34 protein-coding genes and 1 other RNA gene are annotated in these 44262 nt (G+C 54.5%); 8 read left to right on the forward strand and 27 right to left on the reverse strand.

Annotation, left to right across the window (positions count from 1 at the left end):
- Positions 1-167: 167 nt before the first annotated feature.
- The 3 genes from rnpB to LPA02S_RS01735 form a co-directional block, all read right to left on the reverse strand.
- An RNA gene (rnpB, locus tag LPA02S_RS01725) (RNase P RNA component class B) lies at positions 168-530 on the reverse strand.
- A 41-nt stretch (positions 531-571) separates the two neighbouring features.
- Positions 572-958 (reverse strand): cell division regulator GpsB, encoded by a 387-nt coding sequence (gene gpsB, locus LPA02S_RS01730; protein ID WP_054651308.1) that lies wholly within the window; start codon positions 956-958, stop codon positions 572-574.
- Between the two features lie 50 nt (positions 959-1008).
- Positions 1009-1581: an SLOG family protein gene (locus LPA02S_RS01735; RefSeq protein WP_054651306.1), complete on the reverse strand. Its 573-nt coding sequence runs from the start codon at positions 1579-1581 to the stop codon at positions 1009-1011.
- 124 nt (positions 1582-1705) lie between these two features.
- Here LPA02S_RS01735 and recU point away from each other — a divergent pair, with 124 nt between their 5' ends.
- The gene (gene recU, locus LPA02S_RS01740) at positions 1706-2326 is read left to right on the forward strand and encodes a Holliday junction resolvase RecU (protein WP_054651304.1); all 621 of its coding nucleotides are present in this window, start codon (positions 1706-1708) and stop codon (positions 2324-2326) included.
- 25 nt (positions 2327-2351) lie between these two features.
- Positions 2352-4637 (forward strand): PBP1A family penicillin-binding protein, encoded by a 2286-nt coding sequence (locus tag LPA02S_RS01745; RefSeq protein WP_056956904.1) that lies wholly within the window; start codon positions 2352-2354, stop codon positions 4635-4637.
- A gap of 213 nt (positions 4638-4850) precedes the next feature.
- Here the strand turns inward: LPA02S_RS01745 and LPA02S_RS01750 are convergent, their stop codons facing one another.
- The 7 genes from LPA02S_RS01750 to LPA02S_RS01780 all read right to left on the reverse strand — a co-directional run bounded on the left by LPA02S_RS01750 (position 4851) and on the right by LPA02S_RS01780 (position 18926).
- A complete protein-coding gene (locus LPA02S_RS01750; protein WP_054651302.1) occupies positions 4851-5477 on the reverse strand; it encodes a DnaD domain-containing protein in 627 nt (208 codons plus the stop codon).
- A gap of 93 nt (positions 5478-5570) precedes the next feature.
- Positions 5571-6869: an asparagine--tRNA ligase gene (gene asnS / locus LPA02S_RS01755; RefSeq protein WP_054651300.1), complete on the reverse strand. Its 1299-nt coding sequence runs from the start codon at positions 6867-6869 to the stop codon at positions 5571-5573.
- Between the two features lie 14 nt (positions 6870-6883).
- Positions 6884-8086: a pyridoxal phosphate-dependent aminotransferase gene (locus tag LPA02S_RS01760; protein ID WP_056956902.1), complete on the reverse strand. Its 1203-nt coding sequence runs from the start codon at positions 8084-8086 to the stop codon at positions 6884-6886.
- A gap of 30 nt (positions 8087-8116) precedes the next feature.
- Entirely contained in the window at positions 8117-8605 is a 489-nt protein-coding gene (locus LPA02S_RS01765; RefSeq protein ID WP_054651298.1) for a hypothetical protein, read from the reverse strand.
- A 37-nt stretch (positions 8606-8642) separates the two neighbouring features.
- Positions 8643-11636, reverse strand: coding sequence for a helicase C-terminal domain-containing protein (locus LPA02S_RS01770; protein ID WP_082607925.1), 2994 nt, complete (start codon positions 11634-11636; stop codon positions 8643-8645).
- Positions 11637-11686: 50 nt separating this feature from the next.
- Positions 11687-15427 carry a helicase-exonuclease AddAB subunit AddA gene (gene addA / locus LPA02S_RS01775; RefSeq protein WP_056956900.1) on the reverse strand — a complete coding sequence of 1247 codons (3741 nt, stop codon included), beginning with the start codon at positions 15425-15427 and terminating at the stop codon, positions 11687-11689.
- Positions 15428-15437: 10 nt separating this feature from the next.
- Complete coding sequence (locus tag LPA02S_RS01780) at positions 15438-18926, reverse strand: PD-(D/E)XK nuclease family protein (RefSeq protein WP_056956899.1); 3489 nt, start codon at positions 18924-18926, stop codon at positions 15438-15440.
- Between the two features lie 803 nt (positions 18927-19729).
- Here LPA02S_RS01780 and mvk point away from each other — a divergent pair.
- The 3 genes from mvk to fni are packed head-to-tail and all read left to right on the forward strand — an operon-like array spanning position 19730 to position 22728.
- Positions 19730-20689, forward strand: coding sequence for a mevalonate kinase (mvk, locus tag LPA02S_RS01785; RefSeq protein WP_156302207.1), 960 nt, complete (start codon positions 19730-19732; stop codon positions 20687-20689).
- Entirely contained in the window at positions 20682-21662 is a 981-nt protein-coding gene (gene mvaD / locus LPA02S_RS01790) for a diphosphomevalonate decarboxylase (protein ID WP_056956897.1), read from the forward strand. The genes mvk and mvaD overlap by 8 nt, the downstream gene beginning before the upstream one ends.
- Positions 21663-21675: 13 nt before the next feature.
- A complete protein-coding gene (gene fni / locus LPA02S_RS01795; protein WP_056956895.1) occupies positions 21676-22728 on the forward strand; it encodes a type 2 isopentenyl-diphosphate Delta-isomerase in 1053 nt (350 codons plus the stop codon).
- An 85-nt stretch (positions 22729-22813) separates the two neighbouring features.
- Here the strand turns inward: fni and LPA02S_RS01800 are convergent, their stop codons facing one another.
- The 4 genes from LPA02S_RS01800 to thmT are packed head-to-tail and all read right to left on the reverse strand — an operon-like array spanning position 22814 to position 26083.
- On the reverse strand, positions 22814-24157 hold the full coding sequence (locus LPA02S_RS01800; RefSeq protein ID WP_056956893.1) for an RsmB/NOP family class I SAM-dependent RNA methyltransferase: 1344 nt from the start codon (positions 24155-24157) through the stop codon (positions 22814-22816).
- A complete protein-coding gene (locus LPA02S_RS01805; RefSeq protein WP_054651084.1) occupies positions 24144-25124 on the reverse strand; it encodes an ABC transporter permease in 981 nt (326 codons plus the stop codon). Before LPA02S_RS01805 ends, LPA02S_RS01800 begins: the two co-directional genes overlap by 14 nt.
- 31 nt (positions 25125-25155) lie before the next feature.
- Positions 25156-25890, reverse strand: coding sequence for a class I SAM-dependent methyltransferase (locus tag LPA02S_RS01810; protein WP_056956888.1), 735 nt, complete (start codon positions 25888-25890; stop codon positions 25156-25158).
- A 4-nt stretch (positions 25891-25894) separates the two neighbouring features.
- Complete coding sequence (gene thmT / locus LPA02S_RS01815; RefSeq protein WP_054651089.1) at positions 25895-26083, reverse strand: 2-hydroxymuconate tautomerase; 189 nt, start codon at positions 26081-26083, stop codon at positions 25895-25897.
- Positions 26084-26293: 210 nt separating this feature from the next.
- Here thmT and LPA02S_RS01820 point away from each other — a divergent pair, with 210 nt between their 5' ends.
- Both LPA02S_RS01820 and LPA02S_RS01825 read left to right on the forward strand, forming a co-directional pair.
- Positions 26294-27721 (forward strand): C69 family dipeptidase, encoded by a 1428-nt coding sequence (locus tag LPA02S_RS01820; RefSeq protein WP_056956886.1) that lies wholly within the window; start codon positions 26294-26296, stop codon positions 27719-27721.
- Positions 27722-27764: 43 nt separating this feature from the next.
- A complete protein-coding gene (locus LPA02S_RS01825) occupies positions 27765-28322 on the forward strand; it encodes a cob(I)yrinic acid a,c-diamide adenosyltransferase (protein WP_056956884.1) in 558 nt (185 codons plus the stop codon).
- A 517-nt stretch (positions 28323-28839) separates the two neighbouring features.
- Here LPA02S_RS01825 and lpdD read toward each other — a convergent pair.
- The 4 genes from lpdD to LPA02S_RS01845 all read right to left on the reverse strand — a co-directional run bounded on the left by lpdD (position 28840) and on the right by LPA02S_RS01845 (position 32672).
- Positions 28840-29274, reverse strand: coding sequence for a prenylated flavin chaperone LpdD (gene lpdD / locus LPA02S_RS01830; RefSeq protein WP_054651091.1), 435 nt, complete (start codon positions 29272-29274; stop codon positions 28840-28842).
- Positions 29267-29884: a UbiX family flavin prenyltransferase gene (locus tag LPA02S_RS01835; RefSeq protein WP_054651110.1), complete on the reverse strand. Its 618-nt coding sequence runs from the start codon at positions 29882-29884 to the stop codon at positions 29267-29269. Before LPA02S_RS01835 ends, lpdD begins: the two co-directional genes overlap by 8 nt.
- Before the next feature lie 276 nt (positions 29885-30160).
- Entirely contained in the window at positions 30161-31639 is a 1479-nt protein-coding gene (locus tag LPA02S_RS01840) for a UbiD family decarboxylase (protein ID WP_054651093.1), read from the reverse strand.
- 139 nt (positions 31640-31778) lie between these two features.
- Positions 31779-32672: a LysR family transcriptional regulator gene (locus LPA02S_RS01845; protein ID WP_054651095.1), complete on the reverse strand. Its 894-nt coding sequence runs from the start codon at positions 32670-32672 to the stop codon at positions 31779-31781.
- 286 nt (positions 32673-32958) lie between these two features.
- Between LPA02S_RS01845 and LPA02S_RS01850 the strand changes: the two genes are divergently transcribed.
- Complete coding sequence (locus tag LPA02S_RS01850; RefSeq protein ID WP_054651097.1) at positions 32959-33693, forward strand: DUF554 domain-containing protein; 735 nt, start codon at positions 32959-32961, stop codon at positions 33691-33693.
- 122 nt (positions 33694-33815) lie between these two features.
- Here the strand turns inward: LPA02S_RS01850 and LPA02S_RS01855 are convergent, their stop codons facing one another.
- The 9 genes from LPA02S_RS01855 to glyQ form a co-directional block, all read right to left on the reverse strand.
- The gene (locus LPA02S_RS01855) at positions 33816-34625 is read right to left on the reverse strand and encodes an SPFH domain-containing protein (protein WP_173585394.1); all 810 of its coding nucleotides are present in this window, start codon (positions 34623-34625) and stop codon (positions 33816-33818) included.
- Positions 34626-34646: 21 nt separating this feature from the next.
- Positions 34647-34973, reverse strand: coding sequence for a type II toxin-antitoxin system antitoxin (locus LPA02S_RS01860; RefSeq protein WP_061777610.1), 327 nt, complete (start codon positions 34971-34973; stop codon positions 34647-34649).
- Between the two features lie 129 nt (positions 34974-35102).
- Positions 35103-35897 (reverse strand): Nif3-like dinuclear metal center hexameric protein, encoded by a 795-nt coding sequence (locus LPA02S_RS01865; RefSeq protein ID WP_054651103.1) that lies wholly within the window; start codon positions 35895-35897, stop codon positions 35103-35105.
- On the reverse strand, positions 35894-36598 hold the full coding sequence (locus LPA02S_RS01870) for a tRNA (adenine(22)-N(1))-methyltransferase (protein ID WP_054651105.1): 705 nt from the start codon (positions 36596-36598) through the stop codon (positions 35894-35896). The genes LPA02S_RS01865 and LPA02S_RS01870 overlap by 4 nt, the downstream gene beginning before the upstream one ends.
- Before the next feature lie 65 nt (positions 36599-36663).
- Positions 36664-37212, reverse strand: a complete 549-nt coding sequence (locus LPA02S_RS01875; RefSeq protein ID WP_054651107.1) for a GNAT family N-acetyltransferase — start codon at positions 37210-37212, stop codon at positions 36664-36666.
- 176 nt (positions 37213-37388) lie between these two features.
- Positions 37389-38504 carry an RNA polymerase sigma factor RpoD gene (rpoD, locus tag LPA02S_RS01880; protein WP_156470979.1) on the reverse strand — a complete coding sequence of 372 codons (1116 nt, stop codon included), beginning with the start codon at positions 38502-38504 and terminating at the stop codon, positions 37389-37391.
- A gap of 26 nt (positions 38505-38530) precedes the next feature.
- Entirely contained in the window at positions 38531-40390 is a 1860-nt protein-coding gene (gene dnaG, locus LPA02S_RS01885) for a DNA primase (RefSeq protein WP_056957008.1), read from the reverse strand.
- A gap of 577 nt (positions 40391-40967) precedes the next feature.
- Entirely contained in the window at positions 40968-43025 is a 2058-nt protein-coding gene (glyS, locus tag LPA02S_RS01890) for a glycine--tRNA ligase subunit beta (protein WP_054651108.1), read from the reverse strand.
- Positions 43026-43028: 3 nt separating this feature from the next.
- Entirely contained in the window at positions 43029-43937 is a 909-nt protein-coding gene (gene glyQ, locus LPA02S_RS01895; protein WP_056956881.1) for a glycine--tRNA ligase subunit alpha, read from the reverse strand.
- Positions 43938-44262 lie beyond the last annotated feature (325 nt).

The raw sequence follows: 44262 nt of genomic DNA on the forward strand, positions 1-44262 counted from the left end.
GGAGTGCCCCACGAAAGCCGCAGCTCCCCGGTCCGACCAACGCTGCCGTCAACCACCTCCGTAGCAATCAGGGCGCAGGGCACGACACCTCCGTCCCAAAGCCCACCCGGGGGTTCGCTCTATACAAAAAGAGGGCCCATCTCTGGGTCCCCCGCCTGCCTGTAAGTCTCTATAAGCCATGTTTTGTTCCAGGTGGCCTCAGGCAGGTCACCCTTCAGTAATCATCTATCTCAGTATTTCTACTGCTTTGCCGTTGGTTCAATTCCCATGGTAAAGCGCCCCTACCAAAGTTTGGGTTACTCGCTCGCGGGGTTTACCGCGTTCCAATCCAACGGTTTCCCGTTGGCATCGTTTCTGTGGCACTTTCAAACGTACTGGCGCGTGGCCGAAGCTTTAGCGCGTTCCGCTGCCGTTACCGTTTGCACGGCACCCAGGCTTATTGGGCCTGGCACGAACACTACAGGCATCACAGCCTGTGCGGGCATGGACTTTCCTCAGCCTACCAAAGTAGACCGCGATTACTCGAGACTTACAGGTGCCGGCACTCTCCGTACCGGTAGCAATGCCTTAATTATTCTGGACGCTGACTGTTTGGTGTCGCGGCATGGGCCCCGCCATCACTCAGCTTGCTACCAAAGACGTGACGCTCCAAGTTGCTCAAGCGCTTGAGAATGTCGTAGTTCGTTGCCGCAACGTTTGCCTGTGGCGTTTGGGCAGCAACACCCTTTGACACGTTCAACTGCTTGGTCAGCTCGTCCACGCGACTAATTAGACGTGCATTTTCTTCTTTGCCCGACGTAATTTCCTTCTCAAAGGCTTCATAGTCCTTGATAATATCGTCGAGGAACGAATCAACTTCGTCCTGGTCGTAACCACGCATCTTACTCTTAAACTGCTTGTTCAAGATATCTTGTGGCGTATAGTGGACATTCATTTGTCCGTCATTCTGTGCATCCATCGTTCCACCCCGTTCATAATCAATCAGGCCATCAATAAGCTTATCATAAGCTACTCGTTTTGGGAACGGTCATTTTGCAGTTCCCCATATTCATTTGCGGCTTCCTGGAGGTCGTCCATCGTCGTCATGCGCACCGAATAATCGCTCCGTGCCGCCAAGCGACTGATGCGTTCGTAGTCGTACTGGGCCTTACCAGGAAACTCCGGATCGTAAACCATTAGCGCTAAATCAGTGTGCGTGCTCATAAAGTCACCGTATGCTACTAATTGGCGGGGGCTTGTATACGGTGTGGTGCCAACTGACGCCGTAAAGTCCACCCGCGCGCGTAACGCCGCCAACTGCGCTTGGCGTTCTTCCTTCCAGCGTCCGCCAAAGTCGGTGAAAGGGACCATCACGGCTACCCGTAACTGTGGGAAGTCTGCCTGCAGTTCAAGGCCAACCTCGGCCGACCATTGTTCCACTCCCGGCTGTCCACCTGTTATTATCCACTCTAACCCCTCGTCCAGTAATTGGGTGAGCTGGCTCTTTAAAGAATATTTAATGACGGTGACCTTGGGATCATTATCGTTGAATACGGATAATTCATACGCCCTGTATCCGGTGACCCACACGCGCTCACGCATACTGACTCTCCTTTGCCTCGTGGTCATAAACTTATTATAGCGCAAGCCGGCCGCTAATACTGGTAGTATTATGCCCTTTGTATGAAGAATTTTTGTTATAATCACCCTATGGAGTGTGAAGAACATGACGATACATTATCCCAATGGCGGTGCGTATAAACAACATGCGCTCGCAAAACCGGCAGCCCCCGCCACGATTTATGGTGGCCGCGGGATGACCCTTGAGGACGAGCTGAACGGGACCAACCAGTACTATTTGAGCACCGGTCGCGCCGTGGTGCATAAGAAGCCCACACCGATTCAAATTGTCAAAGTGGATTACCCCCAGCGCAGTAAGGCGGTCATTCGTGAGGGTTACTTTAAAACGCCCTCCACAACTGACTATAACGGGATTTATCGCGGGTATTACCTGGATTTCGAGGCCAAGGAAACCAAAAATAAAGCGAGTTTTCCCCTCAAAAACTTTCATCAGCATCAAGTCGACCACATGCGTGCTTGCCTGGTACAGAAAGGTATTTGCTTTGTGGTCATGCGTTTTGTGCGCTTAGAGCGTCTGTTCGTCTACCCCGCCTCCCCGCTCATTGCGGCTTGGGATGCTCAGGCTGATGGAGCCCGGAAGTCAATCACTTTGTCGACCATTGAGCATGACGGCTTTGAGCTCACCCCCAAGATTCAGCCCCGTGTTCCCTATCTAGATGGGGTTGACTGGTTAATTTCACAGAAAGTAGGTGCCACACGTGGCTAAACATGGCGAAGAAGAACCATCACGCATGTCGCGAAAGCGCGCAGAGCAACGACAAGCTAGTAGTAACAAGCCCAGTAATAAGAAGGGTTTTTCGTGGCGTCGGCTAATTAAGTGGATTGTCGGCGTGGTCGCAGTTTTATTCTTGCTGGGTGTCGGACTCTTTGCGTGGTATGCCAAGTCTGCTCCCGCCCTAGCTGAATCTAAGCTTAAGAGCGACGGTAGTTCGATTATTTACGCCGCTAACGGCGATGAAATCACCACGTTGGGGCTAGAAAACCGGGTATACGTTTCTAGTAGCAAGATACCCACGCAACTGAAGCAAGCTGTGGTTTCAATCGAGGACCGCCATTTTTACTCTGAGAAGCTTGGTATTGACCCGCTGCGCATCGCCCAAGCGGCTTTGTCTGACGTGACTAGCTCCGGTGATCTCCAGGGGGCCAGTACGCTCACGCAGCAGCTGGTCAAACTGTCTTACTTCTCAACCAAGGCTTCAGACCAGACCATCAAGCGTAAGGCCCAGGAAGCCTGGTTGGCATTTAAGGTGGAACGCAGCTACAGCAAATCCCAAATTTTGGAGTTCTACATTAATAAGGTGTACATGAATCACGGCCAATACGGTATGGCTACCGCGGCAAAGTACTACTATAACAAGTCACTTAGCCAGTTGACGCTGGCCCAGACCGCGTTTATTGCGGGGTTAGCGCAGGCACCATCGTCCTACGATCCAGTGGCGCACCCCGAAGCCGCTACGAACCGGCGTAACCAGGTAATTAACGCTATGCTACGGGACAAGGAAATTTCCTCTAGCGACGCAGCTAAGGCTAAGGCTACGAACATTGGCGATGGGTTGGTTTCACAGTCGTCAACAACCAAGAGCACCACAAAAACCGATAAGATTGTTGACAGCTACCTGACGGGCGTAATCAAAGAGGTCAAAAAGAAGACGGGCGAGAACCCCTACACTTCCGGGATGAAGATTTACACCAACCTCGATATGAACGCTCAAACCCGTCTGTACGATATTGTTAATAGTGACCAGTACGTGAACTTCCCGGACAATAAGTTCCAAACGGCCGTCACGATGACCGACCCGAATAACGGTGCGGTGCTTGCACAAATTGGTGGGCGCAAGACGGGTAACGTGCGCCTAGCGTACAACCGTGCTATTGCGAGTGACCGGTCCAACGGTTCGACAATGAAGCCAATTTTGGATTACGGTCCGGCCATTGAGTACCTGCAGGAGTCAACGGCCACGGTGCTGGATGATTCGGCGTACAACTACCCGGGCACCAATACGGCCGTTAACGACTGGGATAACCGTTATGACGGCAAAATGACCATGCGCAAAGCACTGGAGCAGTCGCGGAACATTCCAGCCGTGAAGACGCTGGCCAAAGTCGGGCTGAGTAAGGCCCTCACCTTTGCATCTGGGCTGGGCGTCAACTTGGCCAAGAACGAGCAGTACTACTCCGCGGCTATTGGTGCCAGCATGTCGACCCTGACTGAAGCCGGGGCATACGGCGCCTTTGCCAACGGTGGTACCTATTACAAACCGACCTATATCCGCAAAATTACGACGGCGGACGGCCTGACCACCAACTACGGTTCGACCGGGAAGCGCGCGATGTCAGGCTATACGGCGTACATGATTACGGATATGCTGAAGGGCGTGCTGACTAAGGGTACTGGGACGTCCGGGGCGATTTCCGGCCTCTACGCCGCGGCAAAGACCGGGACGACCGACTACTCCGACACGGTGATGGCCGAAAATCCTACTTTGAAGTATGAAGACGCCGTGAAGGACAGCTGGTTTACTGGGTACACTAAGCAACGCGTGGTTTCCGTTTGGACAGGGTACGATCAGTCCAGCAAGAACGGCGTAACCCCGTCCGAGGAAAAAATTGCGGCGTACATCTACAAGTACATGATGAGTTACGTGTACCAAAACCAGAACGTCTCCAATACCAACTGGACTAAGCCAGACACCGTATTGCGGAAAACCGTTTCGGTACTCGGTACCAAGAGTTCTGAGCTGTTCGTTAAGGGCAGCACGGCGGCAAGCAATTCTACCGACGTGAGCGACTCCCTGAGCTCGAGCTCCAGTAGCAAGTCCTCCTCGAGTTCCAGCAGTTCATCTAGTTCAAGTTCCAGCTCCAGTAGCTCGTCCAGTTCTAGCTCCAGTAGTAGTGAGTCGTCGTCGACATCCTCGTCTTCTAGCGCGGATTCTAACTCGACGGAATCAGCTTCGACGCCATCTAGTGGTTCGTCGGGGACGGCATCTGGTAGTAGTAGTAGCTCGGCGCAGCAATAACGCCCCAAATTGAAGTTCACCTCTTGGTCCGTTGCTAGACCAAGGAGGTGAACTTTTTTGTGCTGTGAGTAGGTTGATTTGTTGCAGGTTAACATAAGCAAAATTATCCACACTTATTGCTGCTACTCTACCCTCCCCGATAAAAAACGGTCGCCACTAACTACACCCGTTGTTGTGTGTTAGTGGCGACCGTTATCCGGAAAACTATTAAAACTATAGTTCGTTAAATTCCCGCTGCGCTTGCTTAATTGCCTGAACCGTACGCAGGTTGCGCTTTTCCCAGGTGATCAGGACCCGGTCCATATACTTAAGGGAGTACGCCTGGTTGAGCACCGCTTCGCGTAAGGCTAGTGCCACCACGTCGGGATCGTAGTGATCTTCGTTCATCCACGCCCTCACGGTTTGCTGTTCAATTGGTGTCAGCATGCGACCAAACTCGGTTTCAACCTGTTGTTGCAGATTGCGCACCGGATCAGCCTCTAAACCGCTCATGTTAGCCTGATTGTCAGCCGGTTGCTTGGCGGCAAGTAACTGCTTAACCAATGGTGTCGTATCGTACACGTCCAGCATCCGTCCTTGGGAGTCAGTGCTGGCACTGATAGTAATGGCGCCTTTGCTGACCAGGCTGGCGACGGCCCGGTTGAACTCGGTGCTGGTCATCTTGGTGCTCTGGGCCAGCTCCTGCAAGTTAGGTGCATCGTGGTGTTGCTGTAAGTGACGGTCAATGTACAGGTAAACCACCAATTCGTCCCGAGTGAGTGACGATGATGCGAACTCAGACCAAATAATGTCCGAGAAACTGAGGGTGCCCGCGGCTAATAGGTCGTCAATTGTCCCCATGTGTTTTCCCCCTTCTAACTGCAAATATTATGTCACTAAACCCACGTGGCCGCAAAGCAATTGCTATGCGGCCACGTGGGTACTCATTATTCATTACGGCTGCAAACGGTTTAGCATCCGTGGGAACGGAATCGTTTCCCGTAAGTGGTCCGACTTGCAAATCCATGTCAGGAACCGCTCAAGGCCCATACCAAAGCCGGAGTGCGGCACACTACCATATTCACGCAAATCGAGGTACCACTGGTAGTCCTCTTCATTGAGGCCTGCGTCCTTGATGGCCTTAGCGAGCTTATCGTAGTCAACTTCACGCTCCGAACCACCAATAATTTCCCCGTAGCCCTCTGGTGCAAGCAGGTCCGCACAAACATACACGTCGTCGCGGTCGGCGGCCGGCAGCATGTAGAACGGCTTGATGCTCTTCGGGTAGTTCAGAACAAAGACGGGCTGCTCAAACTGGTCGGACAAGTACGTTTCTTCTGGTGAGCCAAAGTCGTCGCCCCACTTAGTGTCGAAGCCGCCCTTTTGTAGCATGTCGATGGCCTCATCGTAGCTAATCCGTGGGAACGGTAGCTTGGTGAACTTCCGTAAATCTTCGGGGTCCCGGTCCAGTAACTTTAGGTCGTACTCACAGTTTTCAATAATCTTGGTAATGAGGTAAGACACGTACTTTTCTTGTACCACGAGGCTCTCGTCCTGGTGCATGAACGCCATCTCGGGTTCAATCATCCAGAACTCGGTCAAGTGACGCCGGGTCTTGCTCTTTTCAGCCCGGAACGTTGGCCCAAAACTGAACACTTTGCCAAACGCCATTGCCCCGGCCTCCATGTACAGCTGACCACTCTGGCTCAGGTAGGCGTCATGATCGAAGTAGTCGATGTGGAATAACTCCGTAGTCCCTTCTGGTGCGGAGCCCGTCAAAATTGGCGGGTCCATCTTGATGAACCCTTCCTGGTTGAAGAACTCGTACGTTGCGCGAATTACTTCGTTACGGATGTGCATAATCGCAAAGGGCCGGCGACTACGCAGCCACAGGTGCCGGTGGTCCAGCAGGAATTCGATTCCGTGTTCCTTAGGCGTGATGGGGTAATCCTCACTATCGCCGATTACCTCAATGCCTTGCACCTGAATTTCGTAGCCAAAGTGGCTCCGGGCGTCTTCGTGAATTTCACCAACCACCCAAAAGCTGGTCTCTTGGCGCAGTTCCTTTGCCTGCTGGAAAACTTCTTCACTCACGTCATTCTTGCGGACGACGCCCTGGAAGAACGCTGTACCGTCGCGAAGTTGCAGGAAGGCAATCTTGCCGCTGCTACGCTTGTCGGTGAGCCAAACGCCGATCTTGACGGTTTCGTTAACGTGCTGGGATGCTTCACTAATTGTAATCTGTTCTGGCATGTTGCTAATTTCTCCTAATCGTTTGCAGTATGTGGTGTGCTGGAACCCGTAACGAAGTCCGCAATCCGGTTGGCGGCTTCAAGGAGGCTATCCTTGGCGGCCGCGTAGCTAATGCGGATGTAGTTCGGATTACCAAAGGAACGGCCGGGTACTACGGCTACTCCAGTCTTTTCCAGTAAATCCATGGCAAAGGCGTCGGCGGAGTCGTACCCCAAATTGGTCACGGCGTCCTTCACGTTAATGAACAGGTAAAAGGCACCGGTAGGCTTTTCCTCTAACTTGAAGCCCGGAATTTGGTTGAACAGCGGGTAAATCGTGTTCAACCGGTCTTCAAACGCAAGCCGCATGGTTTCGGTGCTACTACCATCACTGTTAAACGCTGCAATGGCACCGTACTGACTGACCGCGGCGGGATTCCCCGTTGCGTGGCTACAAATTGTCGCCATGGCCTTGGCGACGGCAATCGGGGCGGCAGCGTAACCAATCCGCCAACCAGTCATGGCGTAGGACTTGGATACCCCGCCGATAAGGATGGTGTTGGCGCTGATAGTTGGATCGAGCGACAGCATTGATGGCGCGTCCTCACCATTATACGTTAGGTCGCTGTAGATCTCGTCACTGACAATCATGACGTCATGCCGGAGTGCCCAGTTACCAATGAGCGTTAATTCCTGGCGGGAGTAAATCGTCCCGCTCGGATTTTGCGGGCTGTTAATGATGAGGGCCTTAGTGTGCTGGTTGACGACCTGATCCAGGTCATCAACGGTCACCTTAAACCCGTTGCTTGCGGGTGCTGCCTGTGGGACGCCCCCCGCCAAACGGACCTGTTCGACGTAGGAGACCCACCCTGGTGTGGGTATGATGACCCCATCACCAGGATTCAGGATGGCGTTGAACAAGCAATAGAGGGCAAACTTGGCCCCGTCAGTCGCAATAATTTGGTTGGTATCGTAATGGTACCCCGTGCGGCGCTCGATATTGCCGCTGATGGCCGCACGCAGTTCTGGCAACCCGGTGGCTTGGGTGTAGAAGCTGGCCTGACCGGCGTTGATGCTGTCGATGGCGGCCTGTTCAATGAACTTGGGCGTCTCAAAATCGGGCTGGCCCATGGTCAAGTTAATGACGTCGGCCCCCGCCGCTTTGAGTTCATTGGTTTTCTGGCTCATGGCCAGGGTGGCACTAGGATTAACTTTGGCTAAGCGGTTAGAAACTTGCATAGAGCACCTCCAAATGATGGTTGCCCATCGTTATATGTTTTTGATTAACTCCACTTGCTTACCGGTTCGAAATGAATAAGTCACGTACCCCAAACGGCCCTGCTTGGTCTTGTACGCCACGTCCCACACCAGGTTTTTACCCTGGTAACGCAAAGAGGCGTTGAGTACCCGCTGCGGGTCCAGTTGCTTCCAGGCCTGACTGAGTGCCTCGTTGCGGGTCGTCCCCGCGCTCTGCCGCACGACGTGGACAGCCCCATTTTTCTGCTTGATGACCACGTACACGGCGTGACCACTACGCTGTCCGCCGACCGTGACGTAACTTGTATCGCGGGTATTCCACCAGAAACCGTTAATCTTGGTTACTTTGGCGGAACGGCGCGCAATGCTGTCAGCCTGGCTACGCAACTTATTGTACGGGTGCAGTGCCTGCTGGAAGAAAATGAGGATGGAAAGCACGACAACAATGACGCCAGCGATTAATGCCCACTTGTGCCAGCGGGCAGAACTACGATTGTGCATGAAAAATTCCTTTCACATCGATACCTAGCCGACCGTATTACTCTTTACTGGCTGGTTTCTGCTTGCGCCGGCGGGGGCGCCGCTTTTTTGGCGTTGACTCGCCAGTACCTTTACGGGTGGCAGTACCGTTAGTCTTGGCTTTGTCCTTGGCGGAACGCCGTGGTCGGCGGCCCGTTGAAGCCTTGTGTTCATCGAGCAACCGCTTGGCGGCGGCCTGCTCCGCTTCGTCCGGTGTTAGCCAGCGTTCCAACGCGTCAGGCATCGCGGACAGTGGCAGCAAGTCCGTCGTCACGGATGGCAACGACTTTTGCATCCCCCGCCCGTAATTGGTGCGGGTCAGCCGGTCGTCCAGTACGATGAATACACCACGATCACTCTCGCGCCGAATTAACCGGCCGAAACTCTGCCGTAAGCGTAACGTGGCCCGGGGTACGGCGTCCTGAACGAACGGGTCGGCACCACTAGCCTTTATATTATCATACCGTGCCTTGATTACGGGGTCGTTTGGCATATCAAAAGGTAATCTTGTTAAAATTACCGTCTCCAATTGTTTATCGGGATAATCAACGCCCTCAAAGAAGCTGGCGGCCCCCAGCAGGACACTGTTACGGCTGACGGCGAACCGCCGCGCAATTCGTGCCGCCGATCCGGTCACACCCTGAGCCAAAATTTCCTTACGGTCGGCAATAGGCCGCCGGTTGAGTCGTGCAAAGACGTTGCCGATGACCGTAAGTGAGTTAAACAAGACCAACGTTTGGTGCTCGTTGTCGGCAAGTTGCTCAATGGCGTTGGTCAGATAATCAGCGTACTGCTTGGCGTTCAGTTCATTAATGTGTGGTGCGTCCGCGGCAATCATAATGCGGGCCTGCTGCTTGTACTTGAACGGACTACGGAGTGTCATTACCTGCGATTCTGGTAGTGAACTATAACCTAACTGTCCGGTGAGGAACTGCGCGTCTTTGCGCACAGTCAGCGTACCACCAGTGAACACTGGGGCGGTGAACCGTTGCAACAATGACTGAATGTGGTCCCGAGCATCAAACACTCGCCAGTTAACGTTGAGACTGGTGAGATCATCCGGGTGTCGCAGCGTCAGGCTAGGCACGGCCACCTGCTGGTCCGTCAGCAGCGGCTGGTGCTCCGTCAGCGCGGCCATTGGGCGCAACTGCTCAGCCAGACCGGCCGCCACGTCCTCAAGGTGCTGGAAGGTTTTAATATCGCCGGTCAGGAAGTGGTTTTCGTTTTGCGTGTAGTCCGTTAACAGCGTTTCCGCAATCGTGAGAATCTGGTTGCCCAAGCCCGTCACGTCTTTGGCTACCGGCGTGAACCGGTCGATAATAGCCTGAATGTCCTCGTGACTCAGGTTGAGCTCCATGAAGCCGTTGTGTGGGCGCTGCTGGTGGGCAAAGTAGTGGTGGAAAAGTCGCGTCTGAATGCCGTCCACTAAACCGAGGGCCTTGTCCGTCGCCAGCTGCAGGCTACGTAACTGGTAACTCATAATTTGGTTGTCGGCGTATATAGCGGCCAAGCCCCGCGCGTCCGGGCCCCCAATAATCCGCTCAAACTGGTTGAGCGAGTAATGCAGCTTTTTCAGGTTGAGCCGGACCGTAAAGGCGTTGGCTGCGTTCTCAGCGAAGTGTTGTGCTTCGTCAACCACCAGAAATGGTTGGCCACTAAAAGCGTCGTCCGTGTAGTGCGCGGCTAGGTAGGCGTGGTTGGTCACCACGATGGCCGCGGCGTCGACCCGACGGAGGGCATTACGGTAAAAGTCCACTTTGTAGAACGGATTACTGTATTCCGTGCCAAAATTACCAGTATGCTGAATCCGGATGAAGAAGGCACTCTGCGTACTGGCTGTGTGCAGTTCGTCCAAATCCCCCGTCTTGGTGGTGGTGAGCCAGACGAGAATCTGCATCTGCAAAATGAGGCTAATGCCCTTGATCTCGTCGTCGTGGAGCGTCGTGGCAAACCTGTTCAAGTCAATGTAATGCCGGGGGCTTTTCAACGTGACGGCGTCCACCGGGTGGCCGACCAATAGTTCGACCAGCGGAATGGTTTCGTTCATGAGCTGACTTTGGAGCACCGTCGTCGACGTAGCCACCACCACTTTGTTATCTGGGGTGGCGACAAAACTATACGGTATCAAGTAACCTAACGACTTACCCAGCCCGGTGCCGGCCTCAATCACTAGCGGAACCTGTTCGTCAGTGGCGTTGCTAAATAGCCGGTCCATCATCCGGGCCTGAGCGTAACGGAAACGGAGGTGGTCCGCGCGCTTAATCATTTTACGCTTAGCGGCTTCCTTGAGCGGATATTCTTGGAGTCCGCGACCGGCCCGTGCGGCACGGCTTTGGCGTTCGGGTGCGGGGTTGGCAATCACTACACCCCGCTTTTGCAGGTAGTGTCCCGATAGTGGCTGCGCGTCACGGGCTAGGTATTGGAGGTACTTCCCCGTCTCCCGTAGCAACCCCTTACCTAACCGGGCCAGTTCCTGCTGGGTAGGTCCCGGCAATTGGCGGAAACGCCGGCTGAGTTCGATGAGCAGCTTGGCGGTGCTAACCGCGTCGCTATCGGCCTGGTGTGGATTACTGTGCTTAATGTTCAGCAAGTGGGTCAGGTCGGACAAGCGGTAACTGACCGAATTGGGCAATAGAATCTGGGCGAGCTGGACGGTATCCAGCGCGTCATTATCGAGGGTACGCAAACCAACCCGCTCGAACTCGGCGTTCAAAAACGGGTAGTCAAAGTTGACGTTGTGGGCCACAATCACCGTATCCGCCAACATCTGTTCCAGTGCCGGCGCAATTTCGTCAAAGTACGGTGCGGAAACTAGATCCTGCGGGTGGATGCCCGTTAACCGTTGGATAGCGACGGGAATGCGTGAGTCTGGATTAACCAGTTGGGAATAGGTCTGGATGACCTTGTGGTGTTGAATTAAAGCACAACCAATCTGAATAATCCGGTCACCGGCCTTGACGTCAGTACCAGTAGTTTCCAAATCAATTACTGCGTAGATGGTGTCTGCATCCATTTATTTATCACCTAAATTAAAAGGTCACGTAGTTAATGATCGTACCTACGTCAGCTTTTATTACTATTTCCATCATACGCCCCTTCTACGGGGAGTGCTACTACCGTGTTGGTTTCCAGTAGGACCAGCCGCAAACCGACCACCGGCTCCGGTTGAATTTGCCGTAGGGCCTGGGCGTAGAGCCTGAGCTGGCCGCTGTATCTTTGCACTACGGCGTCCTGATGGTGGCCGATATGGTCGGTTTTGTAATCGTACAGAATGACACCATCAGCGGTGGTCACAAAGCCGTCCATAATCCCGTGAACCAGGAGGTTTTGTTCGTCGTTACGCATGGCGGGAAAAACGTCCCCCGCCGGCATCAGCATGGCAAACGGCACTTCACGGTGCACGGTCGCGGGGGTCGCCAATAACGTTTGCCCCAAAGGCGTCGTAAAGAACGCCACCACGTGCTCAACGTTGACGTTGCGGGCCACTGGTGCGGTGATTAAGTTGCGGCTAACAAGGTCCTCAATGACGGTAGCAACGTAATCGGGCGTAATGGCCTGGTGTAGGTCCAAACTTTGTAGTACCTGGTGCGTGGCCGTCCCTACGGCGGCAGCAGTGGGCCGCTCATCCTCGCCCGCAGTCATGAACTTCGGCGTAGCAAACGTTTGGGTGAAACGGTGTGCGTCCTGCCCATCGGCGACCACCTGGTGGCCGCTTGATTGCGGGTCGGCGTGGAGTTCGGCCAATGAGGGGTCATCGAAGAGCCGCTTGATTTCGGATACCGCCTGAAAGCCAGTGGTTTGTGTCGCGGCGGTGTATGGGTACTGGTACTCAAACCATTGGTCGACGTCCACGGTGAGCGGCGGCTGCACGATCGGCGCGGCTGCAGTTTGACCGGTCACCGTGGCGGGATGGTTAATCCAGGATACTTGGAAGCTGGTGGCATCGCTCGTCAAAGCGGCGGTCGCCATGTCCTGCCCTGGATACTGGGGATGGCGGATGATACTACCACCAATCAGTGTCAGTAAGGAACTGGCCGTTAGCCGGTTGTAGGCGGGTAGTACTAGGGCGTCGGTGTTGGCCATGTCGCGCCAACTTTGCTCTAACTTTGCCTGTGTTTCACCGTATCCGACGACGAATAGTCGTTGTTCGGCCCGGGTCAAAGCGACGTAGAGAACCCGCAATGCTTCGGCCTGCTCGCGGGCATCGCGCTCCTGACGCACAAGTTCGTATTGCGGCAACGCTACCTGTACGCGGGTGTCCGGCTGTAACCACTGCACGCCAATTTGACCACCGGACAGGATGGCTTGACCACCGTGACTACCGCTACTGCGCAAACTCCGGCTGGCGTTCATTAGGAACACCACGGGAAACTGTAGGCCTTTGCTACCGTGAATCGTCATCAGGTGGACCGCGTTGGTATCCGGATCAATGGTGACCGGCGTGTCGAGGTCCTTGTCGCGTTGCTGCATTAATTCGATGAAGTGGACAAAGGCGAATAGTCCTTTAAAGCCGCCCTCCTCGTACGCGTGGGCCCGGTCATAAAGTGCCCGGAGGTTGGCTTGCCGCTGGGGGCCGCCCGGCATGCCACCAACAAAGTCAAGGTAGCCGGTTGTGTTGTAAATTGACCAAATAAGGTCAACGAGGCGGTTCCCGCGGGCCAACTCCCGGAAGCCGCGTAGCTGGTCGTTAAACCGGCTTAGCTTGCGGTAAGCACTGGTCGTCGTGCCGTCCGCGGTCGCTGCGTCGTACTGACGGACAAAGGCGTCGGTGGCCGCGTAGTACGGGGCGTTGCGGTCGGCCAACCGGACGACAGCTAGTTCATCCGCGGTCATCCCTACGATGGGAGACCGCAGCACCGCCACTAGCGGAATTTCCTGCAGTGGGTTATCCACGACTTTGAGCAACGACAGCATTACCTGCAACTCGGTGGTTTTGAAGTAGTTCTGGGCGTCATTAATCACGATGGGGATGCCCGCCGCCGTGAATTCTTCCTGAATCTGGAGGTTTTGGCTCCGCGTAGGCACTAGCAGCGTGATGTCCCGGTACTCGAGGTCGCGGTAGTCACCCTTTTTGCGGTCGTACAACCGCTTTTCGGGATGTGTCATTAGTGCGCGAATCCGGTCAATGACCGCGCGGACCTGGCCGACATCCTTGTCCAGATCTGCGTTGGCACCCTCTTCTGCGTCGCCGGGTACGTACATCAGTAGTTCCGTATCGGGGGCAAAGTCGGCGGGGATATCCGTCGCGCCCAGCAGCAATTCCTCACCGCCCTGGTAGTCAATATCGCCCACCTGGCGGTCCATAACCTGCCTGAAGATCAAGTTGGTGAAATCAATAATGTTGCGGGAGGACCGGAAGTTTTCGGCCAGGTTGATGCGTTCGCCCACTCCCATCTGCGCCGGGTCAACCTCGGGGTCACCACTCAAATTCTCACTCGGTGTGTAACGGGCATATTTGTCCAGGAACAATTGTGGTTCCGCCAGCCGGAATCCGTAGATACTTTGCTTGACGTCACCCACCATGAACCGGTTACCCACGCCATCCTGGGAGACTGCGTTTAAAATAGCCTCCTGCAGCGGGTTGGTGTCCTGGTACTCGTCCACGAGGACCTCGTCAAAGGCGTCACGGTAGATTTGCCCAACCGTAGCGCCACTATCTGGATCTGCCTGGCCCAAAATAACGCGGGCCGACTGTTCGATGTCGCCAAAGTCGAGCACGTGACGCCGTTGCTTTTCTGCCCAGTACGCCCCTTTGAATTCTAAGCAAACGTGGCTGAGCTCATCCACCAAGTCGTGCGCAGCGGTTAACGCGGGTTCCAGCTCGCTGGCACTCAGCGCGAACAGCGGGCCCAGGCTTTTGGTGAAAACATCCTTGGCTTGGTCGCGCAGTTCCTTGGCCGCGTTTTTGGTCTCCTTCGCGGCTTCATCGGCTACTTTGCCGCCCGGCCACCTGGGCCAATCGACGTCGTTAATCGCAGTTTGCACCGCCGTGTAATTTTCAGCTGGTAATGCCTGCGCGACAATCTCCGTCAGCGACCGCGTTTGAGCAACGTTATCCGCAACTTTGGCCAGTGCTGGCTCTGGTTCTAGGAGCTCGGCGGCCTGATTCAACAGGCGTTGTACCTGCTCCACAATCGGTCCGGCCGTACTGCGTAGCTGTTGCATGAGCGGTCCAGTGGCGGTCAGGTCATTACGATAGTTATCCGCCAGTCCCGCAATCCAGCCGTCAGGATCCGTGGTGGTTTGTGCATATTCATATACCCGCATGATCAGGTCCGCCAGCGGGTCATCGGAGCGGTCAGTCCCAAAGTTGGTGCTGAGCGCACGGAAGCGGTCGGCCTCGTCGGAACTGAAGAACACTTCGCGTAAATCGGACCAGACCCCCTCCTGAATCATGATGGCTTCGGTGGGGTCAGCGAGAATGCGGAACCCGGGATCCAGGTTAATGGTGTAGTAGTATTGCTGCACAATCTGCAGTGCAAAGGCATCGATGGTGCTGATGGGGGCGCTCGCCACTAGCCCAATTTGTTGCGCCAGGTGGTGGCGGGTCTCCTCGTCCATTTCCTGGCGATGGTTGGTAAGTTCTTGCTTGAGGGCGACCGTAATCCGGTCCTTCATTTCGGCTGCGGCTGCGTTGGTGAAAGTCACCACGAGTAAGCGGGTAACATCCTGCCCGTGGAGCACAGATTGGAGCACCCGTTCAACCAGCACGGTCGTCTTACCAGACCCCGCGGAAGCCGACACCAAAACGTTATGGCCGTGATGTGTGATTGCTGCTTTTTGACTTGCGGTAAAGTTTGCCAAGTGTTTTGCCCTACCCTTCTTGATTGTTAGACCGTTCCTGGGCGATTTTTGCTAGCACCGCTTCTAACGATAATGGCGTTAGTTGCCGGTACTGGTTATCCCGCAGAGTGGGGTCAAACTGCATGATCGCACTGTAGTCACTCATGGTGATGACGGTGGCCTTTTGGTCGGTGCGCGCTGGTGCTAGTTCCATGTGGCCCGCCAGGACGGCCTGGGCGGCAGCCACAATGAGTGCTTCGTTGTGGTGGATCAGGTCCACTAATTGTTCCGGGGTGACGGTCTTGTGATTATTTCCTAATTGGCCACTTTTCAGAAATCTGAACGGGAAAATATCCGACGAACCGGGCTGGTCCGGTGTGACTGTCGTGTCTAAGGCAGCCATCCCCGGCCCGTTCACCAGCAATCCGTCCATTTTGAACGCGGCGGCCAGGCTCTTCTGCTTATCCCGTGAGTACTTGAGCCGCGGGTTTTGTAGGTGCATAAACACCCCTGCTGCGGGGGCCAGTCGCGGTTCATAGCCACGGAGCACCGCGTCGATATACGTGAGCATCTGCATGCCCAAACCGTAGTACGCATCCTCAGCGCTAAAGCTATGGGTGCTGGACTTGTAGTCCACCACCACGAAACCGCCCTGATCACCGGTAGTGACGGTATCTAGCCTGTCAATCCGTCCCCGGACGAGCACGGATTGTTGATCAGGCAAGTCCAACTGGATGGCCGGCAGGTTGTGCGGCTTACCGGGAAAGCCAAAAGTGAGCTCGGTATTGTGCACCTTGAAGCCTGATTGCCGTTGCTCGTTACGGACGGCCCGGGCCGACTGGGTCAGCAACGCCGTCAGTAAGTCCCGAATGAATAGCATTCGCTTACTGCTGGTCAGAACTTCAAAGCCTGGTTCCGTACTCTTATCGGCAACTAACTGTTGCACCAGCTGGTCGAGCTCGGCGTCGGATAGGTTTTCAATACCACCTTTGTCCGCCGCCTGCCGGTTCAACTCGTCAAGGACGGCGTGGAACAACGTACCGGTATCTGCCGGGGTCAACGCGAATTCTGGCCGTGGTGCGAGCGCAAGGCCATATTTAAGGAAGTATTCGTAAGGATTCCGGTAGAACGATTCTAGCCGGGAAATGGACACCTCTAAATGGTTACCGTACAGTGCGTGTGCCAGTTGTGGGGCGAGTTCCCCCACCGAGTTGGTGTAGTCCAGACTGGACATCAGGGTATGCGTCAGCGCCGGTAAACCGTGGTTACTAATTGACCGTAGCGTGTTGGTCCAGGCCGGACTAATAGCGTTGTTAGTGTCTTTGAGTTGGCGGGCGACGCGAATTGCGTCACTGAGCGTGCTGCGTGGAGTGCCGAGCAAAGTGTCTACGGGCGTTGTTGGAGTGGCGTCCTGCCAGATAGTCCAAGGTAGACGGCCGGCGTTTTGGATGCCCAACGTATATGGCGACGGGTCGTTGTCCCCGTCACTGTGGACCGGGTAACTGAGGGTTAATTGCTGAGTACCCTCAACGAATGCGAGGTAGTTTAAGAATGGCTCCGTCAGGGCAGTATCCGCTCCGGCATCGGGTAGAAAGGTTCCCTCGGGTAAGTATGGTGCCAAAACGTGTCGGTCGTCACTGGTTAACAGGTTGCGGTCCGTAATGGCGTCCGGCATGGCGGTACTCGTTGCACCAATAATGTAGACGTACCGTGCCTTTTGCAGGCGGGCCAAACCAGTTTCTGAAATTGTGACCTGGTCCAGCGTGGATGGAATCTGGGTGTACGTGGCGTTGGCGAACCCCGCGTCGATCATGTCGTTGAACTGGTCCACGGTGGCCGGTTCTGTGCCCCACGTGTCCACAAAGTCGTCCAAAATATCGCACAACACTTGCCAGGCCTGCTCCCCGGCTTGAGCATCGACCAAGTTACCCGCATCGTTATTGGCGTCCCGCCAGCTGGTGAGTTGGTTGATGACGCCACTTTGGTTCAAGAACTGGTACAAAGCCGTTGCCATTTCCCGCCCCGTCTTTGCTTGGTGTAGCTGGTGGAAAAACGGCGGAATGGTGGTGGCTACTAAATCCTTGATGGTATTAATGAGTTGCGTGTTGACGCTATCCGCCTCACTCACCTGAGCATCATCGCGTTCGGGATCTGGGTGCACCCGGTAGTACTGCCACGGTTTGGGACTAACCCATTGTGAGCCGTACATACCGGTTCGTAGAATGTGGTTTTCCGTCACGTCAAGCGCGTGCCGAAAATCCGCAGCGTCCATATTCGCCGGCACCAGGAGTTCAGTCCGTAAAAGTTGCAGCGTATTTTGATAATCGTAGTTATGGGCCAGCATGCCGAATAAGCTGTCCACAAACACTATTAATGGGTGGTTCGTCATTGCGCGCTCATGGTCGACGAAGACGGGAAGCTCGAATTCATTGGCAACCGCGTCCACGATGGTTTCGTACGGTTTCAAGTGCCGGGCAACAATCAGAAAGTCGCCGTAACGGGCCCCGTCACGCTGAACATGTTGACGAATTGACCGGGCAACGGATCGTAGCTCGGTATAGGGATCGCTCGCCTTCACTAAATCAACACCGGCAAAGTCGAGGTGTTCCGGCACTTCGCGCAGGGCCGTGGCGTTAATCCAGTAGCGTTCAACTGACTGAATTCCCACCGCCACTTTGCGGGCCGGGGCAAATGAATCATGCTGGATGGCTACATCGTTGGTACGTGCCTGTTGGTACAACCGGTAATAGAGCCGCTTACCCGGGAAGAATAAGTCGGGTGCGGCCGGCTGAGTCGTTGCCGGTCGGTCGGTCGTAATGGCCACGTGTACCGCAGCAGCGCGCGTCATGAGCTCGGTGACGATGGCTTCCTCGCGGGCGGCTAGGACGTTAAAGTGACTAATAAAAACGTAGGTGTTGGTTAAGTCCTGCTTGTGCAGGTAGTCGGCTAGTGCTTGTAGAAGGTCGGCGTTACTCGTGGTGTTAACGGTATCCGCCTCGTAATAGCGCAAGATGGTTGCTAGGTCCCGCAACTTTGGCAAGTGGCGGTCGTTATCCGGCATGGTTGCGAGCGCGGCGTCGAGGTCCGCCGCGGTGACGCCACCCATCTGGAGTTCACTGAGTTGCTGTACCAGCCGGGCCGTAAAGCCCTGGTGAGTGCGTTCGCCAGCAAAGACACGCAGTTCGTCCTCATGGTCCCGCATAATTTTGGCAATCCGCATTCCGGCGGCAGCGGGAGTGAGGCGCGCCTGCTGGTAGATCGCAGTGTTGTTCAGGTAGTACCACGCAAGGCGCGAGAAGCTCATTACTTGCAGGCGACTCTGGGCAAAGATGTGGTCATCCGGCCGTAACTGCTGGTGGAGTGCGGCAAGCACCTGCACTTCGGATTCGAATTTAATGTGGTTAGGCACCAGGTATAGCACGTCAGCGTCAGGATGCGCGCGCAACGTGGCGGCAACCTGATCAATGAGTGCGCGGTCGTGGTCCGCGGTGGCGGGACCGAGAATGAAATGTAGACCCATGCGTGCTACCTCCAATGGCTGGCTTATGTAGTCCGTCTGTCCCGTTAATGTTACAACGTTTGCCCTACCGTTGTCAGGGGTTGACACGGGGTGAATTTACTTTTCTGGTGCTGTGGTGGTAAATGCACTTTGTATGTGGGGCGGCAGCAATCAATGTGCACTATAGTTTTATGGAGGCTGATCATTGTGGTCAGTCACATAATGTGTCCAGTGCCGGGCTAAGTTAATTTACGGTACAGTTACCTGGCCCTTATTTGGATAGTTTGTGTACCTTTACGCAGATTAGTTAAAATGGCCCGGCATTACAGGTTACTAGTTGTCGAAAATTTAGACAGTTGATCACTGTGTTGATTGCGGCGTTGTGTAGTCAGGGGTATGGGGGCTGGCGGCCGCTGTTTGGGGGCATTGAATTGCCGCAGTAGGAGCCAAAGGCGACGTACTGCGCGACGATTTCTGAAACTGGCCGGTGGGTTTGCGGACAGTTTCAGAATCGCGCCGGAAACGTGCCTGGGTTTGGCACGTTGTAGGCTTCGCCTTGGCAGCGGTCGCCAGCCCCCGTACCCCTGACGGAGCAACGCCGCAATCAACGCCACTTGGCTGGGGCGACTTATGCTCTACTTACTAACCGGTCTGCTGCCATAAACGAGCTCCGCAGACCAGTAAGTGCCGCATAAGCCACCCCAGCCAACCGGCCGAGTGCGGGCCACTTGGCTGAGGTGACTTATGCTCTACTTACTAACCGGTCTGCTGCGCTCTCTGCTATAATATACCCCAGATACCAACCAAGAACGGAGTGAATCATTTTGCACACAGGCACCGGAACAAGCCACGCAAAAATAATTATGATTGGGGAACACGCGGTCGTCTTTGGTGAGCCCGCCATTGCCCTTCCCATCCCCACCATTCGGTTACGGGCCACCGTCACCCCCGCTGAACACGGCCAGTCCGTCACCTCGGCGTTCTATAACGGCTCCCTCACCGACGCAATCGACACCAACTTTAGCGGGATTGCCACACTCGTACGGCAACTACTCCGAAACTTTGAGGCGTCGGATCAGCCCCTCACGCTCGACATCGTCAGCGACCTACCGCCCGAACGCGGCATGGGTTCCAGCGCCGCCACCGCCATCGCTATCGTGCGCACTTTCTACGACGCCTTTGGCCAAGATATCGACCGCCCCACCGTTTTGCGCTGGGCCGACGTGAGCGAACGAATTATTCACGGTAATCCGAGCGGCATCGACGCCGCCACCACTAGTGCCGACCATCCGCAATGGATTATTAAGGGGCAAGCCCCCCGGCCAATTGCTTCGCTTAACCGTGGTGTTCTGGTGATTGCAGATTCGGGTATCCAGGGCCAAACGCGCGCGGCCGTTACCGCCGTTACGCGCTTTCGCGAACAGGATCCCGAGGCGGCTAACGCAGCGATTCACGCCCTGGGTCAATTGACCCGTCAGGCCGCCGTCACCATCACGAACCAGGACGTAGTTGAACTGGGACGCATTATGGGCACGGCGCAAGAGTATTTGGCCCAGCTGGGGGTCAGCACTCCCGTTTTGGAGCGGCTGATCACTGTCGCAAATGGTGCGGGTAGCTTGGGCACAAAGTTGACTGGCGGTGGTATGGGTGGATGCATCATTGCCATGGCACCCGATTTAGGTACGGCCAACCACATTGCGCAACAGCTTCAGTTGGCCGGTGCCCCACAAACGTGGATCCACAACTTTGCCGTACAGTCAGCCAGGGGGGAAAAGCATGCTTAAAGTAACTGCCCGTGCGCATACCAATATTGCACTCATTAAATACTGGGGCAAAGCCGACCCCGAGTTAATGCTACCGGCAAATAGTAGCGTTTCCCTGACGCTGGACCAATTTTACGCCGACACTACCGTGAGTTTTGCTGCGGAGACCGGCAACGACACCTTTGTTCTCGATGGGGTCAAGCAAAGTCCAGCCGCAACTCAACGGATTCATCAGTTTCTCGACCTAGTCCGGGCCCGGACGGGTGTGCGCGGGTCCGCTACTGTGCGGTCCGTCAACCACGTGCCGAACGCAGCCGGCCTGGCTAGCTCGTCCTCCGCCTTTGCGGCGCTGGCACTCGCTGCAACCCGGGCTGCCGGTGCCGAGCTATCACCCCGCGAACTATCCCGCCTCGCCCGTCGCGGGTCTGGTTCGGCCACGCGGTCGATTTTTGGTGGCACCGCTATTTGGCATAAGGGTCACGACGACGATAGTAGTTTTGCCGAGCCCGTACCAACCGCGCCATCGCTGTCTTTGCGCATGGTCGCCATCCTAATTGACGACCGTCAGAAGGACGTGTCGTCCCGCGACGGTATGGCCCGAACGGTAGCGACCTCGCCGTACTTCCCCGTCTTTGCTGCCACGGCTGAACACGACGCCCCAGCGATGGTGGCCGCACTGGCCCAGGGTGATATGGAGCAAATCGGCCAGTTCACTGAGCGTAGTGCCATGATGATGCACGGTGCTAACATGGCTGCCGAGCCCCCCTTCACCTACTTTGCACCGGCGACCCTTACCGCGTGGGCGGCCGTCCGGGCGGTTCGGGACGCGGGACTGCCCGCTTACGCCACCATGGACGCGGGGCCGAACGTCAAAGTATTAACTGACGCCACGCATGTTGACGCGGTGGTTGCCGCGCTGCACGCGCAACTCGATAACGAACTGGTCGTGTGTGCGCCGGGACCGGCAGCCAGCGTAATTGACACCACGGAATAATGAGGTAAGCAAAATGCAATCTGTACAATCACACCGCAAGGACGAGCACGTGTTCCTAGCCGAAAAATTCTTTCAAGAACATGCCACCGCTGGGTTTGGCGACGTACGCTTCATCCGTCCGGCACTACCCGAATTGGCGGTAGATGACGTTGACATTCGCCAAAATATTGCCGGGCAACAGTGGCAATGGCCGGTGTTGATTAACGCCATGACTGGTGGCTCCCCCGCCACCGGTAAGATTAACGCGGAACTGGGCACAATAGCTGCCCGTACCGGGTTGGCGGTGGCGAGTGGCAGTGAATCCATTCTAGCGTCCGAACCGGATCAAGCGGCCACCTTTACCCCATTGCGTGCAGCCAACCCGGACGGAATAGTGATTGCTAACGTGGGCGCGGATAAAAGTCCGGCGGTTGCGCAGCAGGCAGTGAACGCTTTGGGGGCGAACATGCTGGAGGTACACCTCAACGCCGTGCAGGAATTGGTCATGCCAGAGGGTGGCCGCGAGTTTTATTGGATCAACAACATTGCACGGATTCAGGCTGCAGTGTCCGTGCCGGTGATTGTCAAAGAAGTTGGCGCCGGCATGCGCAGCGATGACTTTGCTCGACTCAGCCGCCTGGGCGTTCCTTTTGTCGACGTTGGCGGTCGGGGCGGTACCGACTTTGCCCAAATTGAAAACGTGCGGAGCCATCAGCAACATGCTGGTGACTTTACCGACTTGTTTACGTTTGGTCAAACCACCGTCGAGTCGCTGTTAGAGGCCCAAAGCGATGATGCCGACACCCTGCAGTTGTGGGCAACCGGCGGAATACGCTCGGCACTCGATGTGGTGGTGGCGCTTCGCTTGGGTGCGCAGGTCGTGGGGATCGCGGGACTGGTGCTACACTGGCTCACGCGTGGTGATTTGGACACGACGGTCACTCGTCTCCAGCAACTGCTAACGGAGGTCCGGGGCATCATGGCGTTACTGGGCGCGCGTAATCTAACCGAGTTGCGGACGGTGCCCGTGGTGTTGAGTCCGACTTTGCGTAACTACATTGAACAGCGCGGGCTGACCATGCCCTAAAAGATGAGCAAGTAAAAGGCACCCAGCGTTAGTGAACATCCCTTATTGAGATGTACATTAACGCTGGGTGCCTTTTTGACGTGGGTTAAACCCGCAGCCCCTTGGGTACCAAGTTTTTAACGGTACCGTTCACCAGGTGGCCCAAGGCAAAACCCTTACCCTGGTTAGTAATCAAAGCAAAGTGGCGGCCATCGATATCTGGGCGCCGCACCGTTTCGCCATGGCGATAACGTCCGAATTCTGCGTCCGTTAACTCAACGGTTGTATGGAAACTAGCCGGTGGCAGCGCCGTCGCCAAGCTATGACTTGGGACGAACCGCCGCTTCTTAAACTCGCCTAACTGTAACCCAGGATGCGTGACACGTACCCCTTTGAGGCGGGGTAAATCGTGCGGCATAGCGTACAGGTAGTCGCCAAAGACGGCTAGGTCGCCGGTCACAGCGTCTGCCACGAGCGTGTAGTCTGCAAAATCCGACCACAGCGTCCGCTGCTCAGCGGTGGGCGTCTGCAGGCGGTTACGACCGGGCACGTGTTCTGGCAACTTTCCTGGACGCTGGAGCCGAGCAACAAAGTGCCCCTCACCACGATGACTTTGTGGCCAAAGACGGCCAGCACCAGCAATTGCCGGATTACCATCAGCCCACTCTGGCCGTGCGGGTGCTAGAACCCCAGCGTGGTCAAGCGGCACGACTGCCAGATCGGTGTTGTCGAGGAGCCAAGCCACAATTTGTTCATCCTCTTCGGGTGCAAAGGTGCAGGTGGAATAGACTAACGTGCCGCCGGGAGCCAACATTTTGAATGCTGCCGCGACGATATCGCGTTGGCGGGCAGCACACTCGTCATTGTACGTCGGCGTCCAGTATTGGACGGCATCGTGGTCCTTCCGGAACATTCCTTCGCCCGAACACGGTGCGTCAACCAAAATCATGTCAAACGTCTCGGGCCACGCCTTTGCTAACGTGTCCGGATCGTTGTTAGTGACAATGGCGTTGGCCACCCCAAACCGCTCGAGGTTACTGCTCAGGACCCGGGCCCGACCAGCGTTGATTTCGTTGCTGACCAGCAAGCCTTGACCGCGCATTGCACTCGCCAGGTGCGTGGATTTGCCCCCTGGAGCCGCACATAAGTCTAGCACTCGCATGCCGGGCTGGGGAGATGCCACTGCCCCCACCATCTGCGCACTCGGTTCCTGACTGTAGACGTACCCGCTGACGTGGTCAACGGCGTTACCATCAACTTTGCCGTAATAGCCCCATTCTGAATACGGAATGGGCTCGCTCAGGCTTAAGTTAACGTCAGTCGGGTCCGGCCGTAACGGGTTTACGCGAAAACCGGATGTCGCCGGTTCATCAAAGGTGGCGAGGAAACCGTCCGCCTCCGCCCCTAAAAGACGTCGATATTTATCTGCAAAGCCATCAGGTAATTTCACGCGAACGTTCCTTTCGTCTCAATTGCCAGAACATTAATAGTTGGTTCGCCACGATAAAGATTGCTAGCATGACGATAGCACTGCCGACCAAGCGCACATGGTTAGTGATGTAGAGTCGCCACCACGCAATACCAGTGCCGATAGCGATTGCAATAATAGCACCAGGGAGGTAGCTGCCCGCCATGCTAAAGATGTAGTGGTTTCGCAGTGGTCGGTCCACCCCCGCCACTTTGATTGCAGGAGTCAGCCAAACGTTAATCGCCGCCACGATAACCAAACCAATTGCCAGTAAGATTAAGTAGGTAAAGAATGCGCCTAAGTGCTTATCACGAGTACTGTTGACCTGGGTTTTGGCGTTGGCGAGGTGCTTGTACGAGTGTGCACCCAGGATTCGTTTTAGGGTCGAATTAACCGTCGTCCAGTCGTCCGTATCCGCCAAAACCTCCACGTGTTTTAGTTCGGGGTTGTAGGTGGTACCCTGCGCGGACGCGTTGATGAAAATATGGTTGTTGAGTCGCGGACTCGCATCGCTCCCGGTAACACCAATCACGGATAGGTATTGCCCGTTCACCTGGAGGTATTTTTGGTTACTCCCAACGTACAGGTTTTCCGCGGCGGTGCGGCCAACAACAGCCACCGGAATGGTTGAATTATAGTCGGCCGCGCTGAAAAACTGTCCGGAATCCAGCGGCAGTTTTTGCACACTCCCCTTTTCGTAAATATACGAAGTGGTTTTGTTCACCCCAAACTGTACCTGAAGGTCATCAACTGTATCATCATTGGCTAATGCCGCGACGACATCACTAATGCGCTTGGTGCTCTTGGTCGGGTAGACTCTGGCCGTAGCGGACAGCCCACCATGATCCAAGATGTCTGCGTACTCTGATTGGTCGCGTAGACTCCATATCAGGCCGGCACCAATGGCAAGCAATATTAGTAGTACGTTAACCACGGTGTGTCTTAGCAAGACCACGCCCCCCTATCAATAAAAATAATGCTTACGATACTAGATAAATCTTATCGTTCACTCCGTCAAATTGGCGGTGATGTCGGTTCAACGCCAACAAGCGTCGATCCGGGCGGCGATGTGCCATCGTCCAGAATAGTTCACTATTGGTGAGTCCGTTACGTTCACCGATGCAGAAAATCTGTAGGTGTGGGAAGTAAGTCCGGACTTGTTGCAGGAGTGCCGCGTCGTTGGGATCCTTGTCGGGCATCCACGACATAATAATTGCATCGACTTGGTTACCATACTCCCACACCGCTGCGCTGGCACCCATTGGCAGGACCTCCGTCCAGGGTGCACGCCCCGTGGCGTTCTCCCCGGTCCAGCTCAACGTATCGGTACAAATGACGCTGGCCCCACGCTCCCGGAGCCCAAAGCTAATGAGCCCGTTACCCGCACCCACTTCAAGGTAGCGGTAACCCGGAAAGGTGGCGACCCACGTGTCCATGAGGTCGGCGGTAATCATCGCCCACACGCCAAAGTGGTAGGCGATATACCAGCGAAAGTGTTCCAGCATGTGGCTGGCTGCACGCAAATCACGTGCCTCGTTTGCGTGACGGAATAACCATTGGTCGGCACTCAACCCTAGTCGCGGCAAGTTATCCGCGGGCAATTCGTGACGTTGAATAGCGTCGCGTGCTGCCTGGCATGCCTGCCATTGTTGCTGTAGCGCGGTGATTTGGGGATAACGTGCCACGATTGCGCGCAAACGGGCCCAATATTCCATGCGTCTACTGTTCGTCGGACTTCAGTACGCCACCCACCGCATAACGGTCCTTGGCCATTTCGTTGAGCACCACGTGCACGTGTTCAGCCGGAGCACCAGTATTCTTAACGATAGCGTCCGTTACGTCCTTAACCATCTGCTTCAGTTGTTCCTGACTCCGACCGGCAACCAGTTCAATATGTACTAATGGCATTGTTAATTCCTCCGCGGGGGTCATGTTGACCCCAATTTATTTGCGGGTACGGCACGCCAAGTATGCGTGCCGTACCAACGTCAGCTACCATTATACTAAAGAGGTCGCGGCTTGGCGACTGTTAGCGCAACGTCTTTACCTTTTCCCAGAACTCAGCAAAAATGCGCTATAATTAATGCCAATCAAGAAACTAATTCGGAGGTACTCCCAATGATTCAACCACGCTCATCGTGTACCAGTATTTTAATCGGCCGCAAAGCCACTGCGGATGGCTCCGTCATGATTGGTCGCAACGAAGACTCAAAGGCGTCATGGCCAAAGCACTTCGTTGTGCATCCAGCCCAAACTGCCGCGCAACCAACCACCTTTACGTCAGCCGAAACTGGCGTGGTGATCCCGCTGCCGGACTCGGCACGTCAGTACACGGCCACGCCCGAATGGACTGATCAGTACGGCCTCTTTGAGGAGGACGGGATCAATGATGCGGGTGTGGCGATGAGTGCGACCGAGAGTGCGTACGCCAACCCCCTGGTCTTAAGCTACGATCCGTTCACCGAGCATGGCATCAACGAGGAGGCCATGGTGACAATTGTGTTGCCGTACGTTGATTCGGCGCGTGCTGGCGTTCAGCGGCTGGGTGCCCTCGTTGAGCAGTACGGAACCGGTGAGGCTAACGGCATCCTCTTTGCGGACAACCAGGAGGCCTGGTACATGGAAATTGCGACTGGCCATCACTGGTTAGCCCAGCGCATTCCGGATGATGCCTACGCCGTGGCGTCTAACCAGCTCAGCATTGAGGTTGTCGATCCTGACAGCGACGACTTTATGCTGGACCCCACCCTCATCGACTTTGCGCAAACTAACCAGCTTTGGCAACCCGGCACGCCATTTAACTGGCGGCAAATCTTCGGCACCCATACTAGCCAGGACCGCATGTACAATAATCCGCGCGTTTGGGACGGTCACCGCCTACTCACGCAAAGTAGTATTGTTGCGGATCCAGAAAGTTTTGACCAGCCGTTTATCATGCGGGCGGACCGACCATTACGGGTCGCTGATGCTACGGCCGTACTGTCGGCACATTTTCAGGACACCCCCTTTGACCCGGCGGCCCGGATTCCAGACCCCGCTAACGCCCACCGTTACCGGCCCATCAGTCTCGCCAAAACACAGGAGAGCCACGTGTTGCAGATGCGCTCGGACTTGCCCGCCGCTGTAGCCAACATTCACTGGCTGGCGATGGGAGTTGCCGCTGAGAGCCAGTACGTACCGTTTTACGCTGGTGCAGACACGACGCCGGCTGATTACCAGCGCGGTGGGTTGCCGGCCAACCTCAATTCGGCTTACTGGCAATATAAGTTGGCCGGAGTGCTGGTTGATGCACACTGGCAACGGTTCAGCCCCCGCATGGTGAAAACGCAGGAGGACGTCGCGGCGCGGTTATTAGCGCACCTGCACGCGAGCGATGCTCAGGCAAAGCAGCTTCAAGATGCAGATGCGTTAGTCGCGTTTGCCAATCAAAGTAACGCAGAACGCGCACAACTGTCTGCGGAATCATGGCGTGCATTATCAATGGGCTTGTTGAGCGACAGCACGGACGATTCCCCACTCAACTTTGCGGTTGACCCGCAGCTATAGTGTTGGCTAGGTGCTTATTACGTGGTTTGGAAAGGAATTATTGATGGTAAAAATTTACACTAAGGTGGGCGATCATGGTCAGACAAAACAGGTCACGGGCCAGATGGTGGATAAGGACGACGCCCAGATTGAAACGCTGGGTGCGTTCGATGAATTGCAAAGCTGGATCGGCGTTGTTATTGCGGCCCTGACAGCCGGTACGGCTGGATTAGCCGATGAGCTGGCTGACCGTCAGCGTGAACTATACCAGTTGCAGTCGGACATCGCCGTACCGCGCAGTCATCGGATTGGGGCGGAGCTAACCACTCGCCTGGAGGAACGGATTGACGACATCATGGCGACCACGCCACGTTTGAAGGAATTCATTCTACCGGGTGGTAGTCCGGCCGGCGCTGGGCTGCAGTACGCCCGCACCCTCGCCCGCCGCGCAGAGCGCCAGCTGGTGACCTTGCACAAGGCGAGTCCGCAGCCAGATGCCATCATGACGTACGTGAACCGTCTGTCCGACTACCTCTTTGCCCTGGCCCTGTACGTTAATTATCGGGAGGGCTACCAAGAGGTCCCCAGCAAGAAGCGTGTTGACAATAATTCTGGGCGGTAATCTATGTGGTAGCAAAAAAGAGCAGAATTGATCTGCTCTTTTTTTGTGCGGTTGGGTGGCTTAGTGGCTGGTGGTAATGGGGCGATAGCTCCGGGTAAACGGGTGACAATCGCGACCGGAGCTACGAGCCTCACGCTCACGCCGTTCCGGCTACCCTACACTATCACCCCATTACCACCAACGTGTTGTACACGTGTTTTATGGAATAACATCGATTCACGTGATACCTAGACGACTAGATTATTTATAAATGATTCATTGCGACAGAATAATAAATCAAAACACAACCCAAGTTAACATCAATCGAGTGAAATATTCTGTGAGTAATGTTGCACACTACGTTATTAGATTGACCTAACGCCCATGACTGTTAAGTAAAATCTCGGGATCTTGCTGTCTGCAAAGATTGTTTGTCATTCACTATGAGTCAGGCGGACTCACGTTGGTAGTAGTTTGGTGGTGGTGTAGGCCGAGCGGGTGGCGTCCGCAACCGCCGCCAAACTACTACCAGCCACCGTTACTCCCCGACATTACGGTGGTGACTGGGAGCGAACGTTTCGACGAGTTTGGCCGCCGGGTGCGCCACAACCCAGTCGCGGATTTCCTCGCCCAGCGTTCGCGCCATCTTGGTCGCGACACGCATCTGTGCGGTGGTGATGCTATTGACATGCATCCCGCTAACGATGAACGCGTTACTTTGCAGTACAGGCCGAATTACGCTCGCCAAGGCGTGTGTCAAAACGCGCTCCTGGTGAACGTGCCCCGGGCGGCTCGGCATGTTAATGTCTTGGGGCTCCGTATCCTTGCTGACGGCGGTGACGACGCCGTAATGCCATACGTCACCGCCAATGAGCTGGATGAGCAAGTCCTGGCTTTGCCGTTCAACCACCGCGTAGATGGTGTAGTCCTCCATCGTCACACTGAATGTGATGCTCTCGCCAACCTTAGTCATGAGCCTCCGCCTCCTTCCGGGCCGCTTGCTTAGCGGCCGCCAAGCCCTGCCACCGGTCACCCGCATCGTTGCGAATGTGCAGGTGATCCAGCAACTTCATCGTGTTGTGGTTGATGATGTCATCGATGGTACGGGGCCGGTTGTAGAATGCGGGAATTGGCGGAATAATCTCTACTCCCATGCGGCTTAATTTGAGCATGTTCTCCAGGTGGATTTGGTTGAACGGCGATTCACGCGGCACCATGATCAGTTGACGGCACTCCTTGAGCGTGACGTCAGCTGCCCGCGCAATCAGGTTATCGCCGAGGCCGGTCGCCACCGCCGCCATGGTTTTCATGCTTGCAGGCACAATTACCATACCGTCGTGCATGAAGCTCCCACTAGCAATACTTGCTCCCATATCGTTCGGGTTGTAGGTATAATCGGCCAACTTTTCGACATCGGCCATCGTGTAACCCGTCGCTTCGACCGAGAGGTTTTCCCGCGCCCACTTGCTCATTACCAGGTGGGTTTCTACGTCCGGATTTGCGTGCAAAGCCGCAAGCAACGACAACGCGTAGATGGTCCCCGAGGCACCCGATACACCAATAACAATTTTTTTCATCCTAATTACCCTCTTTGCGGGGACGTGTGGCCGGCAACGTGGTGACGGTAACACAACCCAGTGTTTTTTAACCACCCGGCACAATGCGATGGGTGTATGTATCAATACGGGCCGCAGATTTGCAGCCTGCAAATATGTACAAAGAAGCTACCGCCGCCACCCTGGTATGGATAGTGCAATAGCTTCCGTAACACAACCTGATTTTCGCTGGTCCCATTACGGGCACCCACTATGATCAATATTGTGTGTGAAATGACAATTTGGTGCAACCGACTAGTTAAATTATTCCTTGGTCCAGTCTTCCCAGTTCTTAACGTCCATGAACGGAGCACGCTGGAACTGGTCCTTCATGTCGTGTGGGTACGTCCCATCAAGCACTAGCTTGGAACTCATCCCCCGCGTCCGGATTGACTTAGGGTCATACTCTGGGCGCTCGGAAGGATCCAATGGGTGGTTCCGTAAACCGGTCAGTACCTGGATGTCCATATCGGCTTGGAAGCGCGTGTTGATGGTCCACATAACGTCGTTCCAGTCAAAGATGTCAACGTCCTCGTCAACCAGGATGACAGTCTTCAGTTCCTTGAAGGCGGAGAATGCGAGCAACGCAGCCTGGCGTTGAATACCGTCATCATTGTTGCTGCCCTTGTGAATCTGCATGATGGTCATTAGCTTACCACCACCAGCTGGCGGGTTGTAAACGTTGGTGACGACACCGGGAATAGCGTTATCCACCAGGTTGAGGATGGAAGCCTCGGTCGGGATGCCGGCCATGGAAACGTGTTCCTCGGATGGCCCAATCGTGGTTTGGACGATGGGGTTATCCTTCCGGTGGGTAACGGCCTTAATCTTGACAACGTGGACGGCTGAGTTAGCTTGGCCGTTGTAGCCAGGGAATTCTGGCATGGCAAAGCCGGTGTTCGTGTTGATGTCTTCCTGCATGGAAGTGTTCGGCATGATTTCGGCTTCGATAATCCATTCAGCCCGGGCAATCCCCTTTTCATGCACTGCGACGCCATCAACCAGCTCAACGGCATGCTGCCGCAATGAACCAGCAATGGACAATTCGTCGTAACCAAGTGGGGTTGTCGGCGGCTCGAACGTCGTGGCAATCGGTACGATGGGGTCCAAACCAATGGAAATAGTAATTGGCATTGGTTCGTTCTTGGCCTCGTATTCCTTCAGGAAGGCACCGATGTGGCGGCCACCAGGCATGATGTACATACCGATGGTGTCCTTGTCTTCCAGAACCATCCGGTGAATAGTGACGTCGTGCTGTGAGCCATCCGGTGATGAACCCCGCACAACACCCATGGTAATGTATGGGCCAGCGTCGTCCGGTGTGTTGGTAGGCGCTGCGAGCAAAGTCCGGATGTCAAAGTCGGCATCAGTGGCCAAATGCACAACCTCTTGGGCTGGGGCATCTTCTTTGCCAACCGTAACGGGCTGGATGGGTGTCTTCACCGCTTCGTTCAGTACGTGACCGAGGTTGTGCCAGTCCTGGTGCATCAAGGCACCCACGCGGCGACGACTGGCCAAGACACCAATCAAAACTCGGGAGTTCGGGAAGCCCTTGACGTTGTTAAACATCATGGCTGGGCCTTCCTTAGTTGGGCGCTGAACGGTACCGCCAGCACCAACGTAACGGTAGACACCGGCTAATTGCGCTTCAGGATCGATTTCCTTGTTGGATTCCAGGTACTGACCCGGCATGGCCTTCAATTCTTCGATGGCTGACCGCAAATCATACTTTTTTGTAGTCATACTACTCTGCCTCCAAAATGGAATGTTTGTTGTTTGCAAGGATTATTATCGGTCCACGGATACGGCAAAGCAATTCAACTTGTCGGTACGCAAATTCCACTTTGGAATACACGGGTGGATGCTTCAGCGCACACCGGCATCACTCGGCGTAACTGTCACGGTGCGCCTGCGCGTAACGCCAGAAACGGTCGCTCGCCTGCGTGTGCGGACCTTCATGGCGCCGGACAAACGCTAGATGGCTGGAAACGTCCGTATCGAGAGGGATTTTGACGATATGGGGATAGTCATCGGTGCGCACAGTCTTTTCCATCATGATGGATACCCCCATGCCCTTATTGACGAGTTGCAGTACCAGGTCAATGCGCTGTCCCTCGTACGTAATGGTGGGGGTAAAGTCGGCGGCGCGCGCCATGCGCATGATGGGTTCAAACAGGTTCGTTTCTTTGCCCAACATTAAAAAATTCTGGCCGCGTAACTGGCTTACGTTGATATGAGACTGGTGGGCCAAAGTGCTGGTGTCCGGGACCACCGCCACAAAGCGATCCACCTCACCCGTGATCATGTCGTACTCTGTTTGGTGCTCCACAAAGGTGCGCATAAAGACGATATCACTGTGGCCGTCATCCAATGATGGCAATAGCGCGTAACTTTCACCCTCGGTAAAGTGTAGTTCGATGTCCGGATTGGCACGCTGAAATTCAGTAATCAATCCCAGCGCCCGGTAGTTGGAAACCGATGGAATAGCACGAATTGTGAGCGTTTGGTTGGCCGTGTTCCGGTCGGTGCTAAGTTGGCGTGCCATTTCGTCATAGCTAGTCAAAATTTCCCGGGCATATTTCAGCACCGTGTTGCCAGCGGGCGTGAGTGCAATGGTGCGGTGAGCCCGAATGAATAGTTGCGTTTCGAGTTCTTTTTCCATTGAAATAATATGTTTGGAGACCGTCGCTTGGGTGGTAAACAGGGCGGCGGCTGTTTCCGTATAGTTCAACGTGTGGGCCAGGTTAACAAAGGTCCGTAATTTACGAATGTCCATGAACGACCTCATTTCCAATTAATTATGTACTGCTGAAAATTCATTATTACGCCAATTAGTGTGGTATTCCATTTGCGAATAACTTTAACACAAAACTGAATTGTTTCCCAACCAGTCCGCATTGTAGACTATGTAACGTTGTTACGGGAGGTTTCATCCCCCGTTCCGCACTACTTAATTAATATGCGTGCCGGTGGGCCGAGCCCTGAAACGATGTGCTGTTCGACAGTGCGGGCGTTCCTCCCCACCAGTGTGCTAACAATCAGACAAAAGGAGGCTTCGAGTTATGCCAATTGGTGTAATTATCGACGCGCTGTCAGTTTTAATTGGCGGTATTTTTGGTACCATTGCGGGCAAGTACATGTCCGAGAACTTCAAGAAACAGATCAACATGATTTTCGGTGCCTGTTCGATGGGCATGGGGATTTACGCCATTGCGCCCATGAAGAACATGCCCGCAGTCATCTTTGCCCTGATTATCGGGACTGGCTTTGGGTTAATCATCCACTTTGGTGATGGTGTGAACAAAGGTGCTGGGCTCATGCAGCGCGGTATTTCTAAGTTCATTCACGGTAGCGAAAACGGAGAGATGTCCCAGGAGGAATTCATGGCCAGCGTGGTGACCATCATCGTGCTGTTCTGTGCCAGCGGTACCGGTATTTACGGTGCGCTGACTGAAGGGATGACTGGGGATGCCTCCATCCTGATTTCTAAGGCCATCTTGGACTTCTTCACGGCGGCAATTTTTGCCACTAACCTCGGCGCCGTGGTTTCCGTGATTGCCGTGCCGCAATTCATCGTGCTCTTCATTCTTTACCTCATCGCGGGCTACGTTTTCCCACTAACTACCCCCGTAATGATTGCCGACTTCAAAGCTGCAGGTGGTTTCCTGATGCTGGCAACTGGTTTCCGGATGGTGCAGGTCAAGATGTTCCCGACGGCCGATATGATTCCGGCCATGGTGTTCGTCATGCCGATTAGTTGGGCGTGGACGAACTGGATTGCGCCATTACTCAAATAATAATGTGTGTACGTAAAAAAGATTGGACCACAATGCGGTTAGCTCCCGAGCACTAACGTAAAACGACCGGTATTCCCTAACTTAGGAATACCGGTCGTTTTGTGTACTCATATCAACGTTAACTAATCCTTGTTCAATAGTTTGCCAATGACGGGGACTTTGCCCAGGTCGCTCGCGGTGTCCGCCGGCACCACCACCATGTTTGCCGGTGATTTTGCGAGGTCAGCGTACGCGTTAATGGCCTGATTCTGGAAGTACTTTTCGTCGGCCGCGCTTAGCCCCTGCTGTACTGTATCGATACGGTAACGTTCGGCATCAGCCCGTGTCTTGGTGGCGTCGGCCTCCGCCCGCGCCGTCGCCATCAGGGCATCATTTTTGGCCTTAGTTGTCAGTTCAATGGACTTGGCCTCCCCTTCGGCTTTGGCAATGGCCGCGACGCGTTCGCGGTCGGCCGTCAGTTGCTTGTCCATGGCTGCCTGGATGGCAGATGAGGGTGTGAGTTCGTCGATATTGATGCGATCAACGTTGATACCGTACGTGTTGGTGAGGTCGCCGATGGCCAAAGTCAGTTCGCGGTTGATTTCGGCCGTCGACCCCAGGGCCTGGTTTAAATCCATCCGGCCAATGATATCACGGAGGTGACCACGAACTAATTGTGACATCGACTCGACCGAATCAGTGTTTTCATACTGGTACTTGACTGCGTCGGTAATGTGAAAGTTCAGCGTGAGGCTGGCGGTCACATCGGCGTTGTCCTTCGTGATGATGGAGTAGTTAGGCAGCGCTAGTGGCTCCATGGCCAGACTAACTGTCCTCACGCGTTGGAACAATGGCAAGTAAAAGTGTAATCCCGGGGTGACGCTCCTGCGGTAACGTCCTAACGTTTCGACTAACCCTTGGTTGTTTTGGCGCACAATTTTAATTCCCAGCATAATATCCTCCATTTCGACCCTCTAAATCACCTGTAACGTTAATATATTGCCGGTTGCGGCGACGATTGCGTAATCATGTCCCGGAGCAATCGGGGCGTTATCAGTCGTGATGTACCGGTAATAGATACCGTGGGCTAATACTAACCCGCTATCAGCAACGATATCATTGGCCGCCACTGTTTGACCCACAACTTGGCGTTGTTCAAAGCTGGGTTGATGTAATGCGCGCGTTAGTGCTTGCTCTATATAGGCGTTAACACTATTGCCCGCATTATCAGCGGCCGTGGCAATTTGATCGTATAATTGTTGATCAATGCGGAGCAAAAATTTTTTCTTGTCGGCACTCACCCATCTCACCTCGCCTTTTTTGATGATATCTAAATGATATCACTAAAACTTACGGATGCAACCCTTTCCGTATTTAAAATGCAAAAAAGTGTGACCAAACCGGTATGCCGGTTTAATCACACTGTGCCGTTAAACAAACGTAAAGGGATCGGTGCTAATAGTATTGGTAACTACCTTGATGCCCCAGCCGTCTGTGGCCGACCAGTCGCGCAACCACGACGCAACCTGTGGCACCATAATCCGTTCAATATGGTGGCCGGCATCAAGGACGGCAAAGTCACGGGCCAGAATATCGTGCCCCGTGTGGTAGGTTACGTCGCCGGTGACCAGGACGTCAGCCCCAGCCACCTGAGCAGCCGCATACACGGAACTGCCGCCGCCACCGAGTACCGCGACCCTTCGGACCAAGCGTTGTTGGTCACGCGCAATCAGGCGTGCGTGTTCGACCTGCAACGCGGCTTTGCTTTGCTGAACAAAGTCGCTCAGGGGCACCGGGGTATCGAGGTTGCCGATCCGACCCATGCCGTCGAGTTCTCCCGGTACCTTCAACGGGCCCACGTTGGTGAGTCCCAGTGCGGTTGCCAACCAATCATTCATGCCTGGATGCGCGTTGTCGAGGCTTGTGTGGGCGCCATACACCGTGATGCCATGCCGAATGATATCACCATACATGGCTACCTGCGGGTCTTCAAAGTTGAGGTTTTGGGGCGCATGAAAGACCGCCGGATGGTGCGCCAGCATGAAATTACATTTCTGTGCGACCGCGGCCGCAACCGTCTCGGGCCGTACGTCCAGCGTGACGAATACGCCCGTTACTTCTACCTGCGGATCACCAATTTGCCAGCCACTGGGATCGCCTGGTAATGCCAGGTCTAGTGGTGCCGCTTGTTCAAACCGATCGATAATTGTTTGTGCTGAAGTCATGCCAATACCTCCCGGATGATTTGGAGTTCCTGGCGGGCAGCCTCCAGTTGTTCAGTTACGGGGTGTTTGGCGGCACTCATACTATCAATGATATGCTGCAATTTTCGTTCTCTCCGCGTCCATTTGTCAATAAATGTAGCGTTACGTTCACGCCGCAAGAATGGACCACATAAAATATCGGCTGCGTCGTAACCTACTGCCGGCTGTGACTGTCCCACCTCGATGATTTCGTACGTGTGGCCCTCGTCGGTGAGGATGGTTTCACCCAAAATGGCACACTGATGGTCGACCAACCATTGACGCACTAGGTATTCGTCGCGGTGGGGGCTCAGAATCAGCGTTTCGGTGCCGTCTAAGTGACTTTGCCCCGCGGTGAGAATACGGGCGATTAATTCCCCACCCATGCCGGCAATGACCACAGTGTCGATACCATCGTTCAGTCTAATCCCGGCCAAGCCATCTCCCTGCCTTACCTCAATCTGGGTGCCAGTTAATCCGTGTTGCGCAACGTTATCCCGGGCAATCCCGACCGGCCCGGCACCAATATCACTGGCAACCACAAAACTTGCCCGTTGCTCTTGGATGAGTGCAATTGGCAGCAGGGCGTGATCCGTACCGATATCAGCAACGCGGGAATCGGAATCTATGTACGCTGCAATCGCAGCCAAACGTTTACTCAAATGTACCTGATTACTAGTCAAAAAAATCTCCTCCGCCTATGCTACTGGATATAACCAGTATACACTACGCGCAGGAGATTGTTGGTTTACTCGTCCGTGTCGGGATACTGGGTAAACCATTCGTCACGCAAAACGCCATAACGAATTGAGTCCCAGTACTGCCCCTGCCAGTAACGAACCTGACGAACGCGCGCCTCCATCTTTAAGCCTAATTTTTCAGCCAGACGCATCATCCGTTCGTTACCCGACCAGGTCGTGAGCCCGATATGCGGTAAGTTGATGACTTTGAACATGTGTGTGATCCACAGGCGCAAAGCCGCCGTGCCAATGCCCTGGTGCCACATACGTTCATCGTAAATGGTGATACCGACATCCAACCACCGTAACAGTGCACCGTCATCAAAGTAGGCGGAGACCATGCCAATCATTTTGTCGTCTAACCAAATGACCTGGCGGGTTGGGTTGTCCTGAAACTCATTGACACCGATGTCTTCGAGAAACTCCCGCCGAGTCGGGGTTTCCTCGTGAAAATAAGGCCCGTTCCACTTGGTCCATTCTGCGTGTGGGTCGCTAAATGCTACCTGCCAGAAAGCCCCTAACTGGTCGTGAGTTAATGGTCGTAACGTTATTTCCATGGTGGATCCCCTCTCCATTAATGCTTTTATTATACAGTATCCACATGGGATAGTCCTGTTTCAGGTGTCACCTTTGGGCAGACCGGCACCACTTGTGCAAAGTAATTACGTTGTGCCGGCGATAATCCCGCAAAAAAGACCGGTCACCAGGACCGGTCTTAGTTGACTGACGAGATCTATTCCAAGAAGTCCTTCAACTGCTTGGAGCGACTCGGGTGGCGCAGCTTACGCAACGCTTTAGCTTCGATTTGACGAATCCGTTCACGGGTAACGCCAAATACCTTACCCACTTCTTCCAGCGTCCGGGTACGGCCGTCATCCAGACCAAACCGGAGACGAAGCACGTTCTCTTCCCGTTCCGTCAGGGTATCAAGGACGTTCTCCAACTGTTCCTTCAGCATCTGGTAACTAGCGTGGTCCTCGGGGCTAGTTGCATCCTGGTCTTCAATGAAGTCGCCTAAGTGGGAGTCGTCCTCTTCACCAATTGGTGTTTCCAGGGAAACAGGTTCTTGAGCAATCTTCAGAATTTCCCGGACCTTCTCGGTAGGGATATCCATTTCCGCACCAATTTCTTCCGGAATAGGTTCGCGACCTAAATCTTGGAGCAATTGCCGCTGAATCCGAATCAGCTTGTTGATTGTTTCCACCATGTGGACGGGGATACGGATAGTCCGGGCTTGGTCAGCGATTGCACGCGTGATGGCCTGACGAATCCACCACGTGGCGTAGGTGGAGAACTTGAACCCTTTGCGGTAATCGAACTTCTCGACCGCCTTCATGAGGCCCATGTTACCTTCCTGGATCAAGTCCAGAAACTGCATGCCCCGGCCAACGTAGCGTTTGGCAATGGAGACCACCAACCGTAAGTTGGCTTCGGCCAAACGTTGCTTAGCAACCTGGTCACCCTGCTCGATTTTAAGTGCGAGATCCACTTCTTCTTGGGCCGTTAACAGGTTAACCCGCCCAATTTCCTTGAGGTACATCCGCACGGGGTCGTTAATCTTAACCCCACTGGGCGCGGACATGTCACTCAGTTCTTTTTTGGAGACCACGTTCTTTTGGCTCTTCAGCGCACGTTCCGCTGGTTCACCCTTATCATCAACGATACTAATTCCAGAGTCTTCGAACTTTTGCATCAGTTCGTCCACGGCATCACTCTGCAGTGCGAACGGCTTAACCAACTTTTCGGCCAGCTCCGCGTCGGTCACCTGCTTGGATTGCTTTGCTTCCTTGAGCAGTGCTGCGACGGCTGCATCGTACTTAGTGTTCGTGGTCTTCTTAGTAGTTGCCATGTACATTCCTCCGTTTGTAATCGTGATTATGCCTTTAACTGGCGCATTAACTCAAAATATTGGTTTGCCAACCGGGTTTGGCCCTCTTGGTCACCAAGGCGCTGGGCCTGCTGCAACTGTTCCTTAACGGTTCCGAGTTGCTGGCGCAGGTCGGAACCCCCTAGGACTTTCAGCAGCCCATCGGTGGTCTCATCATTGACGGGTGGCCATGGGGTGGAAAGTAGCGCGGCGACCGTTTGGCCCTCCTCATCGCTGAGGCGGGTGGTAAATCCGCTGATATCATCATGCCCATCCGCACGGTAATCCTGCCACTGTTGTGCGATGGTTTGGTACAGATCGTGGGGAAAGTGCACCGCCTCGGCGCCCATCAAGTTGGCGGTTTCGGAATCCGTCAACATGTAGTAAAGTAGCGCACGTTCAGCTTTTTCAAAGCGGGATATGCGTACCGTTTGCGGTTTCGCAAAGGTCTGCGGCTGGCCGGCAGGATCTGCGGGTGGCACGTCGGACCAGCCACCCGTTGGTTCTGGCGGCATGTCGTTATCGTCCCAGGCACCAAATGGGTTGTCCGCCCCCAAGGCCGGTGCGGGAGCGACCTGAGTACTAGCCAACTGCTGTGCCAAAGCATCGCGGGGCACACCCGAACGCTCTGCTAGTTGATCCAGGTATAGCGACCGTGGTACGGCCTCAGTCTCGCGGGCAATCTCCGCCAGCGCTGCGTCGACGTATGCAATTTTGTCATGATCGTTGGTCATGTCCACGCCGTTAGCGAGGAACATGATGCGAAAGGCAATTGGTGTTAATACGTGTTGCAGTTGCTGCTTGAAGGCGTCGGCACCGCGACTTTTGATAAACTCATCGGGATCCATTCCGTCCGGTAGCAAGCATACGGAATACCGCAAGTCACGGGCATTTTGCAACATGCCTAACGCCCGGTCGGCGGCCTTTTGCCCGGGCATATCACCGTCATAACTAATTACGACTTCATTTGCCACCCGGTCGATAATCCCGATTTGTTCACGGGTCAAACTGGTACCCATTGAGGCAATCCCTGTTTGGACACCGGCCTCGTAGGCGGTAATCACATCCATGAACCCTTCAAAGAGGTAGAAGCGTTTGTCGGGGTTAATCGCCGCTTTGGCCTGGTCCAGGTTGAAGAGCGTATCGCGTTTGTTGAACAGCTCGGTTTCGGGACTGTTTAAATACTTAGCTACGCCATCCTGCTTGCCGAGCACCCGACCAGAAAAGCCGATTGTTTGCCCACGTTCATTACGGAGTGGGAACATTACCCGGTTGGTAAAACGCGTGGCTAATTCGCCGCCATCCCGATCCACAAACAAGCCGGACGCGCGCTGTTCCTCGTAACTAACGCCTTCTTTGGTGAGATATTTGCGCAACATTTGGTCATCGCTGGGTGCAAACCCAATACCAAAGTGCTCAATCGTCTCATCGGTCATCTGCCGTCCGTGCAGGTAATCCAGTGCGGGTTCCCCCTGCGCCGTGTTCACCAGCAGGTGGTTAAACAGCTTCTGTACTTGTGCCAGAATCTCCTTCTGCCTAGTAGCAGTGGCAGATTCACGGGGTTGGTTGACCGTCGTGTTGATCTGCACGTCAACGTGACCAAATTCTGCAACCTTGGCCACAGCCTCGGGGAAAGACACCCCATCAAGATCCATCACGAATTTGAACACGCTACCGCCCCGGCCACAAGAAAAGCAGTGAAAAATCTGCTTCTCCTCGTTGACCGAAAACGATGGTGTGTTCTCATCATGGAAGGGACACAGGCCAAACATGTTTTGACCCTGTTTCTTCAGCTGTACAAACTGACCAACATAATCGACGATGTTGACCGCGTTTTGCACTTGATCAATCGTCGCTTCGGGAATCATTTTGGCCAACACCATCACCCCCATTTCCGTTCGTCAATCCATTCGTGGGTACAAAAATAGCAAATTATATTGTAGCGCGAATGTTTTGAAAACGCAAGCGGTAGCAATGATAAGCGATAACGCGACGTAGTTTAACTTTTTGTTGGGATGGGACGGGCGTTTCTTACTGGTATGCTGGCGAGTTGCCGCGGTGTAGCCGTGTTGCGCATGGGTGTCGAAACGGGTTGCGCAAGGCAGAAAGCGACGCATAAGGTACTCAAACCAAAAGGCCAAGTGCGTTCTTAGTTAGCTTGTGGGTGACTGCTAGTACGTTCCCGCGTTACTGTCAGGTGTTGAAACGGGTTGCGCAGGCCAGAAAGCGACGTATAAGCAACTATCGCCAAAAGGCCAAGTGCGGGCCTTTCGGCGATACATTGGTTGGTAAATGATACAACGCTCCCCCGTTATCTGTGCTTATTGAAACGAGCTGCGCAGGCCAGAAAGCGACGTATAAGCAGTCACGAACATGAAGCCAAGTGCGGGCTTCCCGTCCGTAAATGCTTATACTCTGCTTTCTAAACGGCCTGCTCCGCTCTCTCTACTTCCTCACCCTCGTCAAATCCCCAAACAACGTAATCCACTGTGCCAGTCGGTTCAACTCGCGTAGCCGGTTGTCCCGTACCCGCTCGTCGTCCGCCATAATCATCGTTTCATCAAAGTATGCATTAATGATCGGCGTCAACGCCGTCAGCCGTTCAAAGTTTGCCGCCGTCGTCCGACCGTCAAAGTCCGCCAACTGCTCCACCGCGCTGTGTAACTGCTGCTCACTATCGTTTTCAAACAGTTGTGGATCCACATCACCCGTTGCCGGGTTCTTGCTGGTAATCCGTACAACTCGGGTCAACGCCTCCAAGTGTTCCTTGAATTCGTCCGCTTTGGCCGCCCGCGTCAATACTTCCGCTGCTGAAATTTCGGCACTCACATCCGGGTCCGCCGTTGCCGTAACCGCGTCCACCACGTCATGACTTACATGGTTGCTTTGCATTAATTGCTTAATACGGTCCTGGAAGAATTCGTCTAGCGCGTCCACGTTGTGTCTGTAATCCCGACCATTCGTCTGGCCTGCTTCCTCCAGTTGCTTAATCAATTCGCCTTGCAACTGTCGTAACGGCAACGTCTGCTTGTGCGTCGCCAGCATCCGCACAATACCGTATGCCTGCCGCCGCAACGCGTAGGGGTCGTTGCTCCCGCTCGGAATCATGTCGACCGAGAAGAAACTCATTAACGTGTCCAGTTTGTCCGCCATGGCCAGCAAAGTGCCCACCTCACTGGCCGGCAACGCACCTTCAGCGGAAATAGGCATGTACTGCTCACCCAACGCTGCGACAACTGCCTCATTCTCACCTGCTAATTGCGCGTAGTGAGCCGCCATCGTTCCCTGGAGCTCCGCAAATTCGCCCACCATGCCGGTGACCAAGTCAAACTTGTAGATGCCAGCAGCGCGCTGCAGATCTTCCGTGCCCTGCGTGTCGAGTGCAAAATGCTTTGCCAGAACACTCGCGATGGTCTGGACCCGGGCCATCTTGTCCGCTAAAGAACCGAGCTTATCGTGGAAACTGACGTTGCTCAGGCGTGCAACGTAGTCGGTAATACTATGCTGCTGATCCTCGTTGTAGAAGAATGCCGCATCCTCCAGCCGGGCCGTCAGCACCTTCTCGTTACCAGCAATGACGTTGTCCATGTGCTCACCGTTACCGTTGCGCACCCCGATAAACGCGTTCACCATGCGTCCATTTTGGTCCCGCGCGTAGAAGTACCGCTGGTTATCCTTCATGGACGTAATCAACACAATCTCGGGAATGTCGAGGTACTTGGCGTCGAAACTACCCGCAAAGGCGGTGGGGAACTCAACCAGGTTATTAACTTCCTCCAAGAGGTCCTTATCCAGGTCTACTTGCCAATTATTTTGGGATGCAATGGCGTTAATTTGGTCGGTAATGATGGCCTTGCGCTCAGCCGGATCGACCAGAACTTGCTGACCCCGTAGAGCTTTCACGTAATCATTGGCGGTCTGCAGTTCGACAGCGTGGCCCAAGAAGCGGTGTCCCTGGGTTTCGCGCCCTGCCTGGACATCCAGAATCTGCATCGGAACGACCTGGTCGTCCAGCAAACTCACAATCCAATGAATTGGACGAATGAATTCAAAGTCGTACTGGGCCCACTTCATCCGTGTGGGGAACGTCAAACTCTTAATGACATCAACCAGACCAGGAAGGATCTCAGCCGCACCTTTACCCGCGACCTCTTTGTGGAGGAAAACGTACTCGGTCCCCTTCACCTCTTTGAACTCAATGTCGTCAACCGACATGCCCTGGCCGCGTGTGAAGCCGATAGCCGCCTTACTCCAGTTGCCATCCGCATCCTGGGCAATTTTCTTAGCCGGACCACGCAAATCCTCTGCCCGGTCCGCTTGCTTTGCGGCAAGACCGTCAATCAACAATGCGAGCCGCCGCGGCGTCGCGTATTTCTTAATATCGTCAAAGTCGAGTTGCTGGTCCTTCAAGAACGCAGCGGTTTTGTCCGCAAGTTGACGCAAGCTAGGCGTAACGACGTGTGCGGGCATGTCTTCCAAACCAATTTCCAGTAAGTATTGCATGAGTTACTTTGCCTCCGTAGTTTCTGCATCCGCGTGGTCGAGCAACGGGAAACCAAGCTTCTTCCGTTCGGCAACAAAGGCGCGGGCGACCTTATGCGCCATCTTTCGAATCCGACTCAGGTAGCCGGCACGCTCGGTGACGGATACGGCCCCGCGGGCATCCAGCAAGTTGAAGGTGTGGCTACACTTAAGAATGTAGTCGTAAGCCGGGTGCACCAAACCGAGGTCCATTAGGCGCCAGGCTTCCTTTTCGTAGGCGTTGAAGAAGTCCAGCAGCATGTCCTGGTTGCTTTCCTCAAAGGCGTACTTGGAGTGCTCGTATTCAGGTTCCTTGAAGATATCGCCGTACTTCACGCCGTCACCCCATTCGAGGTCAAAGACGGACTTTACGTCCTGAATGTATGATGCTAATCGTTCCACCCCGTAAGTGATTTCGCTAGTTACGGGTGAAACTTCGAGGCCACCAACAACTTGGAAGTAGGTAAATTGGCTCACTTCCATGCCGTCAAGCCATACTTCCCAACCAACACCGGCACAACCCATGGATGGGTTCTCCCAGTTATCTTCAACAAAGCGGATATCGTGTTCCAGTGGATCGATATTCAACGCCCGCAGCGAGTCCAGGTAGTATTCCTGGATTTTTTCTGGGGATGGCTTCATCACCACCTGAAATTGGTGGTGTTGGAATAAACGGTTCGGATTCTCACCGTAACGGCCATCGGCAGGACGCCGGGATGGCTCCACGTATGCCGCGTTCCACGGTTCCGGTCCAATTGCGCGCAGGAAGGTGTACGGACTCATCGTGCCGGCACCCTTTTCCACGTCGTAGGACTGCATAAGCATGCAGCCTTTGGATCCCCAGAAGGCCTGGAGGGTCTGAATCATTTCTTGAACGTTCATCTTGTTAACCATGTTGCACTCCTTTATGGTATTGGTACGAGACAAAAAGCGTCCCTATGCCTAATAACGGCATAGGGACGCTTGCGCGCGGTTCCACCCTATTTCACCGGCGTGAACACGTCGATGCTCTTTAGTTAGTGGCTCAAAAACGCCAATTATCAGCCCACACGTTCCGGCTTACACGGTCCCGGATTCGCTGTCGCGACGGCTGATAACCCTTTTTCTCATCGCCTATTTTGTTAATAAAAGTATAGCACGATTGATTGTCAGCAACAAGGAAGCTAGTGGACGACAGCGTTGGCCGGGCCGGTGAGTTGCGGCTTTCGTGGGGTACTCC

It is taken from the genome of Lacticaseibacillus pantheris DSM 15945 = JCM 12539 = NBRC 106106, assembly GCF_001591865.1.
In the GTDB taxonomy this organism is placed as follows: Bacteria; Bacillota; Bacilli; order Lactobacillales; family Lactobacillaceae; genus Lacticaseibacillus; species Lacticaseibacillus pantheris.

Excerpts from the sequence above, each read along its gene's own strand:
- dnaG (WP_056957008.1), bottom strand. The coding sequence starts at position 40,390 with ATGATTCCCGAAGCGACGATTGATCAAGTGCAAAACGCGGTCAACATC.
- LPA02S_RS01735 (WP_054651306.1), bottom strand. The coding sequence starts at position 1,581 with ATGCGTGAGCGCGTGTGGGTCACCGGATACAGGGCGTATGAATTATCC.
- recU (WP_054651304.1), top strand. The coding sequence starts at position 1,706 with ATGACGATACATTATCCCAATGGCGGTGCGTATAAACAACATGCGCTC.
- LPA02S_RS01845 (WP_054651095.1), bottom strand. The coding sequence starts at position 32,672 with ATGGACATTCGTAAATTACGGACCTTTGTTAACCTGGCCCACACGTTG.
- LPA02S_RS01840 (WP_054651093.1), bottom strand. The coding sequence starts at position 31,639 with ATGACTACAAAAAAGTATGATTTGCGGTCAGCCATCGAAGAATTGAAG.
- LPA02S_RS01850 (WP_054651097.1), top strand. The coding sequence starts at position 32,959 with ATGCCAATTGGTGTAATTATCGACGCGCTGTCAGTTTTAATTGGCGGT.
- LPA02S_RS01760 (WP_056956902.1), bottom strand. The coding sequence starts at position 8,086 with ATGCAAGTTTCTAACCGCTTAGCCAAAGTTAATCCTAGTGCCACCCTG.
- LPA02S_RS01825 (WP_056956884.1), top strand. The coding sequence starts at position 27,765 with ATGGTAAAAATTTACACTAAGGTGGGCGATCATGGTCAGACAAAACAG.
- gpsB (WP_054651308.1), bottom strand. The coding sequence starts at position 958 with ATGGATGCACAGAATGACGGACAAATGAATGTCCACTATACGCCACAA.
- LPA02S_RS01875 (WP_054651107.1), bottom strand. The coding sequence starts at position 37,212 with ATGGAAATAACGTTACGACCATTAACTCACGACCAGTTAGGGGCTTTC.
- glyS (WP_054651108.1), bottom strand. The coding sequence starts at position 43,025 with ATGCAATACTTACTGGAAATTGGTTTGGAAGACATGCCCGCACACGTC.
- LPA02S_RS01780 (WP_056956899.1), bottom strand. The coding sequence starts at position 18,926 with ATGGGTCTACATTTCATTCTCGGTCCCGCCACCGCGGACCACGACCGC.
- fni (WP_056956895.1), top strand. The coding sequence starts at position 21,676 with ATGCAATCTGTACAATCACACCGCAAGGACGAGCACGTGTTCCTAGCC.
- mvaD (WP_056956897.1), top strand. The coding sequence starts at position 20,682 with ATGCTTAAAGTAACTGCCCGTGCGCATACCAATATTGCACTCATTAAA.
- asnS (WP_054651300.1), bottom strand. The coding sequence starts at position 6,869 with ATGCCAGAACAGATTACAATTAGTGAAGCATCCCAGCACGTTAACGAA.
- glyQ (WP_056956881.1), bottom strand. The coding sequence starts at position 43,937 with ATGGTTAACAAGATGAACGTTCAAGAAATGATTCAGACCCTCCAGGCC.
- LPA02S_RS01745 (WP_056956904.1), top strand. The coding sequence starts at position 2,352 with ATGTCGCGAAAGCGCGCAGAGCAACGACAAGCTAGTAGTAACAAGCCC.
- rpoD (WP_156470979.1), bottom strand. The coding sequence starts at position 38,504 with ATGGCAACTACTAAGAAGACCACGAACACTAAGTACGATGCAGCCGTC.
- LPA02S_RS01770 (WP_082607925.1), bottom strand. The coding sequence starts at position 11,636 with ATGGATGCAGACACCATCTACGCAGTAATTGATTTGGAAACTACTGGT.
- LPA02S_RS01855 (WP_173585394.1), bottom strand. The coding sequence starts at position 34,625 with ATGCTGGGAATTAAAATTGTGCGCCAAAACAACCAAGGGTTAGTCGAA.
- LPA02S_RS01750 (WP_054651302.1), bottom strand. The coding sequence starts at position 5,477 with ATGGGGACAATTGACGACCTATTAGCCGCGGGCACCCTCAGTTTCTCG.
- LPA02S_RS01865 (WP_054651103.1), bottom strand. The coding sequence starts at position 35,897 with ATGACTTCAGCACAAACAATTATCGATCGGTTTGAACAAGCGGCACCA.
- LPA02S_RS01765 (WP_054651298.1), bottom strand. The coding sequence starts at position 8,605 with ATGCACAATCGTAGTTCTGCCCGCTGGCACAAGTGGGCATTAATCGCT.
- LPA02S_RS01820 (WP_056956886.1), top strand. The coding sequence starts at position 26,294 with ATGATTCAACCACGCTCATCGTGTACCAGTATTTTAATCGGCCGCAAA.
- lpdD (WP_054651091.1), bottom strand. The coding sequence starts at position 29,274 with ATGACTAAGGTTGGCGAGAGCATCACATTCAGTGTGACGATGGAGGAC.
- LPA02S_RS01810 (WP_056956888.1), bottom strand. The coding sequence starts at position 25,890 with ATGGAATATTGGGCCCGTTTGCGCGCAATCGTGGCACGTTATCCCCAA.
- thmT (WP_054651089.1), bottom strand. The coding sequence starts at position 26,083 with ATGCCATTAGTACATATTGAACTGGTTGCCGGTCGGAGTCAGGAACAA.